This window comes from Streptomyces sp. NPDC003327 (assembly GCF_053589515.1).
In genome coordinates, this window is the sequence record NZ_JBSFSA010000004.1 from 229,144 (window position 1) to 286,814 (window position 57,671).

Sequence of the window (57,671 nt, forward strand, 5' to 3'; positions counted from 1 at the left end):
GCTCGGGAAGCCGTGCGGGCAGCTTCCCACCCGCGGTGCGGTACGCCTCGTCGTACGGCCCGAAATGGATCCGGAAGTCGCGCGAGGCCCCGTTCCAGGCGGAGTGCAGGTCGTCCATCAGGAGGCGCTCCTCGTACTGCGAGAGCAGGAGCACCTCCCCGAGGCCGGAGTCGCGCGCGTTCGCCAGGCTGAAGTCGATGAGCCTGCAGGCACCGCCGTACGGCACGAGAGGCTTCAGCCGGCCGGTGCCGAGCCGGCCCATGCGCTCACCCCGGCCCCCGGCGAGCAGAACGGTGCGGACGGAGTCGAACTCAGCCATGACGCACCTCGTCCCAGGCGATCCGGCCGTTCGAAAGGGTCAGGAGCAGCTGGGCGGCGGTGCCCGCCGGTGGAGCGGCGCCGACGAACTCCCCGGCCGCCCGGCGGGTCCACTCGGTGATCTCCGCCTCCGCGCGGCCCCCGGCGTCCCGAGGGCCGGGGACGACCAGTTCGACGCGCTCCGCGTGGGCGAGCCGGTAGCGCAGGTCCGTGCCGTGGGGTGCGCACCGGTCGCCGAGGCGGGCCACCTGCTCCGGGGGTATCGCGTCCGGCCACCGTCCTGCCACCTCCTCGCACACGGCGAAGTCGGCGCGCGCCCAGGCGGCGTCGAAGAACCGGAGGGCCAGTGCCCCCGTCACGGGACCCAGGCGTTCGGCGGCGGCCAGGTCGCCGGTCTCCACGGCCGCGTCGAGCACCTCCTGAGGGCGCTCCTCCCAGGTACGGGACGGCAGGGTGTCGAACCAGCCGTGCCGCAGAGCGGTGTCGGCCGCCGGCTCGGGGGCGACCCCGAGCCAGAGGTCCCGGAAGACCTCCAGATGGAGATCGGCGCAGTGGTCCCAGGTGAAGCCGCGTGCCACCTGCCGGGCGCGGGCCGACAGGACCCGGTACTCGTCGGGCCGGTCGCGGAAGAGGCGCACGGCCTGCCGGAAACGGTCGGCAAGGCCGTCGACGAGGAGCGCGTCGTCCTCGGCGAAGGACCGGTTGACCGAGAAGCCGGTACGGGTCGCGCCGTCGTCGGCGTGCCGGAAGTGGGCCATGCCCCACTGGGCGGTGGCCACGGGCACCGCCCCGCACGCCATGGCCTCGCCCTGGGCGATGAGGAAGGTGTCCATCTCGAACTTGGAGGGGAACACGCAGAAGTCGGCCGAGGCGGCGTAGTCGAAGACCCGGCTCTCGTCGACCCGTTCCCACTCCAGGTGCACCCGCCCCTTGTGGCGTTCGGCGACCTCGTGGAAGTACGGGTCGTCGATGCCCGTGCCGGTGATGCAGCGCAGGACGAAGTTGGCCGCGAGGCCGTCGGTGAGGACCCGGTCGATCGCCCGGACCAGTTCGACCTGGCCCTTGTGGTGGACCGCGTAGCGGGCGTTGTGGAAGAACGTCGGGAGGGACGGCTCCAGACCGAGTGCGGAGAGGACGGCGTCCCGGTCCACCGCGTCCGGATCCGGGGCGAGCCAGCTGTCCGAGATCGCGCAGCCGCCGACAAACTGCTTGTGCGCATTGCGGCGGACCGTCCGGGAGACCGGCAGCGCCGCGAACAGGTCCTCGAACGGGGTGTCGCGGAAACTGTTGTAGAAGTCCCGCTGGCCCGGGCAGAGGAAGTCGATCGCGTCGGAGTGGTCGGCGACCAGACCGTAGACGGTGAGGTGGTCGGGAGGGTACTCGTAGTGCAGGTGGGTGCGCGTCTGGTACTGGCGCTGGGCCTCGCGCTCGCCGGCCGGCAGCGGCGGCTCCTCGTCCGGCAGCGGCGGCGCGCCGAGGAGGTCGAGCAGCCTGCGGACCTCCGGCCCGTACACCTTCTTGGTGATCGGCATGTTGCTCTGCACGGTGGTGACCACGCTCTTCAGCGGGTCGCCGCTCAGCGCCGGCGGCAGGAGGTAGTGGTAGTACGGCTCGTGGGCGTGGACGATCGCCCGTTCGTCGCCGAACCAGCCGCGGAGGAAACGCACGCTGTCGACCTGGAAGACCAGCGGCTTGAAGAAGGTGAGGTCCCTGCCCTTCGCCGAGTACGGCGGATAGAACGTCTCGGGCAGGCGGTCCAGGTAGTCGTTCGACAGGAAGTAGAGGTCGACGCCCTCCTTGCGGATCCGGTGAGCCGTGGTACGCAGCTCCACGGACACCTCGGTGGGAAAGCCGCGCCACACCTCGGGGTCGAGGACGAGGGGCAGGGTGTAGCGGTCCTCGTACGGGAGGTCCTCGACCGTGTAGCGGCGGCGCAGGTCGTCGAGACGCCCGTGGGCGGGGGTCACGATGGACACCCGGTGGCCCTTGCGGGCGAAGGCGCGGGAGAGGTTCCAGAGATACACCGAGGTGCCGCCCTGGAGGAAGGTGTGGTCGAACCCGCAGCATTCGAAGTACGTCTCGATGACGTGCAGCGGTTCGTCGGTCACGTCACTCACGTCAGGTCCTCGTGGTCAGGGTGAGGGGGAGCGGGGAAGGAAGACCGAGCGCCATGGCGTGGCGCAGATCGATCGCGGCGTGGTACGGCCGGGCGTGCGCGAAGTTGTAGTCGAGCTCGTGGAGCAGGCGGCGCAGGTAGAGCAACCGGCGCAACGGATCGTCGGGGAGCCCTCGTTCGGGTCCGGCAGAGTTCTCGTCGGACCCGTCGGACCCGTCGGACCCGTCGGACCCGTCGGACCCGTCCGACCCGTCGCGCGTGAGCAGCAGAGCGGCGACGTGCCGGCGCCACCTGTCCGCGGCCTCGAACACGAGCAGGAGCACGGACCGCTCCCGTGGCGGCATGCCGGCGCCGCCGTCGAGCGAGGCGAGCATCGTCTCCGTCGAGTCGACACCCAGGAGCCGGGCGCTCTCGTACGCGGCCTCGTCGGCGCTGAAGTACTCCAGGGCACGTCCCAGCGCCACCAGGTCCTGCATCGGGGACTGTTCGGCCCAGCCCGGCTCGTCGGGACCCGTGCCGGGGGTGGAGATGTCGATGAGGCGCGGCGGGTCCCACAGCAGGTGCGACAGATGGAGGTCCCCGTGGCAGGGTCCCGCGGGGTGTGTGCCGGTGGCGTCGAACGCCGTCCGCAGCAGCTCGATCTCCGAGGCGAGCGAGCCGAAGGCCTTCTCCAGTGCCACCGGGGGGAGTTCCAGCCCGTCCCGGGCCCGCTCGGCGAGCGCGTGGCACCGCTCCTCGGCAGCCCGGAGGGCGCGCTCGACGGGGTAGTCCGGCGGGGGAGCCCCCCGGCCCAGCCGTGTGCGCAGCTCCTCGTGGAACCCGCCGAGGAACGAGCGGGCCGTGCGCAGCGGGCCGGCCAGGGGAGCGAGGTGCTCCCGGACCAAGCCATCCAGGTCCCCGGAACCATGCGTGTCGTCGGTGTCGCCGGGCTCCTGAATGCCCGTCACGTGACCCGTCAACCGGGGCCAGAGCGCGCGCAGGTTGGCGCGCAGCGGTGTGTCGATCCCGCTGCCCGGGGTGTACGTGTAGACCACGCCGAGCGCCAGCCGCTCCGCCCCGCCCGGGGGCACGTAGCCGTAGTCGCCGAACCACCGGGGCGTGTGACCGCTGCCGTTCATCAGACGCAGCAGTTCGGGCTCCCGTACCTCGGCACCGAGGGTGCGGTAGGCCTTGTGGAGGTGGGGACGGCCGTCGATGTCGAGGAGCGAGAGCGAGTTCGAGGACCAGCCCTGCGCGAAGGGGAGGGGGGAGACCGCGCGGGCCGCGGTTCCGTCGCCGCGGAACTCGACATGACCGCCGCGGGCGGTGGGGATCCGGCCCCCGGCCGCCATCAGCCGTACACAGGCCAGGTCGAAGGCCTCGGAGCCCTGTGCATCGGCCAGGCGGCCCGTCGCGTCCGTGTGGGCGGGGGCGAAGAGGAGCCTGCCGTGCGCCGGGCCGCCCACGACGGACACGAGGAACAGCGTGATGCCGGAGCCGAGGGGAGCCTCGTCGATCGGCGTGTAGCGGTCGGCCCGGCGGACGTCCTCCGGCAGCCGGGCCGCGCCGCGCAGCAGTTCATGGAGCTCGGTTTCGCTGGTCACGCAGTTCGTCAACTCCCGGTCATCTCGTATCGGGAAAGTCCGCGCCGCCAGAGCGACAGCGCGGCGAGCAGGGAAAGACCCGTCACGACCGGAAGCCACCGCATCAGTTCGGTGGAGCCGTGCAGCAGGTAGACGGCCGGTGCGTACGAGGTGAAGGCGAAGGGCAGCACCCAGGTGAGGAGCATCCGCAGCGACGGGTGGTAGAGGTCGAGCGGATAGCCGGCGAACTCGGACACCTGGGTGACCGTCTGCATCGCGGGCATGCTGGTCACCGTCCAGAACGACAGGGACGCGAAGAAGAGCTTCACGGCGGCGTGGATCAGCGCCCCGCAGACAATCAGCGGGACCACGAGCGCCCATTGCAGGGCTGTGGGGTCGAGACCCAGCTCGGCTCCCGCCCAGAGCACCAGGACGGCCCCGACGGCCAGCTCGCCGAATCCGTCCGGGTGGAAGAAGCGTTCGGACAGGAGCGAGAAGAGCGGGTTCACCGGGCGGATCAGATAGCGGTAGAACTCGCCCCGCTGGATCAGCTTGCGGCTCAGCTCCCACAACTGGTCGGTGAAGAGGTGGTCGAGCCCGCGCGGCAGCAGGGAGCAGCCGAGGAGGAAGAGCACCTGGTGGTAGGACCAGCCGGCGATGGCGGGGACGTGGGTGAAGACCACACCGACCGCCAGGGTCTGGAGCCCGACGCGGACGAGGAAGGCCCCCGAGCCCAGGAGGAAGTCGAGACGGTACGCGGTGAGCCGGTGCAGGCCCACCCCGCCGAGGAAGAACGCCAGCCGCAGATGGCCGCCGAGGGTCCGGTTCATCCGCCCAGCACCTCCAGCCGCCCCGCCGCGCCGCGCCACAGGACGGCGCACAGCAGGACGAGCCCCACGGTCCAGCCGAGCTGGTGGCCGAGGACGGCGGAGGCGCCACCGACTCCCTCGTACCGGCCGAGCAGGAGGGTGAGAGGCCCGTCCGCCATTGCGCGGAACGGCAGGACCATCGCCAGCGTGTGCAGGGGGCCGGGCAGCAGGGCCAGGGGAACCATCTGTCCCGCGAAGAACGCGACGATCCCCTGTTTGACCATGCGGACGCCCCAGGTGTTCGTGGTGACGAACCCGGCCATGCCGGTCAGCAGGTTCACGCAGAAGGCGATGACCGCTGAGAACGCGGTGGACAGCGCGAAGAGCGCCGCGTCCACCGGGGCGGGGGCGGTCAGCGGGACGAGGACGGAGAAGAGCACGACCAGCGGGACACCCACGAGGAGCGCGTTGGCGGCGACCACGGGCAGACAGGCGGCGAAGCGGACCAGCGGATAGCTCACGGGACGCACGAGCATCACCGCGATGTCGCCGCGGTAGACCTCGGCCGCCACCTCGTCGTCGACCCGGTTGGCGTGCACCACGGCCAGGACCTGGGCCACCACCAGGTAGGTGGTGACGCTCGCCGGGGTGAAACCGCCCGGTCCGGGGCCCGGAGAGCCGGCGTAGACCGCCCGCCACAGGAAGACGGTGACGGCGGCGCCCGCCGCGGCGGTGACACCGGTGATCAGGAAGGTGGAGCGGTACTGCAGCAGGGACTGCAGCCCGCTCGTGGCGAAGGGCACGTAGGTGCCGACGCGCAGCGGGGCCCTCACACGGCACCGCCGTCCCGCGCGGCGGGGACGCCGCCCCGGTAGGTCTGGCGGAGCACCGTCTCCAGATCCGGTTCGGGTGCGTAGCAGTCGGCGAGCTCGAAGTGCTCCAGGAGGAAGCCGAGTACATGACGGGACGTGAAGGCGTCCGCCGGGTAGTCGACCCGGATCCGTCCCTCGCTCGTGAGGCCCGCGGCAGCGCCCGGAAGCCCCGTCTCGATCCGGAGCACGGTGTCCTCCACGCCCCGACTGCCACGGTGGTCGAAGACGACCGACCGCCGGTCGGCGCGGCGCAGCAGATCGTGGAGCGTTCCCTCGTGAACGACCCTGCCGCCGTCCACGACGAGCGCGTCGTCGCAGATGGCCGAGATGTCGGAGAGGTCGTGGCTGGTGAGCAGCACGGTCGTGCCCAGCTCGGCGTTGGCGCGGTTGACGAGGGTGCGGACGGCTTCCTTGAGGACCATGTCCAGGCCGATCGTCGGTTCGTCCCAGAAGACGACCTTCGGGTCGTGCAGCAGGCTCGCCGCGATCTCGGCCCGCATGCGCTGCCCCAGGCTCAACTGGCGTACTGGTGTGTTCCCCAGGGCGTCGATGTCGAGGAGCTCGCGGTAGAGCGCCAGGTTCCTCTCGTACACCGCGTCCGGTATCCCGTAGATCCTGCGCAGGATCTGGAAGGAGTCCGGCACGGAGAGGTCCCACCACAGCTGGCTGCGCTGCCCGAAGACCACGCCGATCGAGCGGGCGTTCTCCCGGCGCTGCCGGTAGGGCTCGACGCCGTCGACCAGGCACCGGCCGGAGCTGGGGGTCATGATGCCGGTGAGCATCTTGATCGTGGTCGACTTGCCCGCCCCGTTGGCGCCGATGTACGCGGTCTTGGAGCCGGCGCGGAGACGGAAGGAGATGCCGTCGACGGCGCGCACGGTCCGGTACTCCCGGGTGAGGAGCGTGGAAAGGCTCCCGAGCAGACCGGGCCGCCGCTCGGCGATGCGGAAGTCCTTGGTGAGCCCTTCGGCGACGATCACGCGGCCACCACGCGTTCGATGGCCTGCCCCAGGATCCGTACGCCTTCGTCGAGGAGTGCCTCGTCCAGGGTGAAGGGGGGCGCGAGCCGGATGATGTGGCCGCCGATCGAGGTCCGGAGCCCCAGGTCGAGGGCGGTGGCGTACACGGCGCGGGCGGTCTCGGGGGCGGGGGCCCGGGTGGCGCGGTCGCGGACGAATTCGAGGCCGTGCAGCAGGCCGACGCCCCGGACCTCTCCGAGCACCTCGAAGCGGGCGTGCAGGGAGGCGAGTTGCTCGCCCAGACGGTCGCCGAGGACCCGGACCCGTTCGATGAGCCGGTCGCGCTCCACGATCTCCAGCGTCGCCCGTGCGGCGGCGATGCCCAGCGGGTTCCCGGCGTACGTGGACGCGTAGGCGCCGGCCGGTGTGGCGGCGGGGGAGTGCAGCAGGTCGCGCCGTCCCGCGAGGACGGCGAAGGGGAAGCCGTTCGCCATCCCCTTCGACATGGTTACGAGGTCCGGCTCCACGCCCACTAGTTCGGAGGACAGGAAGGCCCCCGTACGGCCGCCGCCCGTCGCCACTTCGTCGGCGACCAGGAGGACGCCGTTGTCACGGCAGGCCTCCGAGACGCGCTCCCAGTAGCCGGGGGGTGGCACGATGACGCCCGCGGCGCCGAGCACCGGCTCGAAGAAGAGGGCGGAGACGTTCGGCTTGGAGGCGATGTGCCGGTTGACGAGGGAGGCGCACCGGACGTCACAGGTGGGGTACTCGAGTTCCAGCGGGCAGCGGTAGCAGTACGGCGCGTAGCCGAGGACGCTGTTCCCCGCGAACGCCTGATGGCCGACGTCCCAGTGGACCAGCATGCGGGCGCCCATGGTCTTGCCGTGGAATCCGTGCCGCAGCGCGCCGACGCGGTTGCGGCCGGGCTCCGCCGTGGCCTGGACGACCCGGAGCGCGGCCTCCACCACCTCCGCGCCGGTGGAGAACAGCGCGTACGTGTCGAGGTGTTCGGGAAGCAGGCGTGCCAACAGCTCGAAGAACGCCGCCCGTTCGGGTGTGGAGCTGTCGTGCACGTTCCACAGCCGCTCGGCCTGGCGGGTCAGCGCCGCGACGACCTCGGGGTGGCTGTGCCCGAGTGACTGGGTGAGCGTGCCGGCGGCGAAGTCCAGATACTGGTCGCCGTCGAGGTCCGTGAGGACGGCGCCTCGTCCCTCGGTGAAGACGCGCCGGGCGAGCGCGGCCTCCTCGGATGCGCCGGGCGCCAGATGTCGTGCCTCTCTGACCAGCAGTTCTCGCTGGTGACCTGCCACCGGTTGCCCCCATGTGTTGGACGAACTGAAGTGCGCTGGAAGCCAGTTGATCGTTCTGACTTGCGAGTGAAGCACCCTCGCGTGACGGCTAGCAAGAGATTTCAGAAACTTTCAGACATGACTTGCAGTGCAGGGCGCGGCTCTGCTTGAGTCGCCGATGCGACCGCCGACAACTGCCTCGAGAGCGAGGAGGGACCGTGCCCAGACACCGTCAGGCCGCACCCGACCGAAGGCAGCCGATGTGAAAGCCCTGGTCCTGGCCGGTGGAACCGGCAGTCGACTGCGCCCCTTCACCCACTCCGGGACCAAGCAACTCCTGCCGATCGCCAACAAGCCGGTGCTCTTCTACGGCCTGGAGGCCATTGCGGCGGCCGGCATCAGCGAAGTGGGCCTCGTCGTGGGCGACTACGCGGGCGACATCCGTCGGGCCGTCGGCGCCGGGGGATCCGCTTTCGGACTCGACATCACCTACATCGCCCAGAGCCGCCCGCTGGGCCTCGCCCACGCGGTGTCCATCGCCCGCGACTTCCTCGGCGACGACGACTTCCTCGTCTACCTGGGCGACAACTACCTTCAGGACGGCATCACGGACTTCGTCGCCCGCGCGACGCTGCACCCCGCCGCGGCCCGACTGCTCGTCACCTCCGTCGCCGACCCCAGCGCCTTCGGCGTGGCGGAGGTCGAGACGACCGGCCGCGTGACACGGGTGGAGGAGAAGCCCGCGCACCCGCGCAGTGACCTCGCCCTCATCGGCGTCTACGCCTTCAGCCCCGCACTGCACGACGCGGTGCGAGCGATCCGCCCCTCCGCGAGGGGCGAACTCGAGATCACCCACGCGATCCAGTGGCTTATCGACGACGGGCGGGACGTGCGCGCCGAAGCGACCCCCTCCGTGTGGCGCGACACCGGCAGCGTGGAGGACATGCTGGAGGTGAACCGCCACGTCCTGGACGGCCTGCGCGGGCGACTCGAAGGAAAGGTGGACCCCGACAGCGCCGTCGTGGGACGAGTCGTCCTCGGCGAGGGGGCTGTGGTCAGGGGATCGCGGATCACCGGCCCCGTCGTCATCGGTCCCGGCAGTGTCATCAGCAACGCCGTCATCGGCCCCTACACCTCGATCGGTGCCAACTGCCGCGTCCACGACAGCTCGATCGAGACCTCGGTCCTTCTCGACGGGGCCGCCGTCGACGGTGCCGGCCGCATCGAACGCTCCTTCATCGGCCGCGACGCCGTCGTGGCGGCCCCCCGGTTCCCGTACGCCCATCGCCTCGTACTCGGCGACCACAGCAAGGTGCAGATCCACCCATGACCCGACGCATACTCGTCACCGGCGGCGCCGGATTCATCGGTTCGGCCCACGTCCTGCGCCTCCTCGGCCCTACCGGGCCGCCGGAGGCCTCCGTGACCGTCCTCGACAACCTTACCTACGCGGCGGGCCCCGCCCATCTGGACCCGGTGCGCGATGACCGGCGCTTCCGGTTCGTGCACGGCAGCGTCACCGACGCGGAGCTCGTCGACACCCTCGTCCCCGGCCACGACGAGATCGTGCACTTCGCGGCCGAGTCCCACGTCGACCGGTCGATCGAGGACGGCTCGCTCTTCGTCCGCACCAACGTCCTCGGGACGCAGACCCTCCTGGACGCGGCCGTCCGCCACGGCGTACGGACCTACGTACAGATCTCCACCGACGAGGTGTACGGCTCGATCGCCGAAGGCGCGGCGGCTGAGGACGCGCCGCTCCGGCCCACCTCGCCGTACTCCGCCTCGAAGGCCGCCGCCGACCTGATGGCACTCGCCTACCATGCCACCCACGGTCTGGACGTCCGCGTCACGCGTTGCTCCAACAACTTCGGACCGCGCCAGCACCCCGAGAAGCTGATCCCGCGCTTCGTGACCGCTCTCCTGGCGGGCGAGGACGTGCCTCTGTTCGGCGACGGCTCCCAGATCCGGGACTGGCTCCACGTGGAGGACCACGTCACCGCGGTCGAACTCGTCAGGACCGGTGGACGCCCCGGCCGGGTCTACAACATCGGCGGCGGGACCTCCCTCACCAACTTGGACCTGACCCGCCGCCTCCTCGGGCTCTGCGGCGCCGGGCCCGGCCGGATCGCCAGGGTGACGGACCGCAAGGGCCACGACCAGCGGTATGCGGTGGACGACACCCGCATCCGCCGGGAACTGGGCTACGCCCCCCGCGCCGACTTCACCACGGCCCTCGCCCACACGGTCCGTTGGTACGCGGACCGGCACCCGCGGACGCCCGACGGCAGCCCCGTGGACGGGACCCTCTCCTTCTGAGCCCTGGCCCGCGTCCGCGTTCTCGTACCCCGGGCCGCGCCCGGCCACCCCCTTCCGTACCCACCCCTCCACGCTCCCGAGGAGCAGCACACCCGTGACCGGACCTCTCCGGCGCTCCGCCATGACCCTGGCGACCGCCCTCCTGGCGACGGCCCTCACCGACACACCGTCCACGGCGACCGCGGCATCCTCGCCGGCCGCACCGCCCCCGTCGGACCGGGCACTCGCCGCGCAGCCCGCCCGGCACGACCTGACCCGCGAGCAGTTCTACCTGGCGCTGCCCGACCGGTTCGCCAACGGCGACGCCTCAAACGACCGGGGCGGACTCACCGGCACCCGCATGGAGACCGGCTTCGACCCCACCGACAGGAAGTTCTTCCAGGGTGGCGACCTCAAGGGGCTCACCGAGCGGCTCGACTACATCAAGGGCCTCGGCACCACCGCCCTCTGGATGGCCCCCGTCTTCACCAACATCCCCGTCCAGGACAGGGGGGACGCGAAGGACGCCACGGCCGGCTACCACGGCTACTGGATCACCGACTTCACCCGGGTCGACCCGCACTTCGGCACCAACGAGGACCTGCGGACACTGGTCGACACCGCCCACGCCATGGGAATGAAGGTCTTCTTCGACGTCATCACCAACCACACCGCCGACACCGTCGACTACGCCGAGAAGGAGTACGGATACCGCCCCAAGGGCGCGTTCCCCTACCTCGACAGCGCCGGCCGCCCCTTCGACGACACCGCGGAAGCCCCCCGGATCGACGCCGACTCCTTCCCGTACACTCCCGTCGCCACGGCACGGACCAAAGTGCCGGACTGGCTCAACGACCCCACCATGTACCACAACCGGGGCGACTCCACCTTCGTCGGCGAGAGCGGCCTCAACGGCGACTTCTTCGGCCACGACGACCTGTGGACGGAGCGTCCCGAGGTCGTCGAGGGCATGAAGAGGATCTACGAGAAGTGGGTCGAGGACTTCGGCATCGACGGCTTCCGCGTCGACACCGCCAAGAACGTCAACATGGAGTTCTGGACCCAGTGGGCCACCGCCCTCGACGCCTACGCCGAGGAGCGGGGACGCGAGGACTTCTTCATGTTCGCCGAGGCCTTCTCCGCCGACGCGACGATCACCGCTCCGTACGTCACCCAGGGCCGGCTCGACTCCACCCTCGACTTCCCGCTCCAGTCCGCCCTGCGCAACTACGTCTCGCGCGGCGGACCCGCCGGCGACCTCGCACACGCCCTCGCCCAGGACCACCGCTACAGCACCGACAAGGCCAACGCCTACGAGCAGGTCACCTTCCTCGGCAGCCACGACATGGGCCGGATCGGCACCTTCCTCACCCAGGACAACCCCGGCGTCACCGACGCAGAACTGCTCCGCCGCGACCGGCTCGCCCACGAACTGCTCCTCCTCTCCCGCGGCAACCCCGTCGTCTACGCCGGTGACGAGCAGGGCTTCACCGGCTCCGGCGGCGACGCCGACGCCCGCCAGACCCTCTTCGCCTCACAGGTCCCCGACTACCTCGACGACGACCTCATCGGCACCGACCGCACCCACGCGACCGACGCCTTCGACCCGGGCCACCCCCTCTACCGGGCGATCGCCCGGCTCTCCCGCCTCACCAAGCGTCACCCCGCGCTGCGCGACGGCGTCCAGATCGAGCGCCACGTCGCCGAGGGCCAGGGCGTCTACGCCTTCTCCCGCGTCGACCCCCGCAACCGCACCGAGTACCTCGTCGCCGTCAACAACGCCGAGGAGCCCAGGACCGCCGAAGTCTCCACCGGAGCCGCCCACCAGGACCTCCTCCCCCTGTACGGCACCCACCGGCCCCAGCGCAGCGGACCCACCGGCACCGTGACCGTCACCGTGCCCGCCCTGTCGGCCGTCGTTCTCAAGGCCCGCACCCCGCTGCCCCGCGACGCCGCCGCACCGTCCCTCAGCCTCTCCGTCCCCCCGGCCGGAGCACGCGGCACCGTGGAGATCGGCGCGACCGTCTCCGGAGACCCCCTCACCCGTGTGGTCTTCGCCTCCCAGGTCGGCGACGGACCCTGGCAGGTCCTCGGCGCCGCCGACCACGCCCCGTACAAGATCACTCAGAACCTGCCGGGCGACATCACCGCGGGCGCCCCGCTGCGCTACAAGGCCGTCGCCGTGGACGGCTCGGGCCGCACCGCCGCCGCCCTCGACACCACCACGAGTGGCGAGAACCCGCCCCCGGCAAGGCCGAAGGCCGAACGCCGGTACGTCGTCGTGCACTATCAGCGCCCCGACGGCGACCACGACGGCCTGAGGCTGCGCACCGCGTCCGGCACCGCCGAGTTCGCCGGCCGCGACGCGTACGGCGCCTTCGCCTGGGTGACCCCGCCCGAGGGAACGACGAGCCTCTCCTTCACCGTGGAGAAGGACGGTGTCCCCGACGGTCCCGAACGCGTCCTCGACGTCACCGCCGCCGGCGAGATCTGGACCCGACAGGGATCCACCCTGGTCGACGCCACCCGCCCCGCCGCCGCCCAGACCCCCCAGGATCCGGCCAAGGCCGTCATCCACTACCACCGGCCCGACGGCGACTACGACGGGTGGGGGCTCCACGCCTGGACCGGAGCCGCCCACCCGCCCGAATGGAACGACCCGATCCGGCCCGTGCGCCGCGACGCCTTCGGCCTCGTCTTCGAGGTCCCCCTCAGCGAGAGAGCCCTCTCCCTGAGCTACATCCTCCACAAGAAGGAGGAGAAGGACGTCGCCGCCGACGAGGCCCTCGACTTCCGCCTCCACGGCCGGGAGGTCTGGCGCATCGCCGGAGACCCCGCCTACCTGTCACCCTCCCTCGGCGGGGCCTTCCCGCTCGACCTGAGCCGCAGCGACGCCATCTGGCTCGACGACACCACCGTCGTCTGGCGCGGTACCGGCACCGGGGTCGCCAGTCAGCAACTCGTCTACGCCCCCGGGGGCATCGCGCTCACCGACGGATCCCTCTCCCACGAGGGCCGGTGGCTGCGTCTCACCCCCACCACGCTCTCCGCCGACCAGCGAGCACGCCATCGCCGGTACGAGGGCTGGTCGGCCTTCGCCCTCGACCCCCGCGACCTCGACCGAGCCGCCGAGGCACGACAGGGACAGCTCATCGCCACCCAGCGGGCCGCCGACGGCGCACTCCTGGGCGCGACCGCCGTCCAGCAGCCCACCCACTGAACCGCCACTCTGGAAGGGACCCAGACGTGTACGACCCACACACCCCCGCGCGAGCCCCACACCGCACCGCACGCCCAGGAGCGCGCCTCGCCATCGCCACCGTGGTCGCGCTGATGGCGACGGCCGTCGCCGCCCACACCCCGGCGGCGGCCGGCCACCGGACCCCGCCGCCGCCGTCGGACCGGGCCCTCGCCGCACAGCCCGCCCGGCACGACCTCACGCGTGAGCAGTTCTACTTCGTGCTGCCCGACCGGTTCGCCAACGGCGACGCCTCCAACGACCGGGGCGGCCTGACCGGCAGCCGTCTGGAGACGGGCTTCGACCCCACGGACAAGGGCTTTTACCAGGGCGGCGACCTCAAGGGCCTGACCCAGCGGCTCGACTACATCAAGGGCCTCGGCACCACCGCCATCTGGATGGCGCCGATCTTCAGGAACAAGCCCGTCCAGGGCGTCGGCAAGGACGCCTCCGCCGGCTACCACGGCTACTGGATCACCGACTTCACCCAGGTCGACCCGCACTTCGGCACCAACGACGACCTGAAGAAGCTGATCGCCACCGCCCACGCCAAGGGCATGAAGGTCTTCTTCGACGTCATCACCAACCACACCGCCGACGTCATCCGCTCCGGCGAGAACCGGTACGCCTACCGGAGCAAGGGCGCCTACCCCTACCTGGACAGCACCGGACGTCCCTTCGACGACACGACCACCGCCGCCCCGGTGGACGCCGACAGCCTCCCGTACACACCCGTCGTCCCCCCGGCGGAGCGGAACGCCAAGAAGCCCGCCTGGCTCAACGACCCCACGATGTACCACCACCGGGGCGACTCGACCTTCGTCGGCGAGAGCGGTCTCTACGGCGACCACACCGGCCTCGACGACCTGTGGACCGAACGCCCCGAGGTCGTGCGCGGGCTCGCCGAGATCTACCAGCGCTGGGTCGAGGACTTCGGCATCGACGGCTTCCGCGTCGACACCGTCAAGAACGTCGACATGGAGTTCTGGACCCAGTGGGCCACCGCCCTGGACGCCTACGCCGCCCGGCAGGGACGGAAGGACTTCCTCATCTTCGGCGAGGTCCTCTCCTCCGATCCCGCCGTGACGGCCCCCTACGTCACCCGGGGCCGGCTCGACTCCACCCTCGACTTCCCCCTCCAGCAGGCCGTCCGCGACGTCGCGTCGATCGGCCGCCCGGCCTCTTCCCTCACGGACGTCTTCGCCCAGGACTACCGGTACACCACCGACAAGGCCAACGCCTACGAGCAGGTGACCTTCCTCGGCAACCACGACATGGGCCGTATCGGCGGGTTCCTCCGCAAGGACAACCCCGGCGCCGACGACCGGGAACTCCTCGCCCGGGCCCGCCTCGCCAACGAGATCATCTTCCTCTCCCGCGGCAACCCGGTCGTCTACGCCGGCGACGAGCAGGGCTTCACCGGCGCCGGCGGCGACAAGGAGGCCCGCCAGACCCTCTTCGCCTCGCAGGTCCCCGACTACCTCGACGACGACCTCATCGGCACCGACCGCACCCACGCGACCGACGCCTACGACTCCACTCATCCGCTCTACCGCTCCATCGCCGGACTCTCCCGCCTGACCAAGGAGCACCCCGCCCTGCGTGACGGCGTGCAGATCGAGCGGTACGCGGACGCGGCCGGCGCGGGAGTCCACGTCACCTCCAGGATCGACCCGAAGCGGCGGACCGAGTACCTGGTCGCGGTCAACAACGCCACCACCTCACGGGCCGTCACCTTCCGCAGCGGGACGTCCCGCACCTCGTTCACCCCGCTCCACGGACGGAGCACGACGGTCCGCAGCGACGCCGACCGTGAGGTCACGCTCACCGTCCCGGCCCTGTCCTCGGTCGTCCTCAAGGCCGACCGCCCGCTGGACACCTCCCGCACCGCACCGGCCGTGACCCTCAAGGCCCCGGCCGCCGGAGCCACCGGCACCGTCGAACTCACCGCCGACGTCCGGGGCGGAGAGCTGAGCCGCGTCGTCTTCGCCGCCCAGGTCGGCGACGGACCCTGGAAGGTCCTCGGCTCCGCCGACCATGCCCCGTACAAGGTCACCCAGAACCTGCCCAGCGCCACTCCCAAGGGCACCGCGCTGCGATACAAGGCGGTCGTCGTCGACGACCGCGGACGCGTCGCGAGCAGCCGCGCCGCCTCCACCGCGGGCGAGCCCGCAGCGCCCACCCGCCCCAGCGCCTTCGAACGCGACTACGCCGTCATCCACTACCGGCGCCCCGACGGCGACTACACCGGCTGGAAGCTCGCGACCGGGGGCACCACCGCGGAGTTCACCGGCCGGGACGCCTTCGGCGCGTTCGCCTGGGTCAAGGTGACCTCCGGCACCGGCAGCGTCTCCTACACCGTCGAGAAGGACGGCACGACGGACGGGCCTCCGCGCACCGTGGAGCTGCGGCGCACCGGAGAGGTCTGGATCGAAGCGGGGGCCGACGGCCAGTCCGAGACCGTCCCGGCCGGGGTCTACCCGCCGCAGGACGAGCGGAAGGCCGTCGTCCACTACTACCGTCCGGACGGCGACTACACGGGCTGGGGGCTGCACACCTGGACCGGTGCCGCGGCACCCACCGACTGGTCCCGGCCGCTGGCCCCGGTCAGCAGCGACGCCTTCGGCGCGGTCTTCGAGGTGCCACTGGCCGAAGGAGCCACGTCACTCAGCTACATCGTCCACCGGGGCGACGAGAAGGACGTCCCCGGCGACCGCTCGCTCGAGTTCGGCTCCCACGGCAAGGAGGTGTGGCTCGTCGGCGGCGACACCGGTTACCTCCTGCCCGGCATCCGCACCACGCCGGATCTCGACCTCTCCCGCTCCAAGGCGACCTGGCTCGACGCCACCACCCTCGTGTGGGACGTCAAGGCCACCGACTCCACCAGCCAGCAGCTCGTCTACGGTGCCCCGGGAAGCATCGCGGTCGAGGAAGGGGCCCTCACCGACGAGGGCCGCTGGCTGCGGCTCCTCCCTACGGCCCTCACCGAGGAACAGCGTGCGGCCCGGCCGGAGCTGGCCGGCCGTCAGGCCTTCGCCGTCGACCCGCGCGATCGGGACCGGATCGAGGAGGCCCTGCGCGGGCAGCTCGTCGCCACCCAGCGGAACACCGCGGGTGCCCTCCTCGCCGCCACGTCGGTGAGCGGAACGAGACTGCGCTGAGACGACCCTGAACGCGTAGTGCCCCCGAACGAGAGTTCGGGGGCACTACGCGTTCGCGCGTCCGTCCGGCCTCAGCCCCGCGAGAGCGCGTACGGGGCCCCGGAAGGGGGTTCAGAAGCTTCAGAACGGGTTCCGGTACGGCGCAGTGTCTCGCCACGTCGCCGTATCAGTGCCGGTTCCCGCAGTTCGCGGGCGAGAAGCAGCCCGGCCAGTTCCTCGCCGGGCACCTCGGTGCGCAGTGCGCGTACCGCGTCGATCAGCGCGGCGACCGACGGCGCGTCGGCAGCCGAAGCGCCGTCCAGGAGCCGGTCGAGCGCGCGGGCCGAGGGCCCGGACGGCGCGGGCGGCCCCGCCGGCACCCCGAGAAGCGGTCCGGCCGCTTCGGCCGGGAGCAGCGTCGCGTACCCCGCGAGCTCCTCGTCGGGTGTGATCAGCAGCAGGTGCTTGGTGAGCAGCGCCGCCTCGGCGAAGGGACCGGGGGAGGAGAAGGGGGCGAGCGTGACCGCGGGGAAGCCGAGTACGCAGCCGGCGTGGAGCAGGATCTGCCGGACGCGTACGGACTCGGATACGTCGGGAGCGTCGGGCAGCAGCTCCGCGGTCCGGGCCAGGAACCGGGCGACCACTCCGTCGGCCTCCCGGGTGTCGAGTGCCTCACCGCCCTGGAAGTACCGGCCGAGATAGGAGCGCCACCAGGCGAGCTGCACCGCGTAGAGCCCTGCCACGACCTCCTCGTACGCCCTCCGGGACATCGCGTCCCGCTCGGCGAGTCCGCGCAGCAGCGGCACGAGCTCGCGGTAGACCAGTCGGATCCAGGTGTGGGGCGAGCGCTGTACGTCCCAGCACTGCTCCCGCACATGGTCGGCGAGGACCTCCTCGACACTGCTCGCGCCCGCGGTGAGGTCCGTACGTACCCCGGTCGGCGTGACGTCGAACCGGTAGAGGTGGGTCTCCGCCAACGGGGCTTCCGGCACGGGAAGTTGCGTGTCGATGAACCGTTCGAGCTCGGCGAACTCGGTCAGGAGCGGTTCGGGCGCGACCGCGATCCGGGGGTACAGCGGGTCCGCGAACCGTCCCTTGATCTTGGCGATCTCCTCGGACAGCGCCTGGTAGAGGAAGACCTTGTCGAAGCGGTAGCTGAAGGAGAGCCCGACGTAGGGGAAGACGGTGCACCCCCGGCACTCCGGACGGAAGCCGACCTCCTTGTCCCTGACCCGCTGGAACTCCTCGTCCCGCACCAGCTCCGCGAGGTCCCGGTCCCACACCACCGAGTTGTCGAAGGCGTGGTAGCAGGGCAGGACGAGCCGCCCGTCCGGACCGACCGTCAGGATCCGCTTGTTGGCGTAGCACTGCGTCGGAGCGCTCGGGTCCTGCGTCTCCACGTACTTGCGGAAATGCAGGTTGATCAGCGAGAACGGCGCGTACAGCAGGCCGAGCAGCAGGTCGGGAAGGGAACCGTCGTCCGGGCCCGGCGCCTCGGCGCGGGCCGGTCCGCAGGAGCCGGCCACCGGTTTGCCGTTCTGCTCCACCAGCTTCAGTTTCCGGGCCGTCCTGCGCACGTCCCGGACGGTGTCCTGCGCGTCGAAGTACTCGAACATGGTCGAGAAGTAGACGGTCACCCGGTTCTCCTGGGCGAAGCGCAGCAGGTCGGATACCTCGTCCACGTTCTCGCGGGTGACCACGCAGATGAGTTTCAAGTTCTCCGCACCGGAGGCGACGATCTCCCGGATCACGTCCAGGGCCCGGTCGAGCGTCGGCACGCCCCGGATCGCCCGGTAGCGTTCGGGCCGCAGCGTGTCCAGGGAGACGTTCATGGTGTCGACGTACGGCACGATCGCGTCGATGTGCTTGGCGAACCGAATGCCGTTACTGGTGATCTCGACGGTCATGCCGAGGGACTTCGCGTACTGGACGATGCCGTCGATGTGCGGGTGGAGCACGGGCTCCCCGCCGGTGAAGTCGACGTAGCGGACGCCGAGGGCGTGCAGCTCGTCCAGGATCCGGCGGCCCTGTTCGAGGGTGAGTTCCTCGTAGCCCTTGAACTTGTCGTCCTGCCAGACGTTGCAGTAGCCACAGAGGGAGTTGCAGCGGAACGTGATGTAGAAGCGGGCCGACTCGAAGGAAGTCGCCACGGTCGCGGCGGTGGGAATCACGGTGTCTCTCCGTCCGAGGAGGAGGCGCTCCGGCAAGGGCCGGGTACGCAGAGAAAGGCCCGGCGCCGGATCGGCGCCGGGCGGGGGAAGGCCGGGCGAGGAGGGGATGCCGGGTGACGAGGAGAAGTCAGGTGTGGGCGGCTCAGGGGAGCGGGGCGCCCCGGGCGGCCGTCCACAGCGCGTACCACTCCTCGTGACCGAGGCCGGGCGGCCGCCCCACCGCGTCGCGGCAGGCGCGGATCCGCTCCGGGCGGGACGTCCCGACCACCGGCACGATCCCGGCCGGGTGACGCTGGAGCCACCACAGCACCACCGCCTCCGGGGTGGTGTCCTTGGCGTCGGCGAGCCGGGCCACGAGCGCGGCCGCGGGACCGGCCTGCGGATCGGAGAAACGCCCGCCGGCGAGCGCGCCCCAGGCCTGGAGCTCGATGCCCCGCTCGCCGCAGTACTCCACCGTGCCCGAGGGGAACCCGACCCCTGCGCCGGCCGGGGTGTTCACGAGCACCCCCTCCTCCACCCAGTCCCTGCGGTGGAGGCTCATCTCCAACTGGTCGACGGTCAGCGGCACATCGAGGAAGGACTGGAGACGCGCGATCTGGGCGGCGTTCATGTTGGACACACCGAAACGGCGCACGAGACCCTGCCGGTGCAGGGAGGTGAGCGCCTCCGCGAGCTCCTCCGGGTCGGCCAGCGGGTCGGGCCGGTGCAGCAGCAGGACGTCGACCGCGTCGGTCCGCAGCCGGGCGAGGCTCTCCTCCACTCGGCGCAGCACGCTCGGGCCGCGCAGGTCGTACAGTCCCGGCCGACCCTCCTCGGGGAGCCGGATGCCGACCTTGGTCTGGAGGGTGATCCGGTCGCGCAGCCCCGGGGCCCGGGACAGCACCTCACCGAAGACGGCCTCGGACTTGCCGTACCGGTAGATGTCGGCGTGGTCGAAGGCGGTGATACCGGTGTCGAGCGCCGCCTCCACCGCGGCCTCGGCGCGGGCGATGTCGCCGGAGCCGTACGGCAGGGTGTCCCAGCCGCCGCCGAGCCCCATGCAGCCGTACACGAGACGTCGGCCGCAGGCGTCTTCTGTCATGCGCGTCGGTCCTCCCGGGCCGGTGCTGCGGTTCACGAGCCGGCCACGGCGGCCGCCAGCATCTCGGCGACGGCCAGGACGGGCAGCTGCGTGTTGGCGGCGGGAACCGTCGGCAGTACGGACGCGTCCGCCACCCGCAGGTTCGCCACACCGTGCACCCGGCCCTCACCGTCCACCACCGCGGACGGATCGGCGGCGGGTCCCGTCGCGCACGTCCCCACCGGATGCCAGTACGTGCCGAGGCGGGCACGCAGCTCCGCCTCGGGCAGTTCGTGCGCGGGCAGGCCCTCCGGCAGCGCGGCGAGCCCCTTCAGGGCCGTGGACGCGGCGAACCGGCGGGCGGTCGCCAGCCCCGACCGGAGCACGGCCACGTCGCGCCCCTCCGGATCCGACAGGAACGCCGGATCGATCGCGGGCGACTGGTCCGGGTCGGCGGACCGCAGCCACACCCTGCCCCGGGAGACGGGCTTCACGAGGAAGGCCGACACCCCCGCCTCGTACCGTCCCGGGGGCAGGGAGCCGAAGAGCGGCGGCCCCGCGGAGGGAAGAATGTGCAGGTCCCAGCCGTCCGCGGGGGCGTGTTCGCTCGCCGCGCGGACGAGCACACGGTTGACGTACAGCTCGCCGTCGCGCTCCTTCTCCGCCAGGGCCGCGTCCAGCTCCGGGGTCGGCACGAGCGGCAGGAAGACGCCGGGCTGGTCGCTCAGGTTCGCGCCCACTCCGGGCAGGTCGACCGCCGGGTCGATGCCGATGTGCCGCAGCCGGTCGGCCGGGCCTATGCCGCTGCGCATCAGCAGCGCCGGGGAACCGAAGGTGCCGGAGGCCACCACGTACAGTCCCGCGCGGAGGGTGCGCGGCACGCCGCCGGCGCGCACGACGACTCCCTCCACCCGGCCGTCGCGCAGAATCAGCCGGTCGGCGACGGAGTCCCCGAGCACCGTGAGGTTCGGACGCCGGCGGGTGTCCGCGTCGAGATAGGCCAGTGCGGCGTTCCAGCGCCGGCCGTCCACGGAGTTGATCAGGGGGAGGCCGTGACCGGGCGGGCCGGGCAGGCTCATGTCGACCTCGTGGTGACCGAGTTCCCTGGCCGCCTCGAGGGCGGCCCGGCTCCACGGGGAAAGTTCGCGGTCGGGCACCTCGCGCAGACCCATCCGCCGTACGGCCGCGGTGCGGTACGGCTCCATGGCCGCGAAGCTCCAGCGGCGCCCGCCCGAACGCTCCCACTCGACGTGGTCGGCGGCCGAACCCCAGGTGTTCCAGCAGCCGTTGACGCAGGACGAGCCGCCGATCACGCGGCCTCGAAACCGATGGACCGGCACATTGCGCTCCCACACGTCCTCGCGGGGGAGCGCCCGGGAGTCGAGCGTCCTGGCCGGCCAACCGCTCGGGTCCGGTCCGTAGTCTGGCCCCGCCTCGACGAGGCAGACGGAGCGCCCGGCGTCCTCGCTCAGCCGGGAGGCCAGGACACAGCCGGCCACGCCTCCGCCCAGGACGACGACGTCGTAGGAGCCGGCGGTCACTCGGTGTCCTTCGCGGCGGACCGGGGGCCGGTGAGCTCGGCCACCTCGTCGACCAGGGCGGCGCGGCCGATGGCGTCGCTCCCGGTGGCCGGCACGGTACATGCGTAGGCCCCGGCGACGGCGCCGTGGAGGGCGCACCGTCGCGGGTCCTCCCCCGCGAGGTGGGCGAAGAGGAAGCCGGCGGCGTAGGCGTCGCCCGCGCCGTTGGAGTCCACCACCGGTTCGCGTGGGGAGACGGCGGGGATGTGGACCGGGCCCTCGTCGTCGGCGGTGAGCAGATAGGAGCCCTCGGCCCCCGCGGTGGCGACGACGACCTCGGCCCGGCCACGCTCCAGGATCCGGCGCATGGTCCGTTCCGGATCGGGCAGGGCGGTGGTGGAGACGAAGACGATGTCGGCACCGTACGCGAAGGCCTCGTGGTACGGGTTCTCGCCGTCCCAGTTGTGCAGGTCCGTGGAGACGGTGAGCCCGGCCTCGCGCAGGAGGGGCAGGGCGAAGGCGCACGGATAGGTGATGGAGACGTGCGCGTGGCGACTGGCCGCGGCCAGCTTCCGGACCAGGTCCTCGGGGAGACGGTCGCACTCCTGCGAGCGACTGTCGTCGTAGAGCGACAGCCTGCGGCCGTCCGGGCCGACGAGGTTGACGGCCCGCTTCGTGCCGCCGGGCAGGGGGACCTCGGTGAAGTCGATGCCCCTGTCGCGGTGGAACGCCCGGATGAGGTCACCCGACGGGTCGTCGCCGATCATGTCGATGTGGTGGGTGCGCAGTCCCAGCGTGCTGAGGCCGAGCGCCACGAAGTCCCCGGTCTGGCCCGCCCGGGTTTCGATGCCGGGTCGGATCATGTAGCTGTCGGCGTAGGGAAGGGGGAGTTCGGGGACGTACACGATCGTGTCGACACCCGACCCTCCCAGGACGAGGACGTCGTAGTCGCTGCTCATGGCTGTTCCTCTCGCGTGCAGGTGCTTCAACTACCGCGGATCGCAAGTGAGTCAAGCAGCCGACGATCACGGTCGGCAAGATTTTGCGGAATGTTTCAGGAAGATCTTGCGTCGTGAGGGGTCGTTCATGGAGTGCGCATGGTTTCCGCCTCCGCTCAGGCGCGGGCCCCATGGCCGGAACCACGGGTCCGGCCATCTCTCGGCCGGATCTGGTCCCTGTGCTCCGTCAATATGGTGATGACGCCTTACGGGGGCCGGGTGGCTCGTCCTCGCGCGCTCGTCCGGCAGCGGCGCCCTGCTGAGGCGCTTCCGAGCGGACTTCGCCTCCGAGCCGTGCCGCAGTGCTGCGGCGTACTCTCCCCGGCCGGGCACCTGGCCTTCGGGTGTCCGCTCCCGGCGCGGAGACGAACAGCGACCACGTGACGGACGCCTTTTGGGCGGAGGTCGCCCGACCGCGCTCGGCGCCTCGCGCGCCGGCCACGGCGGGCGGCCTGAATCGTGCCGGGGCCTATGGGCCAAGGAGGGGCGGGATGCTCGTGAGCGCTGTCGTGGGCGGCGTTGCCCTGTGAGCTGGGGCGGGTATCGGTCTCGGCCGGTACCCGCCCAGGGGAGGGCTGATCAGTTGCGCCAGGTGTCGTTCAGGGCGATCTTGCCGTCGGCGGGGACGGTGGCCGTGCGGTTGGCGCCGCTCTCCCAGGTGACGTTGCCGGAGGCGTCCTTGCGGATGTACTTGTACGCGAAGGTCGTACCTGCGGGCAGCTTCACGTCGAGCTTCCACACCGGGTAGGCGGCGGCATCGAGCTTGAGGGCCGCGGCCGGCGCCCAGCTGCCGAGGGCGGCGTGGTCCCCGACGACGTAGATGTTCTGGCCGGGCACGGTGGTGGCGGTGACCGCGAAGGACGCGCCGGTCTCGGTCTGCTGGACGCCGCAGGGGTTGCCCGTGCCGACGGTGCCGTTCTTGACCGTGATGTTCCCGGTGCCGAGGGCGTAGTCGGCGCCGCTGTTGCTGTCCCAGGTGCCGGCGCCGTTGTTGAAGGCCGCCTTGAGGCCGGCCACTCGCTCGTGGACTATGCGCGGATTCGCCTGCGCCCGACCCACGGCATCGGTCACTGTGAGGGATCCGGAGGCTGCTGGCGGCTCGTACATCGGCAGCCTCACCGATGCGCGGCAGAAGGGGAGGTCGGATCGTGTGGGAGCCGGAAGGGGCGGAAGGGCATGTGGGCAAGGTCGGGGTGCTGCTGGAGGACGGGACCGTGCCGGGCCCGGTGTACATCGACGTGGGAAGCGGATCACACGTCCCCAGTTTCGCCGACTGGTGGGTCTACACCGGTGAGGGCCGTGCGCCGCTCGCGGAGCGGTTGCGCGCCGTGTGCGCCTGCGGCTGGTACGGCGAGACGACCTACCCGATCGACTGGACACGGGTCTCGCACCGCGAGCCCCACCTCTACGACACCTCGGGCCCGGAGAAGGACTGGGAGGTTCACACCCGTCAGGTGACTGCCTGCGCGGTGCCCCTGCCTGAGGACATCGCGCGGCTCCTCTCAGAGCTCCGCGAGCGCCTGGAGGAGATCGAGGACGGCGACCCCCTGACCGCGCTGCGGATCATCGCTGAGCTGGACTCCATCGTCGGCATCAACGGCTCCTACGCGGCTCGCCTGGCCACCAGGAAGTACCCCGACAGGGAGATCGCAGCGGCGCTCGGTAGCACCGAGAAGGCCGTGGCCGCCCGGCTGCGCCGATACGGCAATGGCAGGGGCTACTGACCCTGGCAGGGCAAGCACCGGGTCCGGGATTCCGGCTCGGGCGCATACTCCGATCGATAGGAGCGGCAAGCCTTCACCGCGGCCCCGGCCTTACCCGGCAGCAGTGACTCACCATGGCGCGGACGGCGGTTGTTGCCCAACCGAGACAGCACTCCTGGGGCGATGGTGAGTGCGGCGGTAAGGCCCGCACCGAAAGGTGAGGCCCGCACGCTGCCGATCCCTCCGAGAAGCCGTTGATGCCCTCTCCCTCGCCCCGTGGCCTCGACGAGGCCCTCGACAACCTGGCCGAGGTCGCCGGCCAGTTCTTCGCCGGTCGGTTCTACGCCGGTCGGGACCTGGCGGGGTCCGCCGTACGGACGCGACGTTCTGGCAGCCCGGGCGCCGCGTCGTGAAGGACGCCGACGGCCCGGTCCGCCGCGCCGCATCGAGCCCAAGGACGATAGGCGTCCCCGGCTGCGTGCCCGCCGAGGTGGCGCGCCTTAAGGTCCACTCCCACTCCGCCGTGGTCCTGCCCGTACGCGCCGCATCGACCACGCCGCCGTCTGGTTCAAGAAAGTCCACCTCCGCAGGTGTCAGGAGGGGAAAGAGGGCGGTCAACGGGACGTCGGAGAAGGCACCTCGCATCATGAGGTGATCATTCCTGTCCCCAGCTCGTGTCACGAGCCCCTCTCGCTGCCGCCCGGCGATCGTTACCAGGGCCGTTCGCTCTCCGGCCTGCTCGGGCCCGTAGGCCTGGCTTGGCAGGCTCGCGGGCCCGAGCCGGAGACGAGGGTGGCCCGCGCGAGCGGCGGCTGGAAGGGGGAGGCGGGCCGGGGGCTGTTGCGCGCCGGCCCGCCTCGTCGAGGCCGTCAAGGCTGTCCTCGCCTTCGCCCTCGCCTCGCCCGCTGCCCCTGGCTGTGGTCGGGGTGCGTGGTGCCGGCTCAGGGAGCGGCGGGGTGGGGGAGTGCGGACGGTGGTCGTGCGGTTGAGGAGGTGCTGCTCCTGGGCGGTGGCCTGTCCTGCCCGGGCGCGGCGCATCAGAGCGTCGAGGGCTTCTGCGAGAGCGGCTTCGGCTGACCCAGCCGCCAGGCCCGGTCGGCGTCGGGTGTCGGGCCTGGATAAAAATCTCCGCCTCTACCGAAATACCCCTGGGGGGTATAACGTTCTGCCTCGGCGAAGCCAGGTACCCCCAGGGGGTACCTAATGTGATCTCGGTGGAGGGCAGAGCGGTGTCAACGTCAACGGTCAATCCCCGGCGCTGGTGGGCGCTGGGCGTGCTGGCGACAGCACAGTTCATGGTGATCATGGATACGTCGATCATCGGCGTGGCGCTCCCGCAGATGCAGCGGGACCTCGGCTTCACCCAAGGTGACCTGAGCTGGGTGTTCAACGCCTACGTGATCGCCTTCGGCGGACTCCTCCTGCTCGGCGGCCGCCTCTCGGACCTTCTCGGCGCACGCCGGGTCTTCGCGGCCGGCTGGGTGGTGCTGACCGCCGGCTCCGTCGTCGCCGCCGCGGCCGGCAGCGCCGGGGTCGAAATCCTGGGCCGGGCCGTGCAGGGAGTGGGCGGAGCCCTCATCGCGCCGGCGTCGATGACGCTGCTGATGATGCTCTTCGGCCACAACCCCAAGGAGCTCGGCAAGGCCCTCGCCCTCTACGGCGCGGCCGCACCAGCCGGCGGAACGGCCGGAGTCTTCCTCGGCGGCGTGTTCACGCAGTGGGCGTCCTGGCCGTGGATCTTCATGATCTACATCCCGATCGGCATCGCCACCCTCGCCGCCACCGGCCTCCTGCCGGCTGTGGGCCGTCGCCGGGGCGGGATTGACGTCCTGGGCGCCGCAGCGGTCACCGCCGGCCTGGCCCTCGCGGTGTTCGCCATCGTCCGGGCCTCAGAGGCTGGCTGGGGCAGCGCGCAGACCTTGCTGCAGCTGACCGGCGCCGGCGTTCTGCTGGCCGTCTTCCTGCTCATCCAGAAGGCGTCGAAGGCGCCGCTGATGGCGCTGAGCATCTGGCGCATCCCGGGGCTGGGCATCTCCAACCTCGCGATGGCTCTGCTGGGCGCCGCCTGGATCCCGATGTGGTACTTCCTCAACCTCTACCTCCAGCAGGTTCTGGGTTACGGGGCCTTCTCCAGCGGCGCGGCCCTGCTGCCGATGACCGCCCTGCTGATGGTCTTCATGACCACGCTCACCGGGCGCCTGCTGGGCCGCTTCGGCGCCAAGACCCTGATCGCGTCCGGCCTGCTGGTTCTGGCCGCCGGCCTGGTGTGGCTCTCGGCGGCCGAGCCGGCCGGAACCTTCATGGTGGACGTCCTGCCCGCCTCCCTGGTCGCCGCCACCGGCATGTCCCTGGCCTACATCCCGGCGCTGATGTCGGCGATGGCCGGCGCACCGCCGGAGCAGGCGGGCCTGGCATCGGGCATCGTCAACACCACCTACCAAGTCGGCTCCGCCCTGGGCCTGGCCGCCCTGACCGCGCTCGCCGCCTCCCAGGGCGCCGACCGCCTCGGCGACCTGCCCGCCCTGACCCACGGATTCAGCAGCGCTTTCCTCGGCGCCGCCGCCATCGCCGGGGCCGGAGCCCTGGCCACCGCCCTGCTGATGAAGGGCAACGGGTCCGCGGCCGCGGCCGCGGACCAGGAGGCCGCCGCCGAAAGCGAGCGTGTCAGCAGCTGACCTCCCCGCACACCAGAGAAGGGCCGCCGGACCGATGTTCGGCGGCCCTTCTCTGGTGTGCGGCTTCAGGTCGCGGCCTCCTGCCGCGCGCTGAGGCTCTGCTCGCGCCGGCGGCACCGGACCCCGTAGCGGGTCATCCCGCGGGGCTTGAACACCGACAGCCCGGCCGCCGTCAGCAGGACCACGATCGCGGCCCCCGCATCGGCCACCAGCTGCACCCTCATGCCCTCCAGCTGCCCACCCACCAGGGCGGCCCGGGCCGCGGCGTCGGCCAGGTGCCCGACGGGCTGCATGTGCACCAGCAGCAGGACGGTGGCGACCACGGTGATCAGCAGCTTCGCGATCACCCAGTAGTGCCGCACCGGCCCCCACACCGTGCCCAGTGACTGCACCGCCCCCGTCACGAGCGTGGCGATGCTCAGCGGGACGATCACGAACCACCCCACCACCTTCATCGCGACATACGCCGCCCGCACCGTTTCCGGGGAGGAGCTCGTCAGCCCGGCCACGGCCAGGGCGAGAAAGGCCGCCACCGAGCCGAACCAGCCCAGCGAGGCGGTGACGTGCGCGGTCAGCGTCGCCTTGCGCAGCAGCGGGCCGAACACCGTCACGGTGCGTGCCCCACCATGCCGCCGCCGGCCAGGTGCACGACCACGAACACCACGACCAGGAGAACGGCGATGCCCGCGGAGACCTTCACCCAGCGCGGTGCTCGGTGCTCATCCTCGTCGTGAGCGCCCGAAGGACTCGACGAATCAGCCATGACGCCTCCACGCAACCCGATCGCAACTTTTTCGAGACACTCTGTCTCGGCTTAAAACGGAATGTATCCCTCCATGGAGGTCCGTATCCTGGGCGGGTGCCGAAGCTGTGGAACGAGACCATCGACGCGCACCGCCAGGCCGTGCGGGATGCCATCCTCGACGCGGCCGCCGCACTGATCGACAACGGCGGCCTGCGGGCGGTGACGATGTCCCAGCTCGCCGAGCGCGCCGGCATCGGGCGCGCCACCCTCTACAAGTACTTTCCCGACGCCGAAGCCGTCCTTCGCGCGTGGCACGAGCGGCAGGTCACCGCCCATCTCCACCAGCTCGCCGAAGCCGCACACCGCCCCGGCACCGCCGTCCAGCGTCTGACGGCGGTCGCGACCGCCTACGCCAACCTCGCCCGGCAGCGCCATGGCGGGGAACTTGCCGCCCTGCTCCACCGAAGCGACCATGTCAGCCACGCCGAGCAGCACCTGACCGGCCTGATGGAAGCCCTCATCGCCGAAGGCGCCCGGGCCGCGGACCTACGTGACGACGTACCGCCCGCGGAACTCGCCGCCTACTGCCTGCACGCCCTGACCGCAGCCTCCACCCTCCCCTCCCAAGCCGCAGTCGACCGACTCGTCGCCGTCACCCTCGGAGCCCTGCGCCCGCTGCCCTGACCAAGGCCCTGGCACCGGCATCATCGACGTCCGCGAGCCGGAGAGCGCCGCAGGCGGCACGGAGTGCGATGCAGCCCACACGTCGGACACGGCGCAGAGCTGTGCGCACCCGGTGCTATCTTCCTTCCCGTCCGGGTGGGACGCCCCGCTGGCCATCCCGCTGAAAGCCCCTGCCATGGTCGTGAGGCGTGATCTCAGGCAACGTCCGTCGCGGCCACCACAAGGCAGTGTTGCTGCGAGCAACGCTCCTCGCGGTGGTGCTTGTCCTCTTCGGCATGCACGTCCTGGCCTCACGCCACCCCATCCACAGCAGCCACGCCACCGCCGTCCCGCTCGCCGGTGCACACGGCACGACCGAGCACAAGCACTCTCACGCCGCTCCCGCCGACGCCGCCGCAACACCGCGCAGCCCGGACGGCGAATGCGACCACGGCGGAGCCGGGGAGGGCTGCCTGGCGCTGCTGTACATGGTCGCCGCCCTGTTCACGTTCGCCCTCAGGCGACAAGCCGGCAACGGCGTCCTGCGTCGGTGGGCGGCACGCGCGCGCCCCCGGGCCGGCCGCACGGGCGACCCGCCGTGCCTTCACCGACTTTCGATCCTGCGCTGCTGAGAGCCGCACCAGCGTGACGCCGCACCACCGGTGCCGACGCGCTTCCGCATGCTCTCAGCCGCCAAGATCCGAAAGGCATGACCCGAGTGACCACCGTTCTCGACTCCGAGCGCCGCCAGACTCCGCCCACGAAACACCGCCGGCCCGCCTTCGACAAGAAGTCGCTCCCGGCCCGCTACAGCGGCCAGATGCTCTACTTCATGGGCGCCGCCCTCATCGCCGGCGCCGTCGTTCACTACCCGATCGACCCCTCGCTGTACGCGATCATCTGCGCGGTCGGCGCTGTGGTGTTCCTCCTGGGCACCCTCGTCAACGAGTTCGTGCTGGCCGACGAGAGGCCGGCGGTGCGCCAGGCGTTCGCGCTAGTCGCGTTCTCCCTGCTGCTGTCCTTCGGCGTCGGCATGGTCGGCGGCGGCATCCAGCACTTCGAGCAGTTCCCCGAGCGCAGCGCCTGGATGACCCCCATCGGCCTGCTCATGTCGTACGTCGCGTTCGTCGCCAAGGACTCCAAGGGCCGCTGGCGGCACCTCGTCAGCCCGTTCGCGGCCGCCGTCGTCGTCACCTCGGCACTGACCTGGCTGGGCATGATGGCCCTGGCCGGCACCCTCAGCTCCGACGGGCACAGCCACGACCACGGCTCCACCACGGGCACACCCGCAAAGCCGGAGCAGGTTCCCGCCGAGTCTGCCCCCCCGACGACCACGGCACCCGCCAAGCCGGCACAAGACGACCATTCCCACAGCCACTGACCCCGGTCCGTCACCCTCGTAGCCGTTCGCCGCGGGCCCAGCGTGTACACGCTGGGCCCGCGGTCTGCTCATGGAGCCGTACATGCCGTCGCCGGGCTCGCGCCGCGGGCGCGCTTTCGATCTCCCCTCCTCGGCGCTGTTCGGTTCACCGCGCGGGGTAACGGTCGGTGTCGGCGTCGAAGGCGGCTGCGCACCGTGTGGAGCAGAAGAAGTAGCGGCCGGTGGCCGTGTCCCGCCGTTCGGCGGCGGTTGCCGGGTCCAGTTGCATTCCGCAGACCGGGTCCACTGCAGGGTCTGCGGCATCAGGCCGGGGCTCTTCTCCGGTGGTCGGCTCGGATGAGTGGTGCCGTCCGTGTTCTGCGACCGCGGCGTGGGCCGGGGCTCGGTCGGCTGCCGATTCCACCCGGGGCTCCACCTGCTCCGCCGAGGCGGCCGGGAGCGGGCTGGTGTGCCAGCGGCGCAGACGGGAGGCGTTGGTGACCACGGACAGGGAGGACAGGGCCATCGCGGCGGCGGCGATGATCGGGCTGAGGCGGATGCCCCACAGCGGGTAGAGGGCGCCGGCCGCGAGGGGCACGCCGACAGCGTTGTATATCAGGGCGAAGAACAGGTTCTGCCGGATGTTGCGCATGGTGGCGCGGGAGAGCCGGACGGCGGTGACGACGCCCGCGAGGGAGCCGGAGATGAGGGTGATGTCGGCAGCCTCGATGGCGACATCGGTCCCCGTGCCGATCGCGAGGCCGACGTCGGCGGCGGCGAGTGCTGGGGCGTCGTTGATACCGTCGCCGACCATGCCCACGGTGCGGCCCTCGGCCTGCAGGCGGCGGATCTCGTCGGCCTTGTGCTCGGGCAGGACCTCGGCCAGGACCCGGCGCACGCCGACCTGGGCGGCGATGGCGGCGGCGGTGCGGGCGTTGTCGCCCGTGATAATCACCGTCTGCAGGCCGAGCCGGTGCAGGGCGGCGATGGCCTGGACGGAGTCGTCCTTGATGGTGTCGGCGACGGCCAGGACGCCGGCGGGCCGGTCGTCGACGGCGGCCAGGACCGGAGTCTTGCCCTCGGCGGAGAAGCCGGCGGCGGCCGGGACAAGGGCGCCGGTGTCGATGTCGGCATCACTGAGCAGCCGCGCGGTCCCGACCAGGACCGTGTGGCCGTCGACGGTGGCCCGCACGCCCTTGCCGGTGAACGAGTCGAAACCGCTCGCTGCAGGCGGGATGAGACCGCGCTCCCGGGCCCCGGCAACGACCGCGCCCGCGAGCGGGTGCTCGCTGTCCCCCTCGGCCGCCGCCACCAGCGCCAGCAACTCCTCGTTCTGGAAGCCCTCGGCGGTGTGCACGTCGGTGAGGACGGGCTTGCCCGCGGTCACCGTGCCGGTCTTGTCCAGCACGATCGTGTCCAGCTTGTGGGCCCTCTCCAGTGCCTCGGCGGAGCGGATGAGGATGCCGGCCTGGGCACCCTTGCCGGTCCCGACCATGACCGACAGGGGCGTGGCCAAGCCGAGCGCGCAGGGACAGGCGATGATCAACACCGCCACGGCTGAGACCAGAGCCAGGGTGAGCGCGGGGGCGGGCCCGACGGTGTACCAGATCGCGAACGTGGCGACGGCGATGGCGATGACGGCCGGGACGAAGTACGCGGACACCGCGTCGGCCAGCCGCTGGATCGGTGCCTTCGACGCCTGCGCCTGCTGCACCAGGCGGATGATCTGCGCGAGCACCGTGTCGGCCCCGACCTTGCTCGCCCGTACCCGCAGGGATCCGGTCGTGTTGACGGTCGCACCGATGACCGTGTCCCCTTCCCGCTTGGTGACCGGCATCGGCTCGCCGGTGACCATCGACTCGTCGACAGCCGAGGCCCCGGACAGCACCACCGAGTCGACCGGGACCTTCTCTCCGGGCCGGATCACCACCTCGTCGCCGACCCTGACGTCCTCGACCGGGAGTTCGGCCTCAATACCGTCGCGCACGACGCGGGCGGTGCGGGCCTGCAGGCCCAGCAGGGCGCGGATGGCCTCGCCGGTGCCGGCCTTGGCACGGGCCTCCAGCAGACGGCCGAGCAGGATGAGGGTGAGGATCACCCCGACCGCCTCGAAGTACACCTCCCGCACATCCTCCGGAAGCAGGCCGGGGGAGAAGGTGACCAGCAGGCTGTAACCGTAGGCGGCCGTCGTGCCCAGGGTGATCAGGGAGTTCATGTCGGCGCCGCGATGCTTCAGGGTCAGCCAGCCGATGGAGTGGATCGGCCGGCCGGTGTAGAACATCACCGGCGTGATCAGCACCAGCTGCACCCAGTGGTTCAGCAGCCAGCCGGGCACCCAGTCGGCGCCGAACAGTTCGTGAGCCATGACGGCGAAGAGCACCGGCAGCGTGAGCACGGCGCCGACGGCGACCCGGCGGGTCAGATCGGTGATCTCGGCGCGCCGCTCGGCGGCCTCGGCCGCCTCCGCCTCGGCTCCGCTGCCTTCGCCCAGCCGCTGCTCGCCGACGGGGGAGGCGGCCTCGACCGGGCCTTCGCCGCGCGACGTGCCCTCGGTGGCGCTGGGGCGGTCTGCGGGTTCGACCAGCAGGGTGCCGTGGATCATGTTCATCCCGCAGGCGAAGCCGAAGGAGCCGGCCCGGTCGGGGCTGACCCGTACGGTGGTGCGGGCATGAGCCGGCAGTCCGGCGCTGACCCGCAGGTCGGGGAAGACGACCCGGTTGGTGCACTCCCCGCTCTCCTGCCGGTCGAAGACCAACTCCACCGGCACCCCCTGGCGGACCTTGATGACGTTCGGGCTGTAGCCGCCCCGTACCCTCACCTCGACCCGCTGCACCCCGCCCTCCAGCTGCGCGGTGCGGGCCTTGCGAGGGCCGAAGAAGAACCAGCCCAGCCCTGCGATCAGGACTGCGGCCAGGATCACGACCACGACATCGGCGACACCCATGGCAGATCGCCCTCCTTGCGTGTGCGCTCCCTTCCAGGCTCCCTCGCCCTACCCCGTACCAGGGAGAGGCTGACCGGCCCACCAGCCAGGGACCACATGGCCCTGCGCCGTACAGCTGGGACCGGGCGACGATGACGGTGAACGACCAGGCTGGCGGCGAGGCTCGCAGCCCCGCCGTCCCGGTCACCGGGGAGGCGATCGTGATGATGCTCTGGTTCGACCACGACGTCAGCGGCTGGGGCTGGTTCGCGATGCCGGTCGGCATGATCGCGTTCTGGGCTCTGATCATCGCCGCTGCCGTCCTGCTCCTGCGGACCCTGAGCCGCGCCACCGAGCCCACCCCCAGCCCCGTCGCGCCCACGCCCGAGCAGCTGCTCGCCGAGCGGTTCGCCCGCGGCGACATCGACGAAGAGGACTACCGGCGGCGCCTGGATGCGCTGCACGCGTCCGGCCCACCCACCATCCATTGCCCCCGGACCACTCCTCTGCGCGCGGCTGGACCGGCTGTCTCGGGAAGAAGGCACCGTGATGAACAACAACGAGAACTACGGCCTGTACGCGGTCGCGCTCGCCACCGCCTTCGTCGGCGCCCTGGCGCTCGGCGTGCCCGTGGGCACGCTCGCCCTCCTGGCCGTCGTCTCCGTCTGCCCGCTGATGATGTTCTTCATGATGCGCGGCATGCACGGCGGCGGCCACGGCGACAACCGGCCCATGGTCGAGCGCGATCCAATGCGCAAGCACGACCAACACCAGCACCCCGGATCCGGCCGACCCTGACCGGGCCGCCCCCCTGCGCAGCGGTATGGCGAGTGCGGCCGGCTCGTCACGCCCGAGGAGCAGCCGCAACTGCACGGGGTCGTCGATCGGCTGCGCGCGAGCGCGCACAGGCCCAAGCCTTGAGTCGCGGTCTCGCGACAACCCGCTGGAACTGCAGGTCAAGGCCGTACTCAAGGACGACCTGCGCATCGAGCAGGACCTGAGCCGCTGGTTCCCCCTCTGGGGCGCCCCCGGCCTGTGACCCGACGCAATCCTGCCCACCTGACCCGGGGAGGTGACCACGTGAACAAGCCCCAGCCCCGCTCCGAAGACGAACCGCGAACCGCCCGCCTGCTGCTGGCGGCGGCCGGCATCGAGAAGGCGTACCGGCATGGCCCGTGGCCGGTACGCCGCACGACGCCGGTGCTGCGGGGCGTGGATCTCACCCTGGCCCCGGGCGAGGTGGTCGGCGTCGTGGGCGAGAACGGCTCCGGCAAGAGCACGCTGATGAAGATCCTGGTCGGGGCGCTCGCCGCCGACGCCGGAACGGTCAGCCACACCGGACGGCTGGGCTACTGCCCGCAGGAACCGGTGGTCTACGAACGCCTCACCTGCGACGAGCACTTCGAGCTGTTCGGGCACGCCTACGCCATGACCGGCGAGGCGGAACGACGTTCGCGCCGCGCGATCTACGCCGCCCTCGGCTTCGAACGCTACGCCGGCACCCGTGCGGACCAGCTGTCCGGTGGAACCCTCGCCAAGCTGAACCTGGGCCTGGCGCTCCTCGCCGATCCCGAAGTGCTGCTGCTGGACGAGCCGTACGCCGGTTTCGACTTCGACACCTACCTCAAGTTCTGGGGCCTGGTCGCCGAGCGCCGCACGGCGGGCCGCTCGGTGCTGATCATCAGCCACTTCGTCACGGACCAAGAACGCTTCGACCGCATCGTGGAACTGCGAGAGGGCAGGGCGGTGCCCCGATGACCGCCCTGCCGTTCACCCGCCGCTTCCTCATCGAGTCCGCCCGGACCCCGGTGAACCTCCTCGTCCTCGTGCTGGTGCCGGTGGTGTTCGTGGTGGTGGCCGCACGCCCGCTGGCGGACGCGGCCGAGCTGCTCGGCGGCACCGGCGGGCCCGCCGTACAGACAGCCACCGCAGGCTGGGCCGCCGGATTCATCGCGGCGATCGCCATGTACTTCCAGACGCGCGCCTCTCGCTCGGCTGATCGCCGGCTGATCATCTCGGGCCTGGCGCCCCGCCGGCTGGTGGCCGCGCGCATGGGCGCCGGCCTGGCCCTGGCCGTGCTGGCCGCGGCTGCGGCACTGCTGGCCCTCCAGCTGAGGACCGGTCTCGGTGGTGATCCGGGGCGGGTGCTGGCCGGAACCCTGATGTACGCGGTGATCTACCTGGCCATCGGGGCGCTGATCGGCGCGACGGTGACCAGCCCCGTCAACGGCACCGTGCTCGTGCTGTTCGTGTGGATCCTGGACGTCTTCTTCGGCCCCGTCCTCGGTGCGGCGGACCGTGCGGCGACCCGGGTACTCCCGACGCACTTCGTGACGCTGTGGATGGTCGACGTCCCCTCCGGCCACAGCGGCCGGCCCGGAGACCTCGGCTGGGCCCTGGCCTGGACAGCCGCAGCCGTCGCGGTCAGCTGGACGGTGATCACCGCCACCAGCCGCACGGCCCGTGCCCGACACCGCGCCACACCCGGCTCGACGAGGGCCCAACTGACCGCGGGGGTGCGCGCGGGACTGCGGGAGGCCGGCCGCAACCGGGTGCTGTGGGTGCTGCTCATGGCGGTGCCGACGGTTTTCGTCCTCCTCGCGGTGGCCACCACCCCCGAGCAGTCCACGTCACTGACCGTCCGCGAAGGCGGACGCACCACCCTCCAGCAGGCGTGGCTGCCCGACATCCACGGCGGCACCATGGCACCCATCGCCACCGCCTCCCTGGCCGCGCTCGCCGGACTGTTCACGATCCTGAACGCCCGCGCAGGCGACCAGCGCCTCGCCATCGCCGGATTCCGCCCCGGCAGCCTGCTCGCCTCCCGCCTGACCGTCGTCGCCCTCGGCGCGCTCCTGGCCACCGCTGCCTCCCTCGCGGTGACCGCGACCGTCTTCGACGCCCGCCAATGGGGCCCCTACATCGCCGCGAACATCCTGCTCGCCCTCACCTACGCCCTCATCGGCGTCCTCCTCGGCCCGCTCTTCGGCCGCGTCGGCGGGGTGCTGATCGCCTTCCTGCTGCCCTTCATCGATCTGGGCATCGAACAGAGCCCCATGCTCCACCCCGAACCGCCCACCTGGGCGCACGCCCTGCCCGGCTACGGCTCCACCCGCCTCCTCATCGACGCCGCCGTCACCCCGGGCTTCGACGAAACCGGCCCCCTGCTCGTCGCCCTGGGCTGGCTGGCCGGAGTCACCCTCGCCGCCCCCGCCGTCTTCCGTCACGCCGTCGTCCCGGCCCGCACCGGACGGCCGTCATGACCAGCCCACGTCTCGGCGGCGTGGCACCCGCCAGCAGGGACTGTCCAGCGCGTACAGGTATGTCCTGATCCCCTTCCATCCTGAGGAGCCATCGCATGAAGACCACCCGCTCCCCGCACCGCCGTACCGCCCTGGCCGCCGCAGCCTTCGCCGCCTCCGCGCTCTTCCTGGCCGGCTGCGGTGACGACGGCAATGGATCTGCCGCCACCTCCCCGAGCCCCACCACGTCCGTCTCGGTCCCGGCAGGCGAGCACAACCAGGCGGACATCGACTTCGCGCAGGGCATGATCCCGCACCACCGCCAGGCCGTCATGATGGCCGACATGGCCGAGACCCGGGCCTCCTCCCGGGACGTCAAGACCCTCGCCGAGGAGATCAAGAAGGCCCAGGAACCGGAGATCGCCACGATGTCCGCCTGGCTGACGGCCTGGGGCGAAGAGGTTCCCCAGGGCATGGACGACATGGACGGGATGCACCACGGCGACGCCTCCTCCATGCCCGGCATGATGAACGACCAGCAGATGAACGACATGCAAGGCGCCTCCGGCAAAGCCTTCGACACCATGTTCCTGACTCAGATGATCAAGCACCACGAAGGCGCCATCACCATGGCCGAGACCGAGAAACAGGAAGGCGCCTACGGCCCCGCCAAGGAACTCGCCGACGACATCATCACCACCCAGAAGGCGGAGATCACGCACATGCGAGAGATGCTCGGCACCAACTGACCCCGGGGCGCAGGCGACAGTACCGGTGCGGTGGACAAGGCCGCACACCCCCGGTCGCGGCGACGTCGCGACCGGGCGCGATGGCGCCGAGGAGCGTTAGCTGGGAGGAAGACCGGGACCCACGAGGCGGACCGGCCGGTCCACCGGCCTCAAGGCGAAGGAGGCAACGATGTCCAGCACCGTCTTCGGGAGCCTGTGGTTCTTCGGCTTCGGGCTGGCCGTCAGGCCGCGCTCGCCGACCAGCAACAGCTCGCGACGGCCGACCCAGAGGAAGCGTCCCGGTCGCCTAGGTCTACGCGGCCCGGCTGAAGGAGCTCAACAACTTGTAGCCCCCGCCCGGTGGGGGACAGGCGGAGGCCAGAGGGAGGGTGCGGTCGGTCGATCCGGGCCGGCTGCATCCCGGGCGGCATCAGCGGCTGGGCGAGCGCGAGCATCTCCTCCAGCTCGTCGCGGTGCCGGGGCAGCGCTCGCCACAGACCGTGGTGGGGGCGAAAGAACGCGGCGGCCTCCTGCTCGGTGTAGGGGCGGGCCCGTTCCGCCGTCAGGGCCCACGAGGCGTTCCCGGCTTCGGTCGGCCGCGGCGATGGCGTTCGGGGCGGCCGGGCCCTCTCCAACCTGTACGAGAATTTTCACGAAGAGACTCTGTACGCAGGCTTGTCGCGGGTCACACTGCGCTTCGCGCCCGGAACCGGAATCCACTATTCCAACCTGAATGCAGCCCTGCTCGGGCAGGCACTGGTCAACGCTGCTGTAAGTCCCTGCTACGAGAAACTTCTGACTGACCGAGTCCTGCGACCCCTGAAACTTCAGCACACTGACTGCACGCCCCGCAGCCAGCACACCGGGACATGGCACGGTCGGCCACGACCACCGATCACCGCTTCGGCGATGACATCCGCAGGAGCGCTTCGATCCTGCGGAGAGGACATGATCCGCTACCTCGGCGCGCTGACCTGCCCTGACGCGGCAGAGCTGCACGAACCGGTTGCTTCCCCTTCGCTGCGTCAAGCGCTGCGTACCGTAACCGAGTCCCGCCTGCGCAACGGCCGAACCGGCGACGAGCTGGGATTGATCTGGAACATCCGCAGGAGAAGCGGAGGAATACTGGCCATCCATGGAGGCACGACTCATGGATTCAGTTCCTTCGTTGGAGTAAGTCCGACCTCGGGTACCGCTCTGGCGGTCATGCTGAATTCTGGCGTATCCTCCCCCAAGTCGCCCTTCATGTGTGAGAGTTATCGCGTGTTGAGAGAGTTGCATGAGTTTCCGCGCGTTATTTTCGAAGTGATCGAGATCGCGGTGAGCGACCGTTGCCCTCGACGGCCCGCCGCGGCGCGGGCGCGACTTCGTCGGCGGGAGCGGATTCGGCCAGAATGCAGATCTAGATGCGCGGCGTGCGCAGGGGACAGACCCAAATGAATTACGCGGCGGTGTTCCAGGCGCTGCCAGGCACGGTGGCCTGCTGATATCGGATCCGGTGTATGTGGACGTGGAAACTTCGTGCGCCCGTCAGACCCGTCCCGGGAGCAATAGGTGGGCAGGCACCAGTTCGACGTCTTCCCGGACAACCCCAACGATGTCCTGGTGGCACCGCGGTCCGAACGCCCCCGCACCTTCCTCGTCGACGAGGCCCGATAAGGATCCATCCGGAGGGCAACCCGGGTCGCCAGATCCGTGACGAGCGTGGTCCAACACGCCTCGTGCCCAGCAGCCCGCATGAGGCGAGCGCGCAGGGCCGGGACCTGCCCTCGGCGTGCCTGCCCATGGCTGAGCGCCCGCCTCTCGGGGGTGGGCGGGCGCTCGTCGGTGGTTCTTGGGGTGGGATGAGATCGGATGCGGCGTTCCGACTCAGATGTTGGGGGCAGTCAACCCCCCGATACGCCGCCGACGCGGTCCGCACCGCCGGGCCCAGGCCGGGGCGAGAGCAGCCAGGAGCCCAAACTCGGTGACATTGCGGCAGGCCGTCGTGATGCCGAGGCCGAACCCGGCCGCAAGAGCAATGCCCCCCCGGAGGGAGACCCCCGGGGGCGACGAGCGCAGTCGATGGGCCACTACGGCACCATCGGCTGGTGCCGGGCCTATGCGGCGATGGGTTTCAGTTAATGGTGAGGGTGGCGACGCTGTCGATCCGGGAGACCGTTCCCAGGCCGAGAGTGCAGGCGAGGACGTCGGTCGATGGGGCGACGAGCTGGTAGACGACGGTACCTCCGGCGAAGAGGCCAGAGGTGACGGTGCCCGTGACCGTGGTGGTGAGCGCGGCGGCGGCGAGGTTGACGGTCCTGGTGCCGGTGACGACGGTGGTGGCGCCGTTGTTCCAGGTGAAACTGATGGTGGTGGGGGCGGTGTTCAGGAGGGTGAGGCAGGAGTAGGACGGGATGGTCACCTGGCTCACGGTGACGGGGGCTGAGTTGATGGCGGGCACGCTCAGCGATGTGCAGGTGTTGAGATCCCGGGTGATGGTCACGGTGGTGCTGGCAGGTGTCAGGCTCAGGGGCGGTGAGTACGTGGAAGAGTCATTGCTGGGCGTCGTGCAGAGGATGTCACCCACTGCTGCTTGGGCCGGTGATCCGGTCGCTACTACCGTGGCTGCGGCGAGCGTCAGTGCGCTGAGCAAGCCGATGGCAGAGTTCCGCTTCATCGAGGAGCCCCTTCCGTAGGGATTCGAAGGTCCCACGGTCAGGCCATCGCAGCTAGCGGCAATCCAGCCACCGGATCGGCGGCCCGGAAGGGACACCGATGTGGGCTCGGTGCGGGCCGGGTGCAGCGATCTCTGCCAGGTGGCGACGGTGAAAGCAACCCGGGTGATCGGTGCAAGGTTGCTGTCCGGGCTGAGGGCTGTCCCGCAAATGATCACCGAGTCGCCTCGGCGGCGACACCCGACTGTCTCACGTACACCAGGACCCACCGGCCGAGGACTGGCACTCGATGATGACGACCTGCGGATTCATAGTCCACATCTCGGCGATTCGCGGGCGTCGCTGCCGGATGGGGCTCAGGTCTGCGGGGAGCGGGAGCACGAGCAATGCTCGGAACCTGTGGATCGCCGGGGAGGACGTACCTTCCCTGGTGATCGATCGATAGGTCATCGAGTAAGGCTGACGTGGGCGCGTCGGTCGGGAAGGCACGTCCGTGCTCACCGTAGTCAACACCGACGGCACCACCGCTGGCGGGGGATCGCTGCTGGACGAGATCGTCCGGGAGGGCGCGCGCAGGATGCTCGCCGCCGCGCTGGAGGCCGAGGTCAACGCCTACATAGCCGAGTTATCCGACCAGCGGGACGAGAGCGGCCGCCGGCTGGTGGCGCGCAACGGACATCACCAGCCGCGGAAGGTCACCACCGGCGCCGGAGCGGTCGAGGTGAAGGCCCCGCGGGTCAACGACAAGCGGGTCGACGCGGCAACCGGGGAGCGCAAGCGGTTCTCCTCGGCGATCCTTGCGCCCTGGTGCCGCAGGTCACCGAAGATCGCCGAAGTGCAGCCGCTGCTCTACCTGCACGGCCTGTCCACCGGCGACTTCGTGCCCGCGCTCGAGCAGTTCCTCGGCTCCGCCGCCGGTCTGTCGCCAGCCACCGTCACCCGGCTCACCGCCCAGTGGCGGTCTGACCATGCCGCGTTCCAGGAGCGCGACCCGTCCGGCACCGACTACGTCTATGTCTGGGTCGACGGCATCCACCTGCGCATCCGCCTGGACGAGGCCAGGGCCGCCGTCCTGGTCGTGATCGGCGTCCGTGCAGACGGCACCAAGGAGCTCGTCGCGATGACCGACGGCTACCGCGAATCGTCCGAGGCCTGGGCCGACCTGCTGCGGGACTGAGCCCGCCGCGGCATGCGCGCCTCGGTCCTGGCCGTGGGCGACGGCGCGCTCGGCTTCTGGAAGGCCCTGCGCGAGGTCTTCCCCGCCACCCGAGGGCAGAGGTGCTGCGGCCAATGTCCTCGATGTCCTGCCTAAGTCCACGCGCCCGGCGGCGAAGAAGGTCCTGCGGGAGGTCTACAACGCCGAGGACCGCGAGCACGCCGATCAGGCCATCAAGACCTTGGTGAAGCTCTACGGGGCGAAGTTCCCCAAGGCCGTCAAGAAGATCACCGACGATGAGGACGAGCTGCTGGCCTTCTACGACTTCCCGGCCGAGCATTGGATCCACCTGCGGACCACCAACCCCATCGAGTCGACCCGCGCCACCGTTCGCCTGCGGACCAAGGTCACCAAGGGCGCCGGCTCCCGCACCGCCGCCCTTGCGATGGTCTTCAAGCTGGTCGAGTCCGCACAGGCCCGGTGGCGCGCGGTGAACGCACCCCACCTCGTCGCACTCGTCCGCGTCGGCGCCCGCTTCGAGAGCGGCATACTCGTCGAACGTCCCGACCAGGAGGCAGCGTGATCACCCTCAAGCCCGAAACCATCCGTACCGACCGGCTGGCCCTACTCGCCCTGCAGGTCGAGCACACCGAGGAGATGGCCGCGGTGCTGTCCGACCCCGGCCTGCACACCTTCACCGGCGGCACCCCGGACACCGCCCAGGACCTGCGCGCCCGCTACGAGCGTCTGGTGGCCGGCTCGCCCCGTGCCGGTGAATCCTGGTGCAACTGGGTCATCCAGCTCCGTGACGCCTCCTGCCTGGCCGGCTATGTCCAGGCGACGGTCACCGCCGACGACCGCGGAGCCGCCGCGGAGATCGCCTGGGTGACAGGCACCCCCTGGCAGCGACGAGGCATCGCCACCGAAGCTGCCCGTGGACTCGTCGCCTGGCTCCGGAAACACCCGGTGCACACGGTCACCGCCCACATCAACCCGGACCACAAGGCATCCGCCGCCGTCGCCACCGCAGCCGGCCTCACCCCCACCGACCAGTGGCACGACGGAGAGATCAGATGGCAGCTGACGATCAGCTGAGCCCACGCATCCACAGGTCTTGACGATTACTCCGGGAGCACCGAGCCGACCCGCAACCAGGGCTGCCACGTCAGATGTTCCGCCGTCGTTCGCACCCTGCCGTGTCGCCTACGTTGCTTCCCTGCCAGCCCCTTGATTGCCACCGTGATGACTTCCGGGTCTTCACCCGCTGACTGGGCCTTGGAGCGACGCAGCTTGGTCTGGAACACGAGAGCTACCCCGCCTCCGCCAAGCAGTCCCCACAACACCGCTTCAATCATGCGCCGTACTCAACCAGAAGCGGCGGGTTTCAACTAACTGATCGTTTCAGAATGAGTTGAGCCGTGCTGATCTTGTTCCGGATGACCTATGGGAGCGGGTGGCCCGGCTATTGCCGCCTGCCCCCGAACGGCGCCACCGCCACCCGGGGCGGCTGCGTGTTCCCGATCGAGTAGCGCTCGCCGGCGTCATGTATGTACTGCGGACCGGTGTCGCGTGGCGTGACGTCCCCGCGGAGGCAGTGGGCTGCTCAGGTGTGACGGTCTGGCGCCGACTACGGGACTGGACCGAGGCCGGCGTCTGGCCGCGCCTGCACGCCGCCCTGTTGACCGAGTTTCGTCGCGCCAGCCTGCTGGACCTGGACGACTGCTCCGTGGACGGATCGCACGTCCGGGCGCTGAAAGGGGGGACCACGTCGGACCCTCGCCCGTCGATCGGGCCCGCTCTGGCTCGAAGCACCACCTGATCGTCGACCGTCACGGAACCCCGCTCGCCGTCACGCTCACCGGTGGCAACCGGCACGACGTCGCCCAGCTCCTGCCCCTGCTCGATGCCGTCCCGTCGATCCGGGGTCTGCGGGGACGTCCCCGCAGCAAGCCCCGGCGCCTGTATGCCGACCGGGGCTACGACTTCGACAAGTACCGCCGCCTGCTGTGGAAACGTGGCATCAAGCCGATGATCGCCCGACGCGGCGTCGCTCACGGCTCTGGACTGGGCAAGATGCGCTGGGTCGTCGAGCATGCCTTCGCCTGGCTGCACCAGTTCAAACGGTCCGCACCCGCTACGAACGACGCGCCGATCTCCACCAGAGCCTGCTCGAACTTGCCTGCAGCCTCATATGCCTGCGCCGCCTGCGCACCTCATCCTGAAGCGATCATCTAGCGACACTGAACCACCCCGGTCGCACCTCTGTCAGAAGCGGTTGAAGGGACCGCACGGCGGTCCGCAGGTCTTGATCCGTGACGTCAAGAGGCTCCGGCAGGCTCAGCCCGTACCAGCGCAGCCGCCAGAGGTCGAAGATCTCGCTTCCGTCCGGTGCGAAGTCGACATCGACCTCTATGCCGTCGTCACTGACGAAGCGGCACCCGGCCCCATGAACCGAGTAGGAGTAGGTGCCGACCCGCCCACTCCGGTTGATGATCCGGTGCGAACGGACCTGGCCGAGGACATCTGCGAGTCGCTCAAGCGAAGGGAGCGCTGCCCTCATGGCCGCGTCAACTGCGTTCAGAGCGTCGACATAACCAAGCACGAGCCCTCGTGCATCCCCCACCCGTTCCATACGGCGTCATCCCCCCTGAGCCCGTGGTTGAAGGGGATTGTTCCATGGGCCGCCAGCGTCTCCGCAGGGCGGCATTCTGAAACGATCAGTTAGACGAGAGATCAAGGTGCCGGAACTACCGAGGGTCTCCGCCCGGCAGGGCAAGGTGCGAGGTGGAACCAGTCCTGGAAAGGAAGCAGCTTCCCGCCTCGCATGGTGCCTCTTGCGCTTACGCGCTCGGAGCCACCAGTGACCTATGAGAACTACCGGTCGTGGTCGGCCGGCCACTGCCGGGCAATCGCAACGACTGCAAGGCATGGGAGCTACCCGGGGCGAAGGACGCCGTTGGGAAGGCCACAGTGATCGCCGACAGAGGCTATCGCGGTACCGGGCTCGTCATCCCGCACCGCCGCGACCCTGGGCAGAGCGAACTGCCCGCTTGGAAGGAAGAGCACAACGCCTCTCACCGCAAAGTCCACGCTCGGGTCGAGCATGCCTTTGCCCGGATGAAGACCTGGAAGATCCTGCGCGACTGCCGTCTCAAGGGCGATGGCGTGTACCACGCGATGCTCGGCATCGCCCATCTGTACAACCTTGCGCGCCGCGACTGACCGCACCCGACCGAAACACGGCCCGTTCAGGATTCGGCAGGAGTCGGACCAGGCCGACCCAGTTCTCCTCGCCCACCCAGGTCTGCGTCGCGCGGACCATCCAGCGGCCGGCCGGCAGCGGGACTGGTGCCTCGGCGGGCATCCCGCCGTCGGGGTACTCGACGCCCAAGTCGGAACCCGCTTCGGCGGAGTCCATGAGAACCGCCGGACCGTCCGAGACCCAGGTGCCGCACTCCTCCCACACCGTGGCCGGGTCTGCAAGGACAGCATCTGCCGCGGCTCTCAGTCCGGCCTCGGATTCTGCGGCAAGCCACCGCAGGAATGCTCGGTGCTCGGGGAGATAGCAGCTGATCGCTGGCTCGTCCGCCAGCACCAGCGCCTGCACACCGTTCTCGTCGAGGGGGATCACACCGGCCAGATCGTCCACCGCGCAGGCCCGGTCGTAGTCGTCCGGCGCCGTGGCGTCTCCCGCCATGAGACCACTCTCCGTGCATCCGCCCCAGGAAGCCAGGGCGGAGACGGGGACGACGATCAGAGGACCGCCCATCGACTCTACCCAGACAGGAGAGGGGTGGGAGGCATCGTCTGCGGTGGATGAAGAGGTGATCACGCAGTCAGTGTGCCCTCGCCCACTGACACCGCCACCACACCCTCGCAGCAGTTACGGGACAGCCCTTAGCAGGCACGGGTGACCACCTTCCCCGCCGTTCCCCCGGCGCCGGTCCCGATGCGCCGATCCGCGCGGCAGAGGCATATCTGACCCCCGCCTGAAGGTGTCGGCGGATGTAGAGGGGAGGGAAACGGAACCTCAGCCGGCTGCACGCCCAGTGTGGGCGGCCGCCGCTGCTCTGTCCGTCGACAGCTGCGTCCAAGTGCCCGGGGATGCGGCCCGCGCGCGGCAGGGTACGGACCGAGCGAGAGCTGCGGCCCGGTCACAGGAGGAGCAGCACCGCCACACCCCACAGCGCCGACAGCGCCACGAGTGGCGGTCCGACCGGCATGCCCTGCCGTCCCGCCGGTGCCTCTTCCAGCGGCCGTAGTTCCGGGTGGAGCAGCAGAGCCCCCAGTTCCCCGGCGGTGCGCACCGCATGCGGCTCGTGGCCCAGGCGGTGCTCCAGCCATGCCCAGCCGGTGGGGGACAGCTCGACGGAGGAGTCCTTGGCCCGGCCGACCCGGATGCCGTCGTCGGAGTGGTGCGCGGACGTGATCACGTTCCACGGGACCCGCCTTACGCGCCAGGCCCCGGTCACCCACAGCCCGTCACGGTCGGCGGTGATTCGCCAGGTGAGCGCCGTCGCCACGGCCGTCACCAGCCAGGGCAGACCCACGGCGAGCCACAGCCAGTGCCACGACGGTCCGTCCTCGAGCGCGGCCCAGATGCCGCCGCCCTGTACCAGCAGCAGGCCGAGACCCACGGCGCGCGAGAAGCCGTGAGCCGTCCACGTGCGGGGGCCCGCCGAGGGCGTCATGCCGACGGCGATCCCGTCGCGGGGTCTCTGTGGGGTCTCCCGCTCGCGGCGCAGCTGCCCGCGCTCCATCAAGCGCGGGCCGGCCGGCTTCACCGCGGTGACACTGCACTGCACCGACACCTCGACGTCGTCGTCTTCGTCGTCGAACGCGACGAAGGCGACTTCGGCGCCGGCGTAGGGGGCGCCGTACAGAACGGCCTCCCGCAGCGGCGGGGGAGAATCCTCGCCCTTGAGGATCTTCGTGAGCTTGTCGAGTTCGACGACGGCTGCGTCGTCGCGGTCCTCGTCGCCTCTCTCGTCGCCGCTCTCGTCGTTGTCGTCTTCTTCCTCCTCGAAGGCGTACAGCGAATGGAAGTGCAGGACCGGCCGAAGGCCCTCCCGGTCGTCGGCCGAGAACACCCAGGTGCGGCCGTCGTCGTGATCCTCGCGCACCAGCACGCGCAGCACCGGCAGCGGTTCGCGCCGCAGCCGCCGCGCACGCGTCCGTCCGTCCACGCCGTTGGCGAGGAACGCCAGCCCCGCGACGGAGCCGGCCACCGCCATCAGCTCCCAGCCGACGGCGTCGTACGGCTCCGCGACCAGCGCCGCCCAGTCGCCGTCCACGACGACATCGACCCGGCTGCCCACGGGGAAGTCCTCGGGGTAGGCCGTCTCGAAGCGATGGGTACGCCCGCCGGCCTCCACGGTGAGGACGTCGATGTCGTCGTCCCGCCCCAGGGCCGTGACCCGTCCGGACAGGTACGTGGCTCCCGCGGCCCGTTCCTCGTACGCGTCGGCGACCTGCTGCACCTGCCAGCAGCCGAACCCGGCGACGCCCAGCAGCAGGGCGGCCAGAACGAAGGAAAGCTGGCCCCGGCGGAACGTCCGCGCGGCGGCGGGCAGCGGTTGTGCGACCGGCCCGGCCGCCTCCAGGGCCCGCGCCCGCTGCCGTCCGGCGGCGGCCAGTCGGTGGATGAGCCCTGCGGTGGTGAACGCGGCGGCCATCAGGAACGCGAGCGCGGACGGTTCGCCGAGCGCCGACGTGAAGCCGCCCTCCACGGCGAACCCCGTCAGCGTGGCCGCAAGCCCCGCGAGCGCGAGCCGCGGCTGCCGCCACACCCAATACAGGGTCAGCAGCAACACGACGGCTATCCCGAGGCCCAGCCAGTCGGTGCCGCACGGGGCGGCGGACGTGCAGGGGGCGACGGGAGCCTCCACGATGTCCCACACCAGCGAGGCGACCAGCGCCAGCAGCGCCCAGAGAGGGTGTGCCCACCGGGCGGGCGCGGCGGCGAGCCAACGCTCGGCGTTCGGAGTCCGCCACTCGGCGGTGCCGGGCGGTATGTGTTCTGCGGGCAACGGCACGGGAGGTCTGTTCACTCGCGCATTATGACCACGCATGACGTACCGGACCGCTAGCGGGACGTCCCGGGGGCGCGACCGATGCGCGGCGACACGGTCCAGCTCACCGCCGGCACCGTCACAGCGACCGTCACCGGGACGATCACCTCACGGAGCGTTCTGCACAACGGCCGCGGATTCGTCGAGTTGCTCCTGTCCGACGGCGACCCGTAACAGCGTCGCGACCTGAATCGGGCCACGCTGTCTCTCGACGACCTGCCGTGGGTGAAGTGGCGCGGGGCCGCGCCCACCAGTGGTATGCGACGTGAGCAGCGGTTTGTGATCCCCGACCGTTCTGGGGCTGGGTATCCGGGCGTGAAATGCTGTGATCATGCCTGGCCATTGGACTGGATCGGTCTTCCTGAGTGTGCTTGCCGTCGCCGCGGTCGTTGCGGCGGCGCGGGATGCCTGGCGAAGAGCCTGGCGTGAGGTGGTCTGCTGGGCCACGGCCGCAGCGGGCATGAGCTGTCTCCTGGCTCAGAACGCAGGTGTGATCGACTGGGTCCTGCCGGGCGTGCTCTTGATGGGCGCTTTTATGGCACAAAGGCTGCTGCTGTGGCGGACGGATCGCATGGCCTGACCCCCGGCTGACCCGCTCCGGGCAGTCGAAGACTTCGGCTCACTCGGGCGTGTGGCGTACGGTTCGGCGGTTTTGATCAAATCGGAGCCGAGTGGGGCGCCGGCCACTGAGTGGACCCGATGGCGCGCACCCGGTGCGGCGGTGCGCACCGACGACGCCCCGCCCCCACTCCACCGAGTGGAGCCCACCGAGTGGAGCCCACCGGGTGGAGCGCACCGTAGGGCCGCTCCACCCGGGCCCAATCCACCGCACCGACTCCACTCGGTGGGCATCACTCCCTCGCGCCGGCCGCACCGGTGCGAGCACCGCCCACCGAGTGGAGCGCACCGGATGGACGGTGGTGCGCATCGTTGTGCGCACGGGATGAGCTCGGTGCGCACCGACCGCACCGGTGCGCACCGACCCGGTGCGGTGGTGCGGTGGTGCGGTCAGCGGTGTGCACCCGGTGCGGAGTGCACCGCGTGCGCCAGCGCCAGGTGCTCGCCGCGCATCACTTCCAGGGTGGCGCAGGTGTCTCCGTGGTCGTCGAGGTCGGGGATGACGTTCTCGACGAAGCGGATGATGCTGCGGGCGATGCCGCGCACCGCGGTGGTGGCGGAGTCGCGCGCCCAGTCCCGCAGCGCGGACAGCAGCACGCACCCGACCTCGTCCAGCACGAAGGAGTCCGCACACAGGTTGGCAGCCTCTCCGTCCACGGCCGTGACGGGCCAGATGATGTCCTCGGCAAGCCGCAGCAGGACGAACGCCAGCCCGGGTCCGCTTCCGCCCGCCCGGCGACAGCGGCGCCGCCACCCATCTGCAGCGCCAGGAGGTAGTCGAAGCCCCGCTCCACCTGCTCGGGCGTCAGCGGCGCGGGTCGGGATCAGGTACGGCATGAAGCGCTCCTCACGATGACCGCCGCGCGACTCACGGCGTCGTCTTCGTAGGGTCGGCGCGCGGCCCTGTGGACAGAGGCCAGAGAGATCTCCCCCCTGAGCCGAAACCGGCGAATCAAATCTGCAAGGGCCAAACCGGGCCCCCTTGTCCAGGGTGGTCGGGCCGACCACGAACCCGTCCGCACCCCCCTTGTCCACCTCTGCTACCGCCCCGCCCACCCTCGTGTTTCTCCTTGACCTGGCCACGGTTAGACCGCGGACAAGGGGGTCGGCTGCATGCTGCTCCCTCGAGGTCCTGCCCACCAGGGCGGACCGGAAGCGAAGGAGCCACCGCGATGACCACGCACCGACCCCGGGCAGGCGCCCGGCTTGCCCGCCCCGACCAGCGCCGGGCAAGCCGTCCTGGCCTCCTGCGGTGCGCATTTGGGAGGCCACTGTGGAACCCACTTTGGTGCCCGGCATCAAGCCAGATGAAGAAAGCCCAGGCCACCACGCAGATTCGGGCGCGCGCCGCGCTGTCACAACCCTCCTCTCTCCTCCTGAACTTCTCTGTGATGTCCGTGGAGGAGGAGATCATCGGGTCCGGGAGCCGGATGCCCCTGGCGGCCGGGCACGGCCGGCGCTCGGCAGACGGCCGCGCGCGCCAGACGACGTAGAGGGAGCGCAGCTGATGACGGTCAAGCGTGAGGAGAACCCGGCGGGGTCGTCGAACAACCTGCGCGGCGACGTGCTGCGCGTGCTCGGAGTGCTGAAGGTCGCCACCGTCGAACAGATCCAGCAGATCTCAGCCCCGCACCTGAGCTACCGGCATACCGACAAGCCGACCCCGTCGAAGCGCAAGCAGGCTCGCACCGCCGCGCACACCGGGGCATTGTCCGATCTGCGCAAGCACGGCCTGGCGGAGAACGGCGGGCAGCTCCCGGGCGGGGACAGGCTGCGCAACCTCACCCCGATGGGTCTGAAGGCCGCGGCTCGTGAGCTGGGGCGGCCGGTGGGGGAGATGGGCGACACGGCCCGCGGCGCCGGCCGCACGGGCGCCTCGCACCTGATGACGGTCAACGAGGCCGTGCTCGCCCTGCTGCGCCCGAAGCCGGACCTCGCCGAGCTCGTAAGCGAGCCGGCCGACGTCCGCGCCGCCGCGCAGGCCGTCGTCGACGCGCCTGCCGGGCTGGGCACCATCGCCTCCTACGCGACCGAGGTGGCGCTGCCTGCGGCCGGCACCTGGTCCAACCCGGGCAAGGGCGGCGCCCAGGCGGACATCGTCATCACCGCGTCCGAGGACGGGGTGCCGCTGCTGTTCGTAGAGATCGACAACTGCTTCGAGTCCGCGCAGGTCCTCGCCGCGAAGATCGACAAGTACATGCGGTTCTGTCAGCGGAAGGTGAAGGACGTCGACGGCCGTGAGCGGCCGATGTGGCGCAGCCGCTGGTGGGTGCCCGACGGCCGCCGCGGCGACCAGCCGCACCCGCCGCTGCTGCTCGTCTTCAACCGGATCGGCCCGCGCAACCCCAACACCGTCGTCGCGCAGCTGGCCGAGCTGACCGAGCGGCACTGGAAGGGCACCTGGTACGAGGGCGGCTTCCACATGTACGACGGCAAGCTGCCCATCGTCGTCACCGGCATGAAGCAGCTGAAGGAGCGCGGCCCGGCCGGAGCGGTCTTCCGGCGCTTCGGCCGGCCGCACAACCAGACGCTCCTCGAGGCGATCGGCAACCCGCGCCGCGAAGCCCATGACGCCCGCCAGCAGGCCGAGCGCCGCCTGTCAGCGCGAGCACCAAGAGGAGCTGCGCCGCATCGCCGCACAGCACAAAGCCGAGCGGGAGGCCCGCCGTCCGGTGTGTGCCGACTGCGGCACCCGGTTCACCGACGAACGGTGGAAGGCCGTCGAGCTCGCCGGGTGGAGCGCCCCGCGCGCGACCCACCCGCACCTGTGCTTCGACTGCAGGCAGCGCGCCCACGCCGCCGAACGGCAAGCCGCGCAGGCCGTGCCCGAGCCCCAGGGGCACGACCAGGCCGTGCCCGAGCAGAAGGCCGGCGGAACCTGGCTCTCCCGCTTCCGCGGCTGACATCCGGACGGAGACCACGGCCGGGCAGGACGTCCTGCCCGGCCGTGGCGGCGATGGCGCCCTGGTGGTGACCGGCTCCCCATCCCCTGACCGGCCCGTGTGGTGAGTACCGCCGACGGCACTCACCACACCGGTCTCCGCTTACCACCGGCCTTACCAAGCCGCCGCCTGCACCGCTGTGACCTGCAAGGGTCATCACTTGGGTCACTCCTCCGCCCCGCCCGCCGACCGGGACGCTCCTCGCCCCCAGGAGAGGTCTTCCTCCTCCTCGCGGCGGGCGAGGTGGAGGCGCGGCGACGCGGGACGGTGACCCGGTCGCCGAAGGGCTCCGACGCTCTGCCAGGGCGGGGGAGGCGTGCGGGGCGAGCACGGCATCCCGCCGCCCTCTCGGCCCTACGCCCCGCCGCACCCGGGTAGGGTCGGGCACAGCCCGCGCCGATATGGCGTGCGCGGGCGAGGCCCGGTGCCCAGCGCGCTCTGGGAGCAGTACCACCGGGCCGCCCCTCCTCTTCCGCTCCGCCTGTATGTACGGGTTGCCTGCACGAGTCGGACAGGGTGCGGCTGGTGAGTTCGGCCGTGACCTGCTGGTCTCTGCACCGAGACACGGGGCAACGCTTAGGGTGGATGTGCTGATCGGAGCCGTATAACAAGGGCGGGGCGTATGAGTGGGGCAGTGCAGGCTGACGGACGCTACCTATACGAACGGCTCAACGAGAAGACGTTCCAGCAGCTGTGCAACGCGCTGCTGGCGCACAGCTTCCCCGAGACACGCTGTTACCCGGTCGGGCACTCCGACGGGGGGCGTGATGCCACACGCGAGGTAGACGGAAAGCTGGTCGTCTACCAGGTGAAGTGGACCAGCAAGGCACAGCAAAAGCCGGCGACCTGGCTGAACGAAGCGATCGCAGGCGAAGCCGACAATATCCGTCGGCTTGTCAGGGAAGGCGCTGAGGCCTACTACCTGTTGACGTCGGTCACCGGGACGGCCGTGCCGAAGCGCGGATCGATGGACAAGCTGGACGAGCACCTCGCCAAGCATGTAGAAGATTTCGGTATTCCCATCCACATCTGGTGGCGCGCTGACATCGACGCGCGCGTGGATGCGGCGCCCGACGCGCTCAAGTGGGCCTACTCCGACATGCTGGCGGGTCATGATCTGGTCCGCTACCTCATCCATGGCGCGGAAGCGCAGGCGCACGACCACGCGCTTCGTAAGCTCGCCATGAACGTGATCGCAACGCAGTGGGAGGACGACGCGAAGGTTAAGTTCAAGCAAGTAGAACTTACCTCCCACCGCCTGGAAGACCTCTTCATTGACGTTGAAGCCGTCCGGGTGGCAGTGCCTAACAACATCGTGGGCCGTACGTCCGTGCTGCCCGACAGCGCACACCTGGGTGGGGCCGCAAGCTACCTGATGAGTACACGGCAGCCCTTTACTCTCATCAGAGGCGAGCCCGGGCAAGGCAAGTCCACCCTTGGCCAGTACGTGTGTCAGCTCCACCGTGCCGCTTACCTTGGAGAACCAATTCCGGTCGACGCCCCCGCAGCCGATGAGTCAGCCAGGGATCCACGTCTGCCCCTGCGGGTGGATCTGCACGACTACGCAGCCTGGCTCGCGGGGATCGACCCTTTTGACGCTGCCGTACAAAAGCCTCGTGCAACACTGCGGCGTCAAGGGTCCGTGGAAGAATTCCTCGCCCACGTGCTCACGGCCCACAGCGGCGGCCTGCTGGCAACGGCGGTTGAGGTCGGCGGCATTCTGGAGCGACTGCCCGTACTGATCGTCCTGGATGGTTTGGACGAAGTCGCACGGGCACAGACCCGCGAGCGCGTTGTCGAGGAGATCGACCGCTTCACCGCCCGGCTCCGTACCGCCTTTGATGCGCAGGTGATCGTCACCACACGTCCCAATGTCGGCAGCCTGGCCGAGCCCACACCAGACCGTTTCGAAACGATCGCCTTGGACAGGCTCAGCGATAGTCTGCGCACCACCTATCTGTACAAATGGGTGAAAGCACGATCCGTTCCGGAGAAGGAACACCGCAACTTGGAACGCATCTTCCACCAGCGCTCAGCCGAACCTCACATCGCGCAGCTCGCCAACAACCCCATGCAGCTGACGATCCTGCTCTCCCTGATGTACAAGCGCGACAATTCGGTCCCCGCCAACCGAACCGACCTGTACACCTCCTACATGGAAACGTTCCTCGACCGGGAAGCCGCGAAAACCCCAGCGGTGAACGAGCACCGCACCGATCTTGAGGAAGTGACTTCCTTCCTTGGGTGGCGGTTGCAGGCCGATGCGGAGAAGGAAAGCAGCAACGGCCAGCTGCCCATCCGAGAGCTGAAGCGCCTGATCCTGAACTACCTCTACAGCGTGGAGAAGAACGTTGCCCTCGTCGACGACCTTTTCACCGGTGTCACCGACCGTGTATGGGCACTGACGAGCAAGGCGCAAGGAACCTTCGAGTTCGATGTCCAGCCTCTGCGCGAGTACTTCGCGGCGCGCTACATGTATGAGTTTGCCGGCGCCGACGATCGCACCTTCGATCGCTCCGAGATCCTGCGTCACCTCGTTCGCCGTAGCTACTGGCTGAACACCAGCCGGTTCTTCGCCGGCTTCGCCCGGCCCAACGAGCTCGCCGGCCTGGTGGAAGCCTTGGAAGAAGAACGCGACGAAGGCGCCCGGCCGAGACAGCTGCGGCTATCCGCCTGGGTGCTCCTGGCCGACGGGGTCTTCAGCGGCCGATCCAAGACTCAAAACCGGGCCGCTGACATGTTCCTAGACGACCTCAGCGTCCGCTTCATCCACAAGGCATTGACGCAACAGGACGATCTTCCCGTCCCCACGCTCGACCGCGGCGCGAAGTATCTGGCTGACAAGCTCCTCGGCCTCGTCAGCAAGGATCCCGCCTCGCGAGCCACCCCGGAGCGGCTGGACCTTGCCGCCTATCTCCTTGACGACGCAGATGCCTTCGACGAGTGGTGGCATCCCCACATGCAGCGCGCCGCCGGGAGTGATTACGAGACCGAATGGCTGCGAATAGGCGCTGCCTTCCACAGCGCCAGCCGGCTCACACCACAAGAGCACACCACTCTTGCCCTTGCCGATGACACCGCGGCTGCTGCGGCCCTGAACGCCGGACTGGCACCCACTCCAGGGTCCCGACTGGAAGGTCGCATGATCCAGGCCGTGCTTAATGGGTACGCAAGCGAGCTGCCGTGCTCCGCTGCCACCTTCGCCGCAAGCTTGATGCGGATACTCCGGCCACAGAACTTCCTTAAGATGGCGGACAGTACTGCTGACCATAACCTTGAGGTGATCGGTCACCTGGTCCAGGACGCTGACTCGCAGCAACGCCAAAGGGGATTCAAGCGTCTCAAAGACCGCGATCCGCGCTTCGCTGACCTGCAGACCGCATCGATATTCCGCAAAGGTCAGAGTCGCACCACCTCTCCCTGGAGCAACACGGCACGCGTCCTCACCTCCCTCCTCGGCCCCTCATGGCTGGCGGCAGAAATCACGGTGATCGGCGCAGCAGCAACGAACTACATCACAGGCGGAGATCTCACCCCCGGCTCGCAACCACTGGGACCGACCCTTGACCACGGCCGTCTCCTGGCCGAACTGCGGCGCAACCGCACCGACGCCTCTTGGTGGAGCGAACAGCACGGCGCCTACCCCGACCCGCTCTCACGTGCAACATGGCTGCTCGGCCTGCTCGCGGTCGCGGAAGAACACGTGGTCAACCAGCACCTGCCGCTTATGAACACGACCCTCAACGCTCTGCCCGAAGACATGCGACAGATTCTGCTCATGAGTTCCAGTCGCCTAGGTATCACGATTGCACGGCCCTTGAGCCACGACACGCTGCTGGCGGCGGCCTCCCTCTCCCCGGCTATGGCACTCGCCATAGCCCACTACGCGTGCCAGCGCGATCGGATACGGTCTATGGCGCAGGACATTACCGGCCTCTCCACTGACACTCTGGCAGCTATGGCTCCGTTCTCCACCGCAGCCTGGCCGGTACACCTGGCGCTCATGGCGCGCATGCTTCCTGACAATCACGCCTTCGACCTCACCTTGCTCAAGACGCTCAAGGCGCTTGGTCCGAAGAGTGAAATTCCCGCTACCGGAGTCCGCTTTCCTCCAGAGGCCTCTGCTGCCATCCTCAGCTCTCCATTCGACTACCCGATGTCAGCCGTGAACGCAGCAGCCATGTTCGGTGGACGCGATGTCACGATGTATCTCGCCGATGTTGCTACTCAGGCGAGTTGGTTCCCGGCCTGACGAACGATGCCTGCTCCCCGTCCTTACAGCGAAGGATGATGAAGGCAATGGCGAAGCGCAGGAACATTCCGAAGAAGTGGCGATGCCGGTTGTGTCGGAGCGGGCCATACGTAGTCCCTTCCTGGCACCTGGAAGGGGTGAGTGATCCCAACCACGGCTACATCTGTAATCGGTGCGGCCATCTGCAGACGGCTCGTGAGATGAGAACGTTCTGGGACACTTTGACGGTGTGATGGCCGGTGTGGTGGTTGTGTGGGGGAGGCCCGGAAGGGCCTCCCTTTTCTTTTACAGGTGGTTTCTTATTCGTTTCCCGGGCGGGCTGAATTCCTCTCCTGCATTCCCTGACGCGTCATCAGGTTTGGAGGGGGTAACGGTCTGTCCGTGACGCACCCCGGAAATGTCGGAGAAGCGCACCGCGCGGCGATCACGATGATGATGACCGAGCGCGGCCTGGTCGCCCCGGCCGCCAGCGGCAGCGTCCTGGCCCAGTGGGAGGCCATCCTCGCCGCGGCCGCGCCCGAACTCGCCGGGCACGTCCAGGCAGTGAAGTTCGACGCGGACACCGGCCGCCTGGACGTCGCCCCCGACGCTCCCGTGTACGGCGCGAAGGTCCGCTGGATCGGCCCGAAGCTGATCGCGGCCACCAACGAGAAGGCGCCCGGCGCGAACGTGCGCGCCCTGCACGTCCTACCGCCCAGCGCCATCGACACCACACCGCCCCCAGCCGCCGACCGGCCCGCCCCTAGGCAGTGTCTTCAAATGATCACCGTTGGTGAATCATGGTGTCGTGATACGTCGCCATGAACTGTCCGATGCCGAGTGGGAGTTCGTCCGGCCGTTGCTGCCCGAGTCGTTGCGAGGGCGGAAGCGGCTGGACGACCGTAGGGTCCTGAACGGGATCGTGTGGAAGTTCCGGACCGGGACGGCCTGGCGGGATGTGCCTGAGCGCTATGGTCCGTGGGCCACGCTGCATACGCGTTTTCGCAGGTGGGCGGCGGATGGGACGTTCGACCGGATGCTGCGGGCCGCACAGGCGAAGGCGGACGCGGCGGGCGACATCGACTGGCTGGTGTCGGTCGACTCCACGGTCGTCCGCGCTCACCAGCACGCGGCCGGGGCCCGAAAAAGGGGCTCCGCGACCCCGCCCTCGGCCGGTCCAGAGGCGGTCTGACCAGCAAGACATCTCATGTCGCTGGAGGTCAACTCGATGGGTGCGGCGTCACGTCCAGCCCCAGCGGTCGGGGGTGATGTGCCTGGCATGTCGGAGCCACCCGATAACATCGCCGCGCGTCATGAGGTGGGACTCGGAGGGGGCCGAACATGCAGGTCGCTGGCGTTGATTTTCGGGTGAATCACCCGGTTCTAGCGCTGGGGTCGACCGACTGGCTGCCGGCGTTGGCTCTGGAGGGCGAGGCCGCGGTCGGGTGCGACACCCATGTGGCGGTCCGAGTTCAGGCTCAGGTTCGGCTCATCAAGGTCCGGCTCTTCACCGAGCCGCTCGACGAAGAGCCGGGGCCGAATCCGTCCTTCACGACTGTCTTCGAGGGGCCGATCTCGTTGGCTGACGGACGGCTGGTCATCGGTGATGTCATGGGTGTGACGCGCTTCGTGAGCCTCATCGGCGAAGGGGGCAGGCGGCGGATCCGTGTCGCTGTCGACGAGCCCGGCTGGAATGCGGCCGCAGTCGACATCTCCGTTGGCCCGCGGCTCTAGGCAGCGAGCGCAACGGGTGTAGCGAAGGCCCGTTCGGGGTCGTAGGGCATGTGGTTCTGCAGGCAGTGGTAGAGGCAGCCGAGAAGCTTGTTGAACAGGTTCCGCAGGGCGGCGGTGTGGCGTTCACCGGTGGCACGTCGGCTGTCGTAGTGCTCGCGGGGTTCGTGCGAGCGCAGGGCTGCGAAGGCCCACATGTAGCCGACGGAGGCCAGCCTCTGGTTCTTGACGGCTCGGGCGACCACGACGCGGCTGCGGCCTGAGGCCCGGGTCACCGGGGCGGCGCCGGCATACGCCTTCAAGGCCCGGGCGTCGGCGAATCGCTCCCGGTCGTCACCGACCTCGGCGATGACGCGGGCTCCGGACAGCACCGACAGGCCGGGGAAGCTGGTGATGATCTCCGAGTCGGGGTGGGAGAGGAACGCTTCCTCGGTGGCCGTCGCGAGGTCGTCGACGCTTCGGCAGGTGGCTTCGAGCTGCTGGATCAGGGCCTGGGCCTGCTTGCCCATGGCCTGCTCGACCTGCGGCAGCTGGTGCAGGCACTCCCTGCGGAAGATCTCCCGGAGCCGTTCGACCTCGGCGTCGGTCCCGCGTCGGAGCCGACCGGCGCGATTGAGCAGAGCACGCAGTTGGCTGCGGGTGAGCCGGGCTGCTGCCGCAGGGGTAGGCGCCGCGGCCAGGACCACACGAGCGTGCTTGGAATCGAGGCCCAGCGTGCCGGAACCGTGAAACGCCTGGAGAGCGGCCGGGTAGTACTCGCGCAGATGGGAGCGGAGTCTGTTGACCATCTGGGTCTTGTCCCAGACCGCGTCCTGATGTGCGCGGGCCAGGACGGCGACAGCCTGGACGAGTTCGCTGTCAGAGGGCAGCGGCCGGTGGGCGGCCATGTCGGTGCGGAGGATGTTGGCCAGGACGCGGGCGTCGGCCGCATCCGACTTGGCCCGGGCGACGCTGCCGCGGTCCCGGTAGCGGGCGGCGGCCAGCGGATTGATCGCGTAGACCTTCCGCCCGGTGGCCCGTAGGCCGGCGACCAGCAGGCCGCGCGGAGTCTCGATCGCCACCGGTATGGGCTCCTCCGGACTGTCGCCGTGGCGGGCCAGCAGCTCTAGCAAGGCGTTGAAGCCGGCGCTGTCGTCGCTGAACCTCAGCTTCGCCAGTAGGGTGCCATGCTGATCGACCAGCGCGATGTCGTGGTGGTTCTCGGCCCAGTCGATGCCGCAGAAGACCTTGCTCAACCTCGTTCTCCCGTTCCTGCGTTGTTTCGCGGTGCTGGTCGGTTCGATGCGGAGCACGCGGCGCTCTAATAGAAGTGCTCAGGGCACGCCATCTCATGAGCCGTTCGTGACTCCAGCGACCGGCAGGGACCTCGGTCTGCTGGAGAGCTCCGGGCTCGCGAACTGCTGAGAGGTCGGCCCCTGCCGGCGGGCTGGGGACATGAAAACCTGGCTGGGTGCGGTGCCATCGGGCGGGGCGCGGTCTTGCTGAAGGGATCGCGTCCCCGGATCCACCTTGGGCCTCCGCCCGACGGCGTGGTGAGGAGGAGCCGGTCTGACCCGAGGGATCACAGTCCCGGAACGGCGGCAGGCTTTACCTCACACAGCGAGCCCTTGCACTTCCATGCTCAGGCTCACCGCTGAGCTATTAGATCCACCTGGCCTGCGACGGCCTCGGCCGCCCGCTCGGCTTCGTCGTCACGGGTGGCAACACCAACGACTGCACCCGGTTCACCGCCGTGATGGAGACGATCCGGGTGCCCCGGATCGGACCCGGTCGGCCCCGGATCCGGCCCGATCACGTCCTGGGCGACAAGGGCTACAGCTCGAAAGCGATCCGCACCTGGCTTCGCCGCCGCGGCATCGCCCACACGATCCCCGAG

40 protein-coding genes and 9 pseudogenes (2 of these 49 only partly in view) are annotated in these 57,671 nt (G+C 70.2%); 28 read left to right on the forward strand and 21 right to left on the reverse strand.

Translation table 11 applies throughout. The features are described 5' to 3' along the window. The 7 genes in view from ACWDVG_RS05755 to ACWDVG_RS05785 are tightly spaced (at most 8 nt apart) and all read right to left on the reverse strand, a layout consistent with a single transcriptional unit that may run on beyond the window. On the reverse strand, window positions 1-319 hold the 5' end (the start) of the coding sequence (locus ACWDVG_RS05755) for a sugar phosphate nucleotidyltransferase (RefSeq protein ID WP_451696538.1). The gene continues 800 nt to the left of window position 1, outside the view; 319 of the gene's 1,119 nt are visible here — the first part of the coding sequence; it begins with the start codon at window positions 317-319; the stop codon falls past the left edge of the window. Next, a complete protein-coding gene (locus ACWDVG_RS05760) occupies window positions 312-2,435 on the reverse strand; it encodes a glycosyltransferase (RefSeq protein WP_451696540.1) in 2,124 nt (707 codons plus the stop codon). The genes ACWDVG_RS05755 and ACWDVG_RS05760 overlap by 8 nt, the downstream gene beginning before the upstream one ends. A 1-nt stretch (window position 2,436) precedes the next feature. Beyond that, window positions 2,437-4,017, reverse strand: a complete 1,581-nt coding sequence (locus tag ACWDVG_RS05765; RefSeq protein WP_451696542.1) for a phosphotransferase — start codon at window positions 4,015-4,017, stop codon at window positions 2,437-2,439. Window positions 4,018-4,025: 8 nt separating this feature from the next. After that, window positions 4,026-4,826: an ABC transporter permease gene (locus ACWDVG_RS05770; RefSeq protein WP_451696544.1), complete on the reverse strand. Its 801-nt coding sequence runs from the start codon at window positions 4,824-4,826 to the stop codon at window positions 4,026-4,028. Next, the gene (locus ACWDVG_RS05775) at window positions 4,823-5,638 is read right to left on the reverse strand and encodes an ABC transporter permease (RefSeq protein WP_451696546.1); all 816 of its coding nucleotides are present in this window, start codon (window positions 5,636-5,638) and stop codon (window positions 4,823-4,825) included. The genes ACWDVG_RS05770 and ACWDVG_RS05775 overlap by 4 nt, the downstream gene beginning before the upstream one ends. Then, on the reverse strand, window positions 5,635-6,657 hold the full coding sequence (locus tag ACWDVG_RS05780) for an ABC transporter ATP-binding protein (protein WP_451696548.1): 1,023 nt from the start codon (window positions 6,655-6,657) through the stop codon (window positions 5,635-5,637). Before ACWDVG_RS05780 ends, ACWDVG_RS05775 begins: the two co-directional genes overlap by 4 nt. Next, a complete protein-coding gene (locus tag ACWDVG_RS05785) occupies window positions 6,654-7,946 on the reverse strand; it encodes an aspartate aminotransferase family protein (RefSeq protein WP_451696550.1) in 1,293 nt (430 codons plus the stop codon). Before ACWDVG_RS05785 ends, ACWDVG_RS05780 begins: the two co-directional genes overlap by 4 nt. A 241-nt stretch (window positions 7,947-8,187) precedes the next feature. Between ACWDVG_RS05785 and ACWDVG_RS05790 the strand changes: the two genes are divergently transcribed. The 4 genes and pseudogenes from ACWDVG_RS05790 to ACWDVG_RS05805 all read left to right on the forward strand — a co-directional run. After that, window positions 8,188-9,255, forward strand: a complete 1,068-nt coding sequence (locus ACWDVG_RS05790; protein WP_451696551.1) for a glucose-1-phosphate thymidylyltransferase — start codon at window positions 8,188-8,190, stop codon at window positions 9,253-9,255. Then, window positions 9,252-10,244 (forward strand): dTDP-glucose 4,6-dehydratase, encoded by a 993-nt coding sequence (rfbB, locus tag ACWDVG_RS05795; RefSeq protein ID WP_451696553.1) that lies wholly within the window; start codon window positions 9,252-9,254, stop codon window positions 10,242-10,244. Before ACWDVG_RS05790 ends, rfbB begins: the two co-directional genes overlap by 4 nt. 121 nt (window positions 10,245-10,365) lie before the next feature. Further along, a pseudogene (locus ACWDVG_RS05800) lies at window positions 10,366-13,428 on the forward strand (alpha-amylase family glycosyl hydrolase); the annotation flags it as partial. Between the two features lie 128 nt (window positions 13,429-13,556). Then, window positions 13,557-16,601, forward strand: a pseudogene (locus ACWDVG_RS05805) (alpha-amylase family glycosyl hydrolase); the annotation flags it as partial. Between the two features lie 92 nt (window positions 16,602-16,693). Here the strand turns inward: ACWDVG_RS05805 and ACWDVG_RS05810 are convergent. The 5 genes and pseudogenes from ACWDVG_RS05810 to ACWDVG_RS05830 form a co-directional block, all read right to left on the reverse strand. Next, window positions 16,694-18,772 (reverse strand): radical SAM protein, encoded by a 2,079-nt coding sequence (locus ACWDVG_RS05810; protein WP_451696555.1) that lies wholly within the window; start codon window positions 18,770-18,772, stop codon window positions 16,694-16,696. A gap of 142 nt (window positions 18,773-18,914) precedes the next feature. After that, window positions 18,915-19,853, reverse strand: a complete 939-nt coding sequence (locus tag ACWDVG_RS05815; protein WP_451696556.1) for an aldo/keto reductase — start codon at window positions 19,851-19,853, stop codon at window positions 18,915-18,917. Window positions 19,854-19,885: 32 nt separating this feature from the next. Beyond that, window positions 19,886-21,373, reverse strand: a complete 1,488-nt coding sequence (locus tag ACWDVG_RS05820) for a GMC family oxidoreductase (RefSeq protein WP_451696558.1) — start codon at window positions 21,371-21,373, stop codon at window positions 19,886-19,888. Beyond that, on the reverse strand, window positions 21,370-22,311 hold the full coding sequence (locus tag ACWDVG_RS05825) for an adenosine kinase (RefSeq protein WP_451696560.1): 942 nt from the start codon (window positions 22,309-22,311) through the stop codon (window positions 21,370-21,372). The genes ACWDVG_RS05820 and ACWDVG_RS05825 overlap by 4 nt, the downstream gene beginning before the upstream one ends. Before the next feature lie 618 nt (window positions 22,312-22,929). Continuing rightward, a pseudogene (locus ACWDVG_RS05830) lies at window positions 22,930-23,340 on the reverse strand (carbohydrate-binding module family 20 domain-containing protein); the annotation flags it as partial. A 188-nt stretch (window positions 23,341-23,528) separates the two neighbouring features. On the opposite strand from ACWDVG_RS05830, the gene ACWDVG_RS05835 reads away from it, so the two are divergent. The 3 genes from ACWDVG_RS05835 (at window position 23,529) to ACWDVG_RS05845 (ending at window position 26,728) form a co-directional block, all read left to right on the forward strand. Then, complete coding sequence (locus tag ACWDVG_RS05835; RefSeq protein WP_451696562.1) at window positions 23,529-24,074, forward strand: hypothetical protein; 546 nt, start codon at window positions 23,529-23,531, stop codon at window positions 24,072-24,074. Between the two features lie 236 nt (window positions 24,075-24,310). Beyond that, window positions 24,311-24,466: a hypothetical protein gene (locus ACWDVG_RS05840; RefSeq protein WP_451696564.1), complete on the forward strand. Its 156-nt coding sequence runs from the start codon at window positions 24,311-24,313 to the stop codon at window positions 24,464-24,466. Window positions 24,467-25,282: 816 nt separating this feature from the next. Then, window positions 25,283-26,728 carry an MFS transporter gene (locus ACWDVG_RS05845; RefSeq protein ID WP_451696565.1) on the forward strand — a complete coding sequence of 482 codons (1,446 nt, stop codon included), beginning with the start codon at window positions 25,283-25,285 and terminating at the stop codon, window positions 26,726-26,728. A gap of 65 nt (window positions 26,729-26,793) precedes the next feature. On the opposite strand, the gene ACWDVG_RS05850 is transcribed toward ACWDVG_RS05845, so the two are convergent. Both ACWDVG_RS05850 and ACWDVG_RS05855 read right to left on the reverse strand, forming a co-directional pair. Further along, window positions 26,794-27,339, reverse strand: a complete 546-nt coding sequence (locus ACWDVG_RS05850) for a hypothetical protein (protein WP_451696567.1) — start codon at window positions 27,337-27,339, stop codon at window positions 26,794-26,796. After that, the gene (locus tag ACWDVG_RS05855) at window positions 27,336-27,491 is read right to left on the reverse strand and encodes a hypothetical protein (RefSeq protein WP_451696569.1); all 156 of its coding nucleotides are present in this window, start codon (window positions 27,489-27,491) and stop codon (window positions 27,336-27,338) included. The genes ACWDVG_RS05850 and ACWDVG_RS05855 overlap by 4 nt, the downstream gene beginning before the upstream one ends. Window positions 27,492-27,587: 96 nt before the next feature. Between ACWDVG_RS05855 and ACWDVG_RS05860 the strand changes: the two genes are divergently transcribed. The 3 genes from ACWDVG_RS05860 to ACWDVG_RS05870 all read left to right on the forward strand — a co-directional run bounded on the left by ACWDVG_RS05860 (window position 27,588) and on the right by ACWDVG_RS05870 (window position 29,517). Next, entirely contained in the window at window positions 27,588-28,157 is a 570-nt protein-coding gene (locus ACWDVG_RS05860) for a TetR/AcrR family transcriptional regulator (RefSeq protein ID WP_451696571.1), read from the forward strand. 230 nt (window positions 28,158-28,387) lie between these two features. Continuing rightward, window positions 28,388-28,768, forward strand: a complete 381-nt coding sequence (locus tag ACWDVG_RS05865; RefSeq protein WP_451696573.1) for a DUF6153 family protein — start codon at window positions 28,388-28,390, stop codon at window positions 28,766-28,768. Window positions 28,769-28,845: 77 nt separating this feature from the next. After that, a complete protein-coding gene (locus ACWDVG_RS05870; protein WP_451696575.1) occupies window positions 28,846-29,517 on the forward strand; it encodes a hypothetical protein in 672 nt (223 codons plus the stop codon). Window positions 29,518-29,662: 145 nt separating this feature from the next. On the opposite strand, the gene ACWDVG_RS05875 is transcribed toward ACWDVG_RS05870, so the two are convergent. Further along, window positions 29,663-32,440 (reverse strand): heavy metal translocating P-type ATPase, encoded by a 2,778-nt coding sequence (locus tag ACWDVG_RS05875; protein ID WP_451696576.1) that lies wholly within the window; start codon window positions 32,438-32,440, stop codon window positions 29,663-29,665. A gap of 528 nt (window positions 32,441-32,968) precedes the next feature. Here ACWDVG_RS05875 and ACWDVG_RS05880 point away from each other — a divergent pair. The 6 genes and pseudogenes from ACWDVG_RS05880 (at window position 32,969) to ACWDVG_RS05905 (ending at window position 37,829) form a co-directional block, all read left to right on the forward strand. Then, the gene (locus ACWDVG_RS05880; protein ID WP_451696578.1) at window positions 32,969-33,217 is read left to right on the forward strand and encodes a DUF2933 domain-containing protein; all 249 of its coding nucleotides are present in this window, start codon (window positions 32,969-32,971) and stop codon (window positions 33,215-33,217) included. A 133-nt stretch (window positions 33,218-33,350) separates the two neighbouring features. Beyond that, window positions 33,351-33,458, forward strand: a pseudogene (pspAB, locus tag ACWDVG_RS05885) (PspA-associated protein PspAB); the annotation flags it as partial. Between the two features lie 41 nt (window positions 33,459-33,499). Continuing rightward, window positions 33,500-34,177 carry an ATP-binding cassette domain-containing protein gene (locus tag ACWDVG_RS05890; protein ID WP_451696580.1) on the forward strand — a complete coding sequence of 226 codons (678 nt, stop codon included), beginning with the start codon at window positions 33,500-33,502 and terminating at the stop codon, window positions 34,175-34,177. Next, window positions 34,174-35,682, forward strand: a complete 1,509-nt coding sequence (locus tag ACWDVG_RS05895) for an ABC transporter permease (protein ID WP_451696582.1) — start codon at window positions 34,174-34,176, stop codon at window positions 35,680-35,682. The genes ACWDVG_RS05890 and ACWDVG_RS05895 overlap by 4 nt, the downstream gene beginning before the upstream one ends. A 95-nt stretch (window positions 35,683-35,777) precedes the next feature. Next, a complete protein-coding gene (locus ACWDVG_RS05900; protein WP_451696585.1) occupies window positions 35,778-36,410 on the forward strand; it encodes a DUF305 domain-containing protein in 633 nt (210 codons plus the stop codon). 615 nt (window positions 36,411-37,025) lie between these two features. Beyond that, a complete protein-coding gene (locus ACWDVG_RS05905; protein WP_451696616.1) occupies window positions 37,026-37,829 on the forward strand; it encodes a serine hydrolase domain-containing protein in 804 nt (267 codons plus the stop codon). A 676-nt stretch (window positions 37,830-38,505) separates the two neighbouring features. On the opposite strand, the gene ACWDVG_RS05910 is transcribed toward ACWDVG_RS05905, so the two are convergent. Beyond that, the gene (locus ACWDVG_RS05910) at window positions 38,506-38,793 is read right to left on the reverse strand and encodes a hypothetical protein (RefSeq protein ID WP_451696587.1); all 288 of its coding nucleotides are present in this window, start codon (window positions 38,791-38,793) and stop codon (window positions 38,506-38,508) included. Here ACWDVG_RS05910 and ACWDVG_RS05915 point away from each other — a divergent pair. From ACWDVG_RS05915 to ACWDVG_RS05930, 4 genes and pseudogenes are all read left to right on the forward strand, one after another. Next, the gene (locus ACWDVG_RS05915) at window positions 38,786-39,067 is read left to right on the forward strand and encodes a hypothetical protein (RefSeq protein WP_451696589.1); all 282 of its coding nucleotides are present in this window, start codon (window positions 38,786-38,788) and stop codon (window positions 39,065-39,067) included. The two genes, ACWDVG_RS05910 and ACWDVG_RS05915, sit on opposite strands and share 8 nt — an antisense overlap. A gap of 472 nt (window positions 39,068-39,539) precedes the next feature. Next, window positions 39,540-40,785, forward strand: a pseudogene (locus ACWDVG_RS05920) (IS256 family transposase). Next, complete coding sequence (locus ACWDVG_RS05925; RefSeq protein ID WP_451696591.1) at window positions 40,782-41,297, forward strand: GNAT family N-acetyltransferase; 516 nt, start codon at window positions 40,782-40,784, stop codon at window positions 41,295-41,297. Before ACWDVG_RS05920 ends, ACWDVG_RS05925 begins: the two are co-directional and overlap by 4 nt. Before the next feature lie 316 nt (window positions 41,298-41,613). After that, a pseudogene (locus tag ACWDVG_RS05930) lies at window positions 41,614-42,424 on the forward strand (IS5 family transposase). Between the two features lie 5 nt (window positions 42,425-42,429). Here ACWDVG_RS05930 and ACWDVG_RS05935 read toward each other — a convergent pair. Then, the gene (locus ACWDVG_RS05935) at window positions 42,430-42,834 is read right to left on the reverse strand and encodes a DUF6896 domain-containing protein (protein WP_451696592.1); all 405 of its coding nucleotides are present in this window, start codon (window positions 42,832-42,834) and stop codon (window positions 42,430-42,432) included. 242 nt (window positions 42,835-43,076) lie between these two features. Between ACWDVG_RS05935 and ACWDVG_RS05940 the strand changes: the two are divergent. Continuing rightward, a pseudogene (locus ACWDVG_RS05940) lies at window positions 43,077-43,424 on the forward strand (transposase); the annotation flags it as partial. Here ACWDVG_RS05940 and ACWDVG_RS05945 read toward each other — a convergent pair. Together ACWDVG_RS05945 and ACWDVG_RS05950 are read right to left on the reverse strand one after the other, a co-directional pair. Beyond that, a complete protein-coding gene (locus ACWDVG_RS05945) occupies window positions 43,354-43,971 on the reverse strand; it encodes an Imm21 family immunity protein (protein ID WP_451696617.1) in 618 nt (205 codons plus the stop codon). The pseudogene ACWDVG_RS05940 and the gene ACWDVG_RS05945 overlap by 71 nt on opposite strands. 385 nt (window positions 43,972-44,356) lie before the next feature. Next, the gene (locus ACWDVG_RS05950; protein ID WP_451696593.1) at window positions 44,357-46,273 is read right to left on the reverse strand and encodes a hypothetical protein; all 1,917 of its coding nucleotides are present in this window, start codon (window positions 46,271-46,273) and stop codon (window positions 44,357-44,359) included. A 42-nt stretch (window positions 46,274-46,315) separates the two neighbouring features. On the opposite strand from ACWDVG_RS05950, the gene ACWDVG_RS05955 reads away from it, so the two are divergent. After that, entirely contained in the window at window positions 46,316-46,447 is a 132-nt protein-coding gene (locus ACWDVG_RS05955; protein ID WP_451696595.1) for a hypothetical protein, read from the forward strand. An 834-nt stretch (window positions 46,448-47,281) separates the two neighbouring features. Here ACWDVG_RS05955 and ACWDVG_RS05960 read toward each other — a convergent pair. Then, window positions 47,282-47,548: a hypothetical protein gene (locus ACWDVG_RS05960; protein ID WP_451696597.1), complete on the reverse strand. Its 267-nt coding sequence runs from the start codon at window positions 47,546-47,548 to the stop codon at window positions 47,282-47,284. Between the two features lie 850 nt (window positions 47,549-48,398). Between ACWDVG_RS05960 and ACWDVG_RS05965 the strand changes: the two genes are divergently transcribed. From ACWDVG_RS05965 to ACWDVG_RS05985, 5 genes and pseudogenes are all read left to right on the forward strand, one after another. Next, window positions 48,399-49,865 (forward strand): replication-relaxation family protein, encoded by a 1,467-nt coding sequence (locus ACWDVG_RS05965; RefSeq protein WP_451696599.1) that lies wholly within the window; start codon window positions 48,399-48,401, stop codon window positions 49,863-49,865. A gap of 590 nt (window positions 49,866-50,455) precedes the next feature. Further along, window positions 50,456-54,085, forward strand: a complete 3,630-nt coding sequence (locus tag ACWDVG_RS05970; RefSeq protein ID WP_451696601.1) for an NACHT domain-containing protein — start codon at window positions 50,456-50,458, stop codon at window positions 54,083-54,085. 381 nt (window positions 54,086-54,466) lie between these two features. Continuing rightward, complete coding sequence (locus ACWDVG_RS05975) at window positions 54,467-54,889, forward strand: hypothetical protein (RefSeq protein ID WP_451696603.1); 423 nt, start codon at window positions 54,467-54,469, stop codon at window positions 54,887-54,889. Continuing rightward, window positions 54,876-55,282, forward strand: a pseudogene (locus ACWDVG_RS05980) (IS5 family transposase); the annotation flags it as partial. The gene ACWDVG_RS05975 and the pseudogene ACWDVG_RS05980, both read left to right, overlap by 14 nt. Before the next feature lie 123 nt (window positions 55,283-55,405). After that, on the forward strand, window positions 55,406-55,798 hold the full coding sequence (locus tag ACWDVG_RS05985; protein WP_225804299.1) for a hypothetical protein: 393 nt from the start codon (window positions 55,406-55,408) through the stop codon (window positions 55,796-55,798). On the opposite strand, the gene ACWDVG_RS05990 is transcribed toward ACWDVG_RS05985, so the two are convergent. Further along, window positions 55,795-57,030, reverse strand: coding sequence for an IS110 family transposase (locus tag ACWDVG_RS05990; RefSeq protein WP_451696604.1), 1,236 nt, complete (start codon window positions 57,028-57,030; stop codon window positions 55,795-55,797). The genes ACWDVG_RS05985 and ACWDVG_RS05990 overlap by 4 nt on opposite strands. Window positions 57,031-57,440: 410 nt before the next feature. Here ACWDVG_RS05990 and ACWDVG_RS05995 point away from each other — a divergent pair. Further along, a pseudogene (locus ACWDVG_RS05995) lies at window positions 57,441-57,671 on the forward strand (IS5 family transposase) (its annotated part continues 210 nt past the right edge of the window); the annotation flags it as partial.

Bases quoted from the DNA above. Each gene is read 5' to 3' on its own strand.
- ACWDVG_RS05770 (WP_451696544.1), bottom strand. From the start codon at position 4,826: ATGAACCGGACCCTCGGCGGCCATCTGCGGCTGGCGTTCTTCCTCGGC.
- rfbB (WP_451696553.1), top strand. From the start codon at position 9,252: ATGACCCGACGCATACTCGTCACCGGCGGCGCCGGATTCATCGGTTCG.
- ACWDVG_RS05815 (WP_451696556.1), bottom strand. From the start codon at position 19,853: ATGACAGAAGACGCCTGCGGCCGACGTCTCGTGTACGGCTGCATGGGG.
- ACWDVG_RS05825 (WP_451696560.1), bottom strand. From the start codon at position 22,311: ATGAGCAGCGACTACGACGTCCTCGTCCTGGGAGGGTCGGGTGTCGAC.
- ACWDVG_RS05840 (WP_451696564.1), top strand. From the start codon at position 24,311: ATGCCCTCTCCCTCGCCCCGTGGCCTCGACGAGGCCCTCGACAACCTG.
- ACWDVG_RS05855 (WP_451696569.1), bottom strand. From the start codon at position 27,491: ATGGCTGATTCGTCGAGTCCTTCGGGCGCTCACGACGAGGATGAGCAC.
- ACWDVG_RS05870 (WP_451696575.1), top strand. From the start codon at position 28,846: ATGACCCGAGTGACCACCGTTCTCGACTCCGAGCGCCGCCAGACTCCG.
- ACWDVG_RS05875 (WP_451696576.1), bottom strand. From the start codon at position 32,440: ATGGGTGTCGCCGATGTCGTGGTCGTGATCCTGGCCGCAGTCCTGATC.
- ACWDVG_RS05880 (WP_451696578.1), top strand. From the start codon at position 32,969: ATGAACAACAACGAGAACTACGGCCTGTACGCGGTCGCGCTCGCCACC.
- ACWDVG_RS05895 (WP_451696582.1), top strand. From the start codon at position 34,174: ATGACCGCCCTGCCGTTCACCCGCCGCTTCCTCATCGAGTCCGCCCGG.
- ACWDVG_RS05900 (WP_451696585.1), top strand. From the start codon at position 35,778: ATGAAGACCACCCGCTCCCCGCACCGCCGTACCGCCCTGGCCGCCGCA.
- ACWDVG_RS05915 (WP_451696589.1), top strand. From the start codon at position 38,786: ATGGTCACCTGGCTCACGGTGACGGGGGCTGAGTTGATGGCGGGCACG.
- ACWDVG_RS05935 (WP_451696592.1), bottom strand. From the start codon at position 42,834: ATGGAACGGGTGGGGGATGCACGAGGGCTCGTGCTTGGTTATGTCGAC.
- ACWDVG_RS05945 (WP_451696617.1), bottom strand. From the start codon at position 43,971: ATGGGCGGTCCTCTGATCGTCGTCCCCGTCTCCGCCCTGGCTTCCTGG.
- ACWDVG_RS05950 (WP_451696593.1), bottom strand. From the start codon at position 46,273: ATGCGTGGTCATAATGCGCGAGTGAACAGACCTCCCGTGCCGTTGCCC.
- ACWDVG_RS05955 (WP_451696595.1), top strand. From the start codon at position 46,316: ATGCGCGGCGACACGGTCCAGCTCACCGCCGGCACCGTCACAGCGACC.
- ACWDVG_RS05965 (WP_451696599.1), top strand. From the start codon at position 48,399: ATGACGGTCAAGCGTGAGGAGAACCCGGCGGGGTCGTCGAACAACCTG.
- ACWDVG_RS05970 (WP_451696601.1), top strand. From the start codon at position 50,456: ATGAGTGGGGCAGTGCAGGCTGACGGACGCTACCTATACGAACGGCTC.
- ACWDVG_RS05985 (WP_225804299.1), top strand. From the start codon at position 55,406: ATGCAGGTCGCTGGCGTTGATTTTCGGGTGAATCACCCGGTTCTAGCG.